Source organism: Flavimaricola marinus (assembly GCF_900184895.1).
Classification (GTDB): domain Bacteria; phylum Pseudomonadota; class Alphaproteobacteria; order Rhodobacterales; family Rhodobacteraceae; genus Flavimaricola; species Flavimaricola marinus.
In genome coordinates this window covers 1-57,671 of record NZ_FXZK01000006.1, presented here as the reverse complement: position 1 = coordinate 57,671, position 57,671 = coordinate 1, and the positions used below count along the sequence as shown (strand labels likewise).

The window sequence follows — 57,671 nt, the reverse complement described above, 5'->3', positions numbered from 1 at the left end:
CAATTGGCACCCGCGTCGTCACTCGCGATTATCCAGCCTTCATGCCCCCCGGGGCCCAGGTGGAATGGCGCACCCGCCGCAATGAGCCTCCCATCTGGGAGCACAATTGCGGGACCGGACAACTCGAGCGGGGCTCCCTCCACAGAGAACTGAAAGGGGGCCGACCAGCTCACCCCCTGATCTTCGGAAATCGACCAACGGTTGCGCAGAGGCAGCAGCTCCATCGTGTCTGGGTCGACAATCGGGGTCAGGTCATCCGGGCGTTCGAAAACGTATCCGAGCGCCAAAATGCGACCGTCCGGCAAGAGCGTGGGCTTGAAACTTTCCGACGCCAGCTCCGAACCTTCGTGAAGCGGGCGCGGTGTAGCCCATGAGTGACCACCATCGGTGCTGCGCGAAACCACTGCCCGCATATCGGCAGAGTCGAACGCCTGCCCGATCGAAAACATTGCCAATAAATCACCGTTCGGCAAAGCGGCCAGCCCAGGGAATACCGCTTGCCGGCTGACAAGCAAGGGGTTGGGATTTGCATAGATGGTGGCCTCGGCATCCAGCGATATTTTCATCGTCCTATCCGATCTTCGACCCATCCGGCGCAATTTGTTTGCCACGCAGCTTCACGTAAGGAAGTCGGCTCAGATTGCTCGTGCACAATCCAGCGCTGTCCACATTGTAGGACGCCCGGGCGATGGGATCATAGGCGGCCTTGTGTGACACGGCGGCCTTCACGATGACGTAGCTGGCGTCCTCTGGCCGAATACCCTGTGAATGTAGGTGACCCAAATCCATCGGGGCCGTCTTGTAGGTCGTCAGAAGGATCAGTGCTTGATCGTTTTCGATCACGGCACAAGGGCCCATCTCAATCCGGGTGCCACGCATCGACGCCAGATGCGACTTTGGGTTCTCAAGGTCGAATACGCCGTCTGACAATGACCGGACGGTCGCCGAAATCTGAACCGGTTCGCCATGAAAGATATCGGTCTTGGCCCCGATTTGCAGAGTTACTTGGGCTCCGACGCCCGCCTCACTGCAGAACACAACAGCCTCGGGGTCATTGATCGCGGCGACAATTCCGGTTCGCCCCATTGCAAGAAGCGGCCCTAGGATATCAGTCGCGTCACCCGGTGATCCACCTCCAATGTTGTCCGCCGCTTCGATTAGTAGAACCGGACCATTGCCCGGCGGAAGCCCGTCGATACGGGCAAGGGCGACGTCCACCGTCACTTCGACAGGGTATCCTTCGGACAAGTGCGCTTCCAGCACTCCGACCAGCTCCTCCAGATACCTGGCAGCGCGATCAGGGTCGCCAAAGGTCGCCGCAGTCAGGCTGAATCCACAATCCCGGATATCGGCATAAGCATAACCGGCCATCACGTTGATCCCGATGATCTCAGGAACTTCCGCCTCGATGGCACGGGCACGGTCGAGCACCGCCCGCATCGGGTTTGCGCCAGTTCCAACACCGGTCGGCGGCAGCACGTAGGGCGTCGAGCGATGCAACTGATGAACAGGGCGATGCGATGCCAAAAGGCTCTCAAGCGTTCGCGCAGCGCGGACAGCTGTTTCTCGCGCATCGCTATGCGGATTTTCCCGATAAGCGTCGAGAACCGTCGAATGCTTCACCATATCCAGCGAAACATTGGCATGCAGATCCAAGACCGCGACGACTGGAATATCACGATTGGCCTCGGCCAGCTTGGCGGACACCCGCGCGAGTAAGGCTCCCTCCACATCGTCGCAGTCTTCGCTTACCATCGCGCCATGCAGGATCAGCATCACCGCGTCAATCTGATCTATATTCTCGGCCAAATCACGAAAAAGCCGGGTATCGAATCTGTCGACGGCAGCTTGTTCGACGATACCGCTCGGCATTGCGGCCATCTGGATCGATGGGACGACCGTCCAACCTGCCTCATCGGCGACGCTCAACGCGCCGTCCATCGGAGAGCCATTGCCGCGCGCTGCACGCAGCATCTCTTCCCCTTCGGTCAGAATACCGTTTCGGAACTCAGCCAGGGTCGTGGTTTGCGCCAGAAACGTATGCGTTTCGTGAAAAAGGCCAGCGATCAGAACAGTCGACGCCATCTCCGCCCCCCGAAGTTGAACCAGAGCAAAACACCTCAGCCGCACCGGAATCTATCTGATTATCATGTTAACATGATCAACCGTCAATGCTCAACTGAGGCGGAGGCGAGTGCCGCAATCCCTATGATCCCGGCGTCGCCGCCCAGAATTGCGCGTTCCAAGTGGGGCCGTCGGATGTCGTCCAAATCGGACAATGCGCCCTGCAGAAGCGGCAAATAGCCAGCCGCCAAGCCAACGCCGCCGCCAATGAGAATGACCTCCGGGGCAAGCAAGAACTGCACGTTCCGACACAATCGGGCAACGCGCCGGGCCGACAAGGCGATGGCCTCTGTTGATCGCGTGTCCGCCTTTTCAAACGCCGCGCGGGCATCCGTTGTGCCTGCATGCCGCGCGATCCAGCGGCCCGAAGAACAATCTTCGATTGGGGCATCGGCCTCGCTGGCCATGTCGACCAACTGGCCCGCATGGCCGGCAAGGCCCAGTCGACCCGTCAGCAACCGACCCTGAAAAACGATACCGGCGCCTATCCCAGTCGAGATGGTCAAAAAGACCATATCTCTGCCCTTGCCCGCGCCGAAAACGTATTCGCCCCATGCTGCCGCCTGCGCGTCGTTGCACAACGTGACTGAGCGGCCAAGCAAAGCCTCAGCACGCTCCTCGAGAGGAAAACCGATGTCCGGCAAGGCCAGAGTTTCTGGATTGAGCGGTCGCCAAAGTCCGCCGGACACAAGCCCAGTGACCGTGATGCCAATACCGCGATACCGCCCTTGCCATGCCTCGGCCACTTCGGCGATCGCGCTCAGCCACGCCTCGGGTCCGGCTGACCGATCTGTCGGGACGGCACGACTGTCCAGAACATCACGGCCCTCCACCAGAGCCACCAGCGTCTTGGTCCCGCCCAGATCGACCGCCAGCGAAACCGTCACGACGCATCACCCCGCACCGACTTGATCGCGTCGGAAAACCACGTGGCCACATGTTCCGGTCGCGTAATCGCGGAGCCGACGACAACCGCATTCGCCCCCGCTTCGATGGCCCGCGCGGCTTGGTCCGGGCGATGATATCGCCCCTCGGCGACGACAAAGCGGCCAAGTTTGGCAAACGAAGAGACGAGCGCCAGATCAGGGCCATCCGGGATCGGCCCTCCGGTATGTCCCGACATGGTGCTGCCAAGGACCTCGACGCCGTAGTCAACCGCGCGAACACCCTCGGCCAAAGTCGAGCAATCCGCCATCGCCGGCCGCCCTACTGATTGGATGGTATCGATCAGACGCTCCAACCGGTCCGGTCGAGGCCTGTCCGTGGCGTCGATTGCGATGATGTCAGCGCCAGCGGCAGCAAGATCCAGAACGTCGGCGGCAATCGGGGTGATGCGTGGCTCGAACCCTTCGAGGTCCCGCTTGACCAGACCGATGATCGGCACGTCCGTGACCGCTCGCACAGCTTTGAGATTGGCGATGCCTTCGATGCGAAGCCCCCGAGCGCCGCCGTCCAGCGCGGCCAATGCCATCGCCGCGACGATTTCCGGGTGATCCAAAGGGCCGCCGACGACGGGTTGGCAGGACACCACAAGTGCGCCTGAAAGGTCCTCAAGTATGCGACTCACTACATTTCCATCCTGTCTTGATCCGACGAGCGTCGCCGTCTGGCCAGCCCGGTGTCAAGCATCCGCAGCCGGCCTTTGACCTTGAAGCCTCGGCGGGCCGAAACGGAGGAGCAGGTATTACAGGCCGAAGACGCTCCTAGCGCAAATCAAGGCGACTGTCGAAACGACCCAAGTCAAAATCCGGTCATGACAGGTCATAATTGCGCAGCCGGTCATTCGTCGGAGCGAGCCACGATCCTGCTGCCGTCTTCAATCGCGGCGGACGGGTAGAGCACGACCCTATCCTGCTCGGTCAAGCCATCCAGCACTTCCGTTGCGATACCGTCGCTCTCACCAATCTCGACATTGGTGAGTCTGGCGATGCCGTCGATCGCCACGAATACGGACCAGAGACCGTCCTCCCGAAACAAGGCACTTGAAGGAACCAAAGGAACCTCCTCGGCCTCCCAAATGACGATTGCGGCCTCCAAGCGGTATCCGTGGCCCAAGCCGGGACGTTGCTCCACCGGGCTGAGAAGCGCGATTTCGACGCGGACGCGCTGCTCTTCGACGCCAAGTGCCGAGTATTTGGTAACACCGAACGGATCGATACGCCTGACCTCACCGCGAAGCTCATTCACACCGCCCCAGTCGCGCAGGATGACGGGATCTCCTACACCGACCTGAACAGCATCGGAGGATATGAGCTCGACGACCACCTCCAGATCGGAGGCAATGTCACCGATCTCCATGATGGGGGCGCCAGCAGGCAACGTCGTCTCGCTTTCCTGCAAGACCTGCAGGATGCGGCCGTCAATAGGTGAGTAGAGCGGGATCTCGTCGCCTCGGGCGTCACCAATCGCGTTGGCCAGCCCGATGTCGTCGCGGGCGATCAGGCTGGCCCGTGCATTGGCCAACTCCGCCTCGCGCATTGCGATTGCGGCCTCCGCCGTTTCGCGGCTCGCCCGGCCGGATCGCATGGCGCCTTCGGCCCGCTCCAATGCCGCCTGACTCGCGATTCCGCTCTCGTAGAGCGAGAGTGTGCGCTCGTACTCCGTAGTCGCCAGCTGCTCGCTTGCCTCGGCTGCGTTCAGGTTGGCTTGCGCAAGGCGAAGCGCGGCCGTTGCGGCATCCACGGCCGCGCTGGCCTGTTCGCGGGTTCTACTATCCAACACCGTCGGGTTGATCGGACGCATCTGCGCCACGACCGTTTCACCTCGGACCACGGAATCGCCGGGATGGACTTGAACGCGCAAAAGGCGTCCAGCGACCGGGGTCGAGACCGTGTAGGTCTCTCGCACATGCGTGCGGCCCTCTTCATCAATCGTCACGGTCAAGTCGCCGCGGACGACCTTGCCCAGATCGACCTCGGTCGGCTTTGGCATCATCGTCAGAACAATCGTGGCCGCGACAGCGGCGATCGCCCCGACGATCAGGACATTCCGAGACAGTTTCGCGCGTTTGGGCATGGGCTATTCCCTTGTCTTGAGGGCTAGGGTGATGTCCGAAGCACCGATGTCGCGCTGCACGATCCACCCCGAGGCGAGGGCCGCGACGACGACAACGGAAATGGAGGTGCCATAGGCGTTGGGGGCCGAGACAACCGGTATCTGATAGAGATCGGTCGAAAATCCGGCAGCAATGAGATGCGACAACGCGGTGCCCAGTCCGACACCCAGAGGCAATGCCACCAGTATCACTGCGGCCAGCTCGCCCAACAGGACGAAAGCGGTCTCGCCGTGATAGAACCCCATCACACGCAAGCTGGCCAAATCGCGGGCACGCTCGTCCTGGGCAACACGGGCCACGTTGTAGATAATTCCGAATGTGATCGCGAAAGCCATGAAGCCCATGATGAAGCGCGACGACCCGGCCCCTTGGTCCATGATCTGCTGAAACGCCCGCTCTGCCTCGATCCGCAGACTCACCCCGGCCACCATCGGCATGTCCTTGAGGGCGGAATAGACGTCAGCCTGCTCGCCGTCATTGATCGAGACATAGGCCCCTGAAATCCGCATCGGCTCACCAAGGAGACGGTTCAATGCTTCCAGGTCCATATAAGCGGGAGAGCCCATCAGACTTTCCGCGATGCCGGAGACCGGGGCGACCACGGTCGGCTGACTACCCTGCCGGATATCGACGACGATTTCGTCTCCAATCGACACATCGAGGATATCGGCCAGCGGCGCCGACAGAACGATGCCACGAGCGGGCAGCGAAATGGGCTCGACATCGGCGTCCAGCGCCCGAAACAACTGAGCATCAGGCGCGAGCCCCGTGATCGCTCCCGAATAACTCTTCCGCCCGCTTCGAAGGACTACCGGCACATTCCGAACAGGCTCGGCAAGGGTGACGCCGGGCAATCGCTGCAATTCAAAAATCGTTCGGCTGGGCGCGTTCGCAACAAAGCTCACCGACGCGTCAGAGCGGTCTATGACGTTGAAGGTCCGGTCGAGCGCCTCGTCAAAGCCCTCGTAGATGATCAGCATCGAGAGGCTGAGCGCCATCCCCGCCGCAACGCCGGTTACAGCGCCCAACATGCGCCACGGTTGTCGCACGAGGCGACGCAGGACCATGCGCGTCGGTTGATCGAGGTGGCGCACCAGACGAGTGCCAAACGCACCGGCCTTCGAGTAATCGGGGGGCGAGGGCGGGCGCATCGCCTCCGCCGGGGTCATCCGGAAGACCCTGCGCAGAGCCAAGGCTCCGCCCAACGAGGCGACGAGCACACTGGTCAGAATGCCACTTGCGAAGGACGCCAACTCCAAGCGAAACAACAGGAACGGGAGCTTGTAGTAGGTCGTGTAGATCGGGATCGTCAAACGGCCCAGAAGCACCCCCAAGAAGCAACCGAACACGGCCCCTCCAAGCGCGATGATGACCACCAGTTGCAGATAGTGACTGCTGACCTCGGTATCGGAATATCCAAAGGCCTTCATCAGTCCGATCTCTTCGCGCTCTGACTGGATCATCCTGCTGGTCACGATATAGAGCAGGAAAGCAGCGACGAGCATGAACACCGGCGGGACGTTCTTGGCCGAGATTTCAAGCCCCGCGATCTCTTCTGACAAAAACCTGTTCGACGGGTGGTCCGCCAATCCGTACGCACCGGGAGCACCAAACGGGTCGAGCACGCGGTCGACGTCGTCCAACACCGCATCCACGTCGGTGCCGCGCAACAGCGTCAGAAGCACCTCGTTGAAGGCCCCCTTCAGGTCAAGCGCCGCCGCCAGCGCGGGGCGGCCGATCCAGATGACCCCAAACCGGGCGTCGTCCGGAATCATTTCGCCGGGCGCTGCGTAATAGATGAATTCGGGCGACTGCGCCGTGCCGACAACGTCGAAAGCGCGGTATGCGCCGTTCAGGGTCACGTGGATCTGATCGCCGGGCACGATGTCGTGGGCGGAAGCAAAGCTGTCCAACAGAACGATTTCATGGATCTTGCCCGACTCTGGGCGGCGACCCGCCGTCAGACGAATTTCGTTGAGGTGGCGCATCCCGTAGGCAGGAAGCGACAGAATGCGAGCCGAGACAGGCAAGTCTCGGGACGGAATGTCGATCAAGGCGCTGCCGGAAATGCGGGTTTCAACTACCGCGACACCTCGAATGTCGCTCAGCCTCCGCGCCACGCGTTCCGGCGCACGGGCAACCGGCGCGAAGACCTGCGCGAACTGCTGACGCTCATAGTAGGCGTCGCGGGTCTGCGTGAGGGATGCTACAAAGCCCGACATCATGACCTGCAAAGCTACACCGATGCCGATCACCAGCATGATTGCCAGAGCCTGACCTTTTATGCGCCACAGGTCGCGAAACAACTTTGCGTGGAGCGGGCTCACCACTCGATCTCTTCGGCAGAGAGAGGCGCGTCATTCAACACGACATCGCGGATCGCACCATCCGCGAAGTGGATGACGCGGTCCGCCATCGCGGCCGTCGCTGCAGCATGGGTGATGATCAACACTGTCGTCCCCAGCTTTTCGTTCACGTCCTGCAGCACTCGCAGAACGGCACGCCCGGTGGTGCTGTCGAGCGCGCCGGTCGGTTCGTCGCAGAACAGCACGTCGGGCTGCTTGGCCACCGCCCGTGCGATCGCAACGCGCTGCTGCTCGCCTCCCGAAAGCTGAGCCGGAAAGTGGTCGAGACGGGCGCCCAGACCTACGAGGTGCAGAGCATCCTCCGGAGACATCGGGTGCTTTGCGATTTCAGTCACAAGCTCCACGTTCTCCCGCGCGGTCAAGCTGGGCATCAGGTTGTAGAACTGAAAGACAAATCCCACATGGTTGCGTCGATAGCCCGTCAGGGCGCGATCGGTCATGCTGGTTAGGCAATGCCCTTCAAACCACGCTTCACCGGCGCTGGCCTTGTCCAGCCCGCCCAATATGTTGAGCAGCGTGGACTTGCCGCTGCCCGACGGGCCCAACAAGACCACGATTTCACCGCGTCCGATCTCAAGATCGACACCGCGAAGCGCATGAACAGCCGAACGGCCTTCGCCGTATGTCTTGGTCAGGCCATGAGCCCGGAATGCCAATTCCTGCTGGGACATTGTTTCGTAAACCATGCTGCAGCATAGACAACATTGGCCTCGGCGACTTGATCGAGATCAAAACGGCAGACCTGTGCAATCAGCCATGGCGAAGAATTGTCCGCTGCAGTGCCTTTTGCCGAAATTGTGGCCAAGCACAGCGGCTTGGTTTACCCAAAGCCCTCGTCGAGACATTCCCGGATGGTCGCTCGGACCCAGTTATGCAACGGCGAGGACTGTGTGCGCGCGGTCCAGACCATCGTGAGCTTGAATTCCGCAGGCACCGGGCAGGGCACGATGGCCTGCTCCGCACCGATCCGCTGCGCCAACCTGGCGGGCACAGTCGCGACCAACTGAGTGCCGGTTACAAGCTGCCCGATCCCTGCGGGACTCGGAACCTTCATCGTAATGTTCAGATCGTGACCGGCATCTTCGATCACTTGCAGGAACCGGGATTTCCACGTGCCTCCGTAGGTCACGGCAAGATGGTTGAATGTCAGATATGTCGACATATCCGGCACGGTCTGGGCAGCCGGATGATCGGGATCCATGAGGCAGACATACTCCTCGTCGAAGAGCTCCTGAATGTAGATCCCGGACTCTCCCGGCTGAAACGGTCCGAGCAAAAGATCGGCTTGGCCCTCCAGAAGCCGCAAGGCTCCGTCGCTGGACGAATTGACAATTGTCAGCCGAATGCCCGGCGCTTCCTTCTGGAATCGGCGCGCGATGATCGGAATCATCAAGACGCGCTCATAGTAGTTACAAGCAATGGTGATTTCAGCCTGCGCCACCGAGGGGTCAAACGTATCTGACGTGGCCATGTCCCTATAGGAGTCCAACAGCCGACGCGATTGGGTTACGATCGCATCACAGCGTGGGGTCGGCACCTGGTTGCCCGCTTCCTTGACAAATAGCGGGTCGCCAAAGACCCGGCGCAGTTTCTCAATAGTGTAACTGACGGCGGATTGATTGACGCCCAGCGCCTGCGCCGCACGGGTGAAGGAAGCCAACCCATGAACGCGGCAGAGCGTATCCAGCGCCGCGAAATCGACTGATAGAGCATCAGGGGTCTTGGAGCGCACTGGCGACACCTCAATCGAATTTATTGATGGCGGATATCAATCCTAGCAACTGGCTTGATGCAAGGCAACGATGTTAGTGTCTCTGCACATGCGATGCTCTGACGGGAGGAAAGGAGTGCTGCTATGCCCACGGTCCCAGTGAACAACGAGATCACTATCGAGGATCTCACTCTTGATCCCTATCCGATTTATCGACGGTTGCGCGCGGAAAGCCCGGTTTTGCACGTGGCCTCGGTCAAGCGCACCTTTTTGACAAAGGCGGCTGATACGAAATGGGTCAAGGACAACCCCGCCATGTTCAGCTCGAACGATCCGGGCACCCCGATGCACCCTGCATTTCAGGCACACACCCTGATGCGCAAGGATGGGCCAGAGCACGTGCGCGAACGAATGGCGATGGCCAAGGCCTACGCGCCCAAAACGATCGAGGCGCATTGGGCTCCGCTCTATCGTGAAATTGCCAACGACTATTTGGATCGCCTGCCCCGGGGTGAGGTCGTGGACCTGTTTTCCGAACTCTGTGCCCCGGTGGCGGCGCGCATTCTGGCGCATATCCTCGGCATGCCCGAAGCCAGCGACGACGAGATGATCGACTGGTCGCAATCCCTCATCGATGGGGCAGGCAACTTCGGCTGGAAGCCAGAGCTGTTCGCCATTTCGGATCGGGCCAATGCAGAAATGAACGCGCTCTTCGATGAGTTGGTGCCAAAGCACCGGGCCGAGCCGAACCCGTCGGCCTTCGCCATCATGCTCAATGCGGAAAACCCGATCCCGATGAGCCAGATCTACGCCAATCTGAAGATCGCCATCGGAGGGGGAATCAACGAACCCCGCGATGCCTTGGCCACGATGATCTACGGGCTGCTCACCAATCCCGACCAACTCGAAGAAGCACGGCGGCAGGAATGCTGGGGACAGGTGTTCGAGGAAGGGGTGCGCTGGGTCGCGCCGATCCAAGCGAGCACGCGCATCGCCGTGGAAGACATCGAGATCCGGGGGTTCGACGTCAAGAAGGGCGATGCGCTCATGACGATACAAGCCTCCGCGAACCGCGACGAAGAGGTCTATGAGGACGGCGAATCCTTTAACGTATTCAGGGACAAGGCCACTCATCAATCGTTTGGCTCCGGGCCGCATCATTGCGCCGGCGCACATGTATCGCGCCGCACTGTCGGAGCGATCATGCTCCCGATGTTGTTCGAACGTTTCCCAAACATGACCCTTCCGGACCCGGCCTCCGTGAAATGGCGCGGTTTCGGTTTCCGCGGTCCGATAAACATGCCGGTGCGGCTCGAATGATGAGCACGATAAGCCAGTTGACTCATCAACCAATCTGGCTAAACTGCATCAAGTTGATTTATCAACTAGTGCGTCTTGAGGAGAAGGCGCATCATCCAGGGAGGAAAACATGAAACTCAAAAATGCCGTGGCGCTTGGTGTCACACTGTCGGCAGTGGTGACGGGGGCGGCGTTCGCAGACACGATCCGAGTGGGCGTCATTGCGCCATTCTCGGGCCCTTTCGCGTTGTATGGGACGCAGTATGAACAGGCGATCGCCGCCTATCAGGCCAAACATGGCACCAGCGTGGGCGAGCACGAGATCGAGTTCATCTTCCGCGATTCCGGTGGCATCAACCCCGATCTTTCGCGGAGCCTCGCCCAGGAATTGCTGATCCGCGATCAGGTCGACTACCTCGCAGGTTTCACGTTCACACCGAACGCGCTCGCCGTTGCACCGCTGATCACGCAGTCCGAAACGCCCACGGTGATCTTCAACGCAGCCACATCCTCGATCAACCGAGACAGCGAATTCTTTCTGCGCACCAGCTTTACGCTGTGGCAGGTTTCCGCGCCCATCGCAGACTGGGCCTATGATCAGGGTATCCGCACCGTAATCACCACGGTGGCGGACTACGGCCCCGGCATCGATGCCGAAAACGGCTTTACGGCTGCATTCGAGGCACGCGGCGGTGAGGTCATCGACGCGGTGCGGATGCCATTGTCCACGACCGACTTCACGCCCTTCCTGCAAAGCGTGCGGGCAGCAGAGCCGGACGCGGTCTTCGTCTTCGTGCCAGGTGGCCCGACGACCTTTGCCTACACGCGCACCTACAACGAAAACGGTCTGCGCGAAGCAGGCATCGAGTTCCTCGGCACCGCCGAAACCGAAGAGAGCAATCTGCAAGCGCTCGGTGATGCGGCCATCGGGTTGAACACCGCCTACCACTATTCGGCAGCCCACGACTCCGACATGAACCGGGAATTCCTGGCCGCCATTGCGGAAATGGACGACCCGGCGGCGGTCAACTGGGCGTCGGTCGGCGCCTATGATGGCGTGCATCTGATCTACGAAATGATCGAAGCTGCCGGATCGGACGGCCCCGCCGCCGTCGAGCACGCGCTTGGCCTCGAATGGGAAAGCCCACGCGGACCGCTCGTCATGGACCCCGAGAGTCGCACTGTGATCCAGAACGTATATCACCGCGTCGTGCAGCGAAACGAAGAGACCGGACTGCTCGAAAACTTCGAGACCGGGATCATCGCCACCGTCGGCGATCTAGGCTGGGATCAGTAATCTGACAAACCTGCGGGCAGCTCCGGTTGCCCGCAACCTGCCGGATTTGGGGATATCATGGGACTTTTCCTGAACATAGTCGTCGACGGTGTCGCCTACGGCATGATCTTGTTCATGATCGCAGTCGGCCTGTCGGTCACGATGGGCCTGATGCGAGTGGTCAACCTCGCCCATGGTGGATTTGCCATGATCGGCGGCGCGTTGGCGCATGTATTCGGAACGCAGATGGGGTTGGGCTTCGGGCTAACACTACTACTGGCGCTGGCCGGAACGATCGCCATCGCCTTGCCACTCGAGCGGGTCATCTACCGGCGTGTCTATGGCTTTGGCGAGTTGCAGCAGGTGCTCGCCACGATCGGGCTGACGTTCCTGATGATCGCCACCGTGAATTGGTGGCTGGGGTCGACGTTGCTCGCCGTAGCAATGCCGGAAATCCTCAACCAATCCGTCGATCTGGGGTTCCGAACTCTGCCTGCTCACCGCATTGCGGTGATCGGTCTGGGGCTCTCGGTTACTCTCGGACTGTGGATCCTGATCGACAGGACGCGGTTCGGCGTTCGACTGCGCGCAGCAGTCGACAACCGGGCAATCGCCTCGGCACATGGGATCAATACCGACCGGATCTACATGATCACCTTCGGTCTTGGGGCGGGGTTGGCCGCGCTGGGCGGGATCATGGGGGCGGAGCTTCTGCCCATCGATGCCTATTACCCGCTGCGCTACATGGTGCTGTTCCTGATCGTCGTCGCGGTCGGCGGCATGGGATCGATCCTCGGCTCCTTTCTGGCGGCCATCGGATTGGGGCTGCTGGAAACAGCGACCCGCTATCTGGTGCCAGACCTGTCCACCATTACGTTCTTCGCCCTTGTGATCGCGCTGCTCGCCATGCGCCCGCAAGGCCTGCTGGGGAGGGAATGAGCGATGCGTAACCTGATTGCACCGCTCGCCCTGATCCTGCTGGGCGTTGCGCTGTTCTTCTTGTTTCCCTACAACCTCGCCTTCGCGACACGGATCGTGATTATGGTGATCCTCGTGCTGTCGCTGGACCTCGTCCTTGGCTATGCCGGTATCCCTACCCTTGGACAGGGAGCAATGTACGGGGCCGGAGCCTACGCGGCGGGTCTGTTTGCCATCCATATCTGGGCCGACCCTTTCGCCGGCCTGATCGCCGGGGCATTGGCCGGCGCGATACTGGCACTGATCTCGGGATTCGTACTGATGCGGGCATCGGGGTTGACCCTGATCATGCTGACCATCGCCGTAGCCTCGATCTGCCACGAGATCGCCAATCGGGCGCGCGGTGTCACCGGCGGGGCGGACGGCCTGCGTGGCATCCGGATGGACCCGGTGTTTGGGATCTTCGAGTTCGATTTCATCGGGGTCACCGGATACTGGTACACTTTCGGAGTTGCGGCCCTCGTGTTCGCCTTCCTCGTCATCCTTGTGCGGTCGCCGTTCGGGCTGGGACTGCGCGGCATCCATGAGAGCCCAGACCGGATGATGGCGATTGGCGCCCCGGTCTATTGGCGGCGGCTGGCGGCCTATGTCGTCGGCGGCGCCATTGCCGGGATCGCGGGCGCGCTGACCGCGCAGATCAGCCAGTTGGTCAGCCTTGAAACCTTTGCCTTCGCGCTCTCGGCCGAGGCGATGATCATGCTGATCCTTGGTGGGATGGGGCGGCTCTACGGTGCGGCGATAGGGACCGTGGTCTTCATGTGGGTGCACCATACCGCGGCAGCGAACGACCCGTTCAACTGGCTCTTCGTCATCGGGGCGATGGTGCTGGCGGTCGTATTCTTCCTGCCGTCCGGCCTGATCTCGTTGCCTGCGGCTGTAACGCGGCTGATCAAGGGAGGTCGCAATGGCGGGGCTTGAGGTTCGGGGACTGACCAAGAATTTTGGTGGACTGGTGGTATCGGAGGATATCGACTTCGATCTCCGGCCGGGTGACCGCAAGGCGCTGATCGGGCCCAACGGCGCGGGCAAGAGCACCTTTGCCAACCTCGTCACCGGGATCCTAGAGCCGTCGAGCGGAACAATTCATTTTGACGGGCGCGACATCGGCCGTCTGGGCGAAGCGCGACGGGTCAAACTTGGCATTGCCAAGACGTTTCAGGTCACGACGTTGTTTCCCAAACTGACCGTGCGGGAAAACCTGCGACTGCCGGTGCTGGAGCGTGAGAACCGGGGTTTTCGAATGCTGCGCCGCGCCGATGGCGACCCAAAGGTCGAGGCCGAGGTCGAGGCTCTCATGGCGCAATTCGATCTCTCAAAGCTGGCCGACCGGCAGGTGGCCAATCTGGCCTACGGACAGCAACGACTTGTCGAACTGGCTTTGACACTGGCGCTGAAACCGCGGGTGCTGATCCTCGATGAACCGGCCGCTGGCGTACCCTCCGGAGAGACCCATCTGATTACCGACGCGATTGCCAACCTGCCCGCAAATCTGGCGGTGCTAGTGATCGAACACGATATGGATCTCGTGTTCAAAGTGGCGCAATCCATTGTCGTCTTGGTTCAGGGCCGCATCCTTACCGAGGGGACACCGCGAGAGATCGCCGCCGACGCCAAAGTCCGCGAACTCTATCTGGGAGGCGGACATGGCTGATCCAGTCATCGAGATGAAAAACGTCACTGCAGGTTACGGGCCAACGCACATCCTGCGAGGGATCGACCTTGCCATCTATCCGGGCGAGCGGCTGGCGATGATCGGGCGAAACGGCGCCGGAAAGACAACCCTACTGGGCACGCTCATGGGGCTGACGCGGCTGCACGACGGGCAAGTGCAATTGCGCGGAAAGGACATTGGTGATCTGCAACCATTCCGGCGCAACGGGCTCGGGCTGGGGCTCGTGCCGCAAACGCGAGACATCTTCCCGTCATTGACGGTGGAGGAAAACCTCCAGTCTGCAATGCGCGGCGATGCCACATTGGACGAGGCATATGCGCTCTTCCCCCGCCTCAAAGAGCGGCGGCGCAACGGTGGCATGCAGCTTTCCGGCGGCGAACAGCAAATGCTGGCCATTGCGCGCACGCTGATGACACAGCCCGACGTCATTCTGCTCGACGAACCGCTCGAAGGGCTGGCTCCGGTGATTTGCGAGCAACTCATGGAGGTCTTCGAAAATCTCGCCAGCGATTCAAAACGGTCGGTCGTGCTGGTCGAGCAACATGCAGAGGCCGCGCTCGCCTTTGCGACCCGCGCCGTCCTCATGGCAAATGGCACCATCGTCCACGACGGGCCTGCGCAAGACCTACGAGATGACCCGACCTTGCTGCATCGACACGTCGGTGTGGGCTTGGACGTCTGAGAAGGAAGCGAAACTATGACACTCATCGAAGGCCACAAGCCGATCACTCCGGCCGACGGTATCCCGGTCTGGGATGTCGATCCCTACGACGAGGCCATTCTGGCCAATCCCGACGCCTATTATGCGAAATTGCGCGAGCTTGGCCCGGTCGTCTATATTCCGCGCTACAGCATTCTGGCCGTTGGGCAGTATGCAAGCGCTCACAAGTTGTTCACCAACCATGAGAATTTCATCTCTTCCCGCGGCGTCGGGCTGAACGATTTTGCGCTCGAAGAACCGTGGCGTCCGCCGTCGATCATTCTGGAGGTCGATCCGCCCGATCACACGCGGACGCGGCGTATCATGGCAAAGGCGCTATCGCCCAAGGTGGTCAAATCCCTCGCGGACATGTTCCGGGCCGAGGCGGAAATCATCGTAGACGATCTTCTGCGTGAAAGCAGCTTCGAGGCCGTCACAGGCCTAGCCGAGCGGTTTCCCGTGACCGTCTTTCCGAAAGCGGTCGGCATGCGGGATGTGCATCATCGGCACCTCGTCGACTACGGCTCCTGCGTTTTCAACGCCATGGGTCCGGACAATGCGCTGCGCCGGCAGGCACTGGAACGCAATGCGATCATCGGGCCGTGGATCATGGCGGCCTGCGCCCGCGACAGGCTGACGGACGACGGTCTGGGAGCCATGATCTATGCCGAAGCCGATGCCGGAACCATCACCGAAGCAGAAGCCGCCATGCTGGTGCGCTCGTTCCTTTCGGCCGGGGTCGATACCACTGTGACAGGGATCGGAAATGCACTTTGGTGCCTTGCGAACAACCCGGCGGAGTGGGACCGGCTTCGTGCGGACATCACCTTGGCCAGACCGGCCATCGAAGAAACCCTGCGTTTTACCTCGCCGGTGCACACCTTTGGGCGCACCGCTGCCCGCGACACCGAAATCGCCGGTTACCCGGTCGAAGAGGGCAGCAAGATCATCTGCGTTCTGGGGGCGGCAAACAGCGATCCGGAAAAATGGGGCGATCCCGGGACCTTCCGGATCGACCGGCGACCTCTTGGACACATGGCCTTCGGTGCAGGAATCCACGGCTGCGTGGGGCAGAATATCGCCCGCGGCGAGATCGAAGCGATCCTGTCGGTCATGGCCGAACGGGTCGCGCGGATCGAACCTGCCGGAGACGCAGTCTGGAGACCGAACAACGCGATCCATGCCTTGGATCAGTTGCCACTGAAATTCATCCCGAACTAAGGAGAAATAGACATGGTGAAAGTCACCTACATCGCCCACGACGGCACAGAGACGACCCTTGACGGTGCTGAGGGCGATAGCGTGATGGCCACGGCGATTTCCGCTGGTCTCGATGGTATCGTCGGCGAATGCGGTGGTTCGATGATGTGTGCCACCTGCCATTGCTATGTCGACGATGCTTGGTCCGACCGGACCGGCCCACGCAAGGACGGCGAAGACGACATGCTTGATTGCGCGGCAGACGACGTAAAGGACACCTCGCGCCTGTCTTGCCAGATCAAACTGACGGCCGAGCTTGACGGTCTTGTCGTGCACCTGCCATCGTCGCAACTCTGATGTCAGGCGTGTCGGAACACGTGGTCATCGTCGGGGCTGGTCAAGGCGGCCTTCAAGCGGCGATGAGCCTGCGGACCGAAGGGTTCACGGGACGGATCTCACTGATCGGTGAAGAGCCGGGGCTGCCCTACCAACGTCCGCCATTGTCCAAGGCCTACCTCAAGACAGGTGCGGCCGATGCCTTGACGCTGCGACCGGCAGCCTTCTTCGAAAAGCACGACATCACCTTGGTAACAGGCACACGTGTCGATAGCATCGTCCGGGACACCGGCCATGTACTTCTTGGCTCCAAGACCCTCGGTTACGACCATCTGATCCTCGCGACTGGCACCCGTAATCTGCGGCCGCCGATCGACGGACTCGAGCATGCCTTGGACCTGCGAACCCTCGAAGACGCCAAAAGGCTGCGGAAAGAGCTGGACCGGCCGCGCACCTGCGCCGTAATCGGGGCCGGGTTCATCGGGCTCGAGTTTGCAGCCGTCGCGCGTGCGTTGGGGCACAAAGTGACCGTGGCCGAGGCCGCCCAGCGCCCGATGGCGCGCGCGGTTTCTAGCCCGATCGCCGCACGCTTTGCCGAAATGCACCTACAAATGGGAACTCGGCTGTGCTTCGGTCAGGCTGTCAAAGAAGTCGACGAAACCGGCATCCACCTGCCCGACGGCGAAAAGATCGACGCGGATCTGATCCTGCTCGCTGCCGGTGTGCGACCGAATGTCGAGCTTGCCCAGGCAGCCGGCCTGCCATGCGACAACGGCATCGTAACCGACGCGCAATTGCAGACTGCTGACCCGGCGATCTCTGCACTCGGCGATTGCGCGGTCTTCCCCGATCCGCGGACCGGCCGGCTGGTGCGGCTCGAAAGCGTTCAGGCCGCCACCGATCACGCCCGCACGATTGCCAAACGGATCACCCATGGCACCGCCACACCTTACGCAGCAGTCCCGTGGTTCTGGTCGGATCAATCCGACCTTAAATTGCAGATCGCCGGCCTCGCTTTCCCCGAAGACGATTGTATCGAATGCGAGAACGGTTCGGTGCTGCGCTTCGACGGCGACGCCCTGACCGCCGCCGAAACGATCAACAACCCGAAAGTCCACATGAAAGCGCGCAAAATCCTCGCTTTGCAGGCGCCACCCGGTCGTGACACGCTCAAACGGGCCGGCTATGATCTGACGCTGATCTGATGGGATTGCGGAATGGACGATCAAGCACAAGCAGGATCCATTAGGATCTCGGAACCGACCTGCCTGCGGGACGGACATCGGATCATCGATATTCGCAACTACGCACCGTTCCTGCTCAACGCGACAAGCAATGCCTGGCAGCGACGGACCGCCGCGGACTACCGCGAACGGTTCGGGATCGGGATCGTCGAATGGCGAATCCTGTCGATGCTCAATATCGAACCCGGGATCACGGCAAGCCGCGTCTGTGACGTGATCCGCATGGACAAATCCGCGGCAAGCCGGACCCTGAGCGATCTCAACACGCGCGGCCTGCTCTGCTTTGAAGCATCCGAAAAAGACACGCGAAAGCGCCGCTGGTGGTTGTCCGACGATGGTCGGCGCAAGCACGACGAAGTGCTCTCGGCGGCGCTCGAGCATGAGGGAGAGCTTGTCCAAGACATCGACCCGGAAGATTTCGAGATCTTCCTCAAGGTCATCCGTCAAATGCTCCGCAACCTCGATCCACGCGACTAGTCACGGAGAAAAGGCGGCGGCTGGACCGGCTTGCGCAATCGGCGCCATAGTCAAAGTCGGGATTGCCACGATGTTGTTTTCCCGCTTCAATTCGGCATTCTCGAAGAACCGCTCGAGGGCACCGTGGAAACGATCAAAACAGACGTGGTCATCATCGGCTCCGGAGTTGGCGGCAGCGCGGTCGCACGCCAGATTGCCGGCAGCGGCGCCAAGGTGCTGATCCTCGAACGCGGCGATTTCCTGCCCAACGAGCCACAGAACAGCGATGCCGAAGCGGTCTTCGGGCAAGCCCGGTACAAGACCAAGGATGAATGGCAGGACGCGAAAGGCCAGCGCTACAGACCCGGCCAATATTACTATGTCGGCGGCCATACCAAGTTCTACGGCACGGCGATGTTTCGGTTTCGCGAGAGCGATTTCGATGCGACCGAAATGGATGGTGGAACCTCGCCCGCATGGCCGTTCAGCTACAAAGATATCGAGCCATACTACGATCAGGCAGAGCAGCTCTACGGCGTCCGGGGGCAAACCGGGGTGGATCCGACAGAGCCTCCCCGCGCCGCGTTCCCGCATGCCCCCGTCCCGCACGAGCCGACGATTGCAGCGTTGGCAGAGAGATTGTCCGAACAGGGACTGCATCCGTTTCACATGCCCTCCGCCATCGATTTCGGACCGGGGGGAACATGTCGACGCTGCGGAACCTGTGACGCCTTCGCCTGTCGCTTCGACGCCAAGGGCGATGCCGAAACCCGTGTGCTTCGGCCCCTTCTTGCGCATCCCGACGTGCGGCTGGAACGGTGCGCCCGCGTCACACGCCTGCGAACAGACGCCCAAGGGCAGCGTATCGTCGCCGCCGAGGTCTCTCGCGGGGGGGAGGTGTTTCATGTCGAGGCATCAACGTTTGTGCTCAGCGCAGGGGCGATCAACTCTGCACTGATCCTTCTGCGCTCGGCCTGCGAGGCGGCGCCAGACGGGCTCGCCAATCGTTCGGGCGTGGTGGGTCGCTACCTGATGAATCATCACCTCACCGGTTTGATGGGGGTCAACCCCTTTGCCGTGAACGGGACGCGGTTCCCAAAGACCCTTTCGGTCAATGATTTCTATCACGGACTACCCGGCGATGCGGACGCAAGAGGCAATGTCCAGATGCTCGGCAATATTCAGGGCGCGATGATCCGCGCCACCTACCCCGCCACCCCGCACGTTCTTGCCAACTGGCTCGGGCGGCATTCCGTTGACGTGCTGGCCATGTCGGAAGACCTGCCAAACCCCGACAGCCGGGTGCGATGGCGCGACGGCGATCAGGTCGAGGTCGACTACCAGCCCGGAGGCAGCGCCGCGCATGATCGGTTCGTTCGGCATGTGAAACGCGTCTTGCGGCGGACCGGGTTCCCGATGGTTCTGCGGCACAGCTTCGGCATTCAGGCACCATCGCATCAGTGCGGCACAGTCCGAATGGGTGACGATCCCAAAGCATCGGCGCTGAACGACTTGTGCCGTGCGCATGACCATCCGAACCTTTACGTCGTCGATGCCGGATTCTTCCCGTCGTCTGCCGCACTAAACCCGGCCTTGACCATCGCGGCTCAGGCGCTTCGGGTCGGCGCACATCTGCGGCAGGAAATTGGGGCCGGCATGACGCGCGATTGAGAGACCCATTGGCAAGCTCCCCGGCGCATGCCGGGCGCGGCAGCTTCTTGACTGTGTTGGACAATTGACTGCCTGAACCGGCAGTCTGGGGAAGGTCCGCCCGATCAGGGCCAATCAGCAAAGGAAATCTCTTCCGAGCGCGACCGCCAAAGTGGCGCAAAGGTGCGACGGAACTTGCTCGGAGCGAGCTTCTCATGGCGACGGAAGAACCGGGTAAAATAGGCGGCATCGCCAAAGCCGAGCTTGTATCCGATTTCGGCCACCTGCAGATTCGTCGTGACCAACAGGGCCTTTGCCTCCTCCATCAATCTCTTCTGAATGTGTTGATGCGGCGGAATACCGATCGCGCAACGGACCGCTTCATTCAGCCGGTCCCGCGACACGCCGATCCGGCGCGCATATTCACCGACGGTCCAATGGTTTTGCAGGTGCAATTCCACGAGGTTCAGAAAGCTGTCTGATATCCGATGAGGCTGTGGCTGCGTGGCCTGCAACGGCGGGGCTGCAGCCCGCCAGATCTCGATCATCAACAATGAGACACAATAATCGACAACGGTCTCACTGCCCGGTTCGAGTTCATGCAACTCGGTTTCGATCTTGTTGAACAAAGCAACAAGGGACTGGATCGCCCGGTCCGAGAGCTCGGACAGGAATATGCGGCGGCTGACAACCTCGCGCACATGGGCGGAAATGACATCTGTCGGCAAGGCGCGACCAAGGGCAGGCACAGGCATCCGGATGAGAAACCCGCGCGTGCCCGCGGCGACAGATATCTGGCTGGCCCATCCCGTCGGCGCCCAGATCAGACAGGGGCCAGCGACGTCGCGCTCGACTTCATCGGAGGTGAACACGCCGCGGCCCGAAACAATCAGCATGAAGGTGGCACGCCCACCGGAAGTGGTGAACTCGGTGTTGGTAAGCGCGCTCTTGATGCGCTCTGCCTGAATCGTCTGACGGATCAAGGTTTCTGCATTCCTCTGAGAACGGCGATGTCTTCCGTCAAAAGTGCAATTATTCCCTCAGATTGTCCATTAGCCTGCCGCAGCGGAGGGCGTAGGCTCCTGAACAAGCCCGGCCAGAGGAGAGGCGCGGGCTCGGGAACGTCGGCCGAAAAGGCCGCGATATCCTGTGATATCTTGGGAGGAAGACCATGAAAAATTCGTTTTCGGAGACCATCCATTCGGTTCGACATCTGACAAGTTGTGCTGTCGCGGCCGTAGCACTTGCGGCCGGCAGCACCGGCCTCATGGCGCAAGAGCGCGAGAGTGTGACTATTGGATATGTCATCTCCAAATCAGGGCCGAATGCCGGCGGCGCGGACATGACCGTAACGCCAAACTACGAACTATGGGTCCAAGAGGTAAACGCCGCAGGCGGCTTGACCCTGCCAGACGGCAGCCAGCTGCCGATCGAAGTCATCGCCTATGACGACCGATCCTCGGCAGAAGAAGTCGTGCGCGGGATCGAACGTCTGGCCACGCAAGACGAGGTCGATTTCATCCTTCCGCCGTGGGGAACAGGCTTCAACCTCGCCGCGGCGCCGCTGTTGGCAAGGTTCGGCTATCCACACCTCGCCGGCGCAGCCGTTACCGACAAGGCGACCGAATTCGTGGAGCGTTGGGACACCAGCTTCTGGTTTATGGGTGGTAGCGCCGACTACGTCTCCGCCTTCACCGACGTGCTCGTCGCCGAGCGCGATGCCGGGCGGATCAACAACTCGATCGCCATGGTTTCCGTGGCAGACGGCTTTGGCATCGATCTGGTCAAGGCAGCCCGGCCGACTTTCGAAGAGGCCGGCTTCGAGATCGTCTACGATCAATCGTTCCCTCCGGAAACTTCTGACTTTGCAACAATCATCGGCGAGGCTTCCAATTCCGAGGCCGACACCTTCGTGGCATTCAGCTACCCGCCACATACCTTTGCGCTGACCAAGCAATCCACGGTCGTGGGCTTCAATCCCCCTGTGTATTACCTCGGCGTCGGCGCGGCCTTCCCGATCTTTCCGGGCGTTGCGGGCACCAATGTCGAAGGCGTCATGAGCCTCGGCGGCATCGATCCCAACAATGCATTGAACGCCGCCTACCGCGCGCAACACGAAGAACTCATCGGGCGGGCACCGGATTATTGGGGTTCCGTTCTGATCTACGCGTCGCTGCAAATGCTTGAACAGTCGATCGAACGGGTCGGACTGGACCGGGCTGCCGTCGCAGAAGAACTCTCAACTGGGACGTTCTCGACAGTTCTCGGCGAAGAAACCCGCTTGGAGAACAACCAGTTGCGGGCCATCAATTGGGTCGGCCAATGGCAGAACGGAGAATTCGTCGCGGTTTCGCCGGAGGGTGGAAACGGGCTCGCGGCCGTCCAGTTGCCAAAGCCGGACTGGGAATGATACTCGGCGGCCATTGAGGCAGCGACCAATCCAGAGTGCGGCGGAGACCTCCGCCGCACTTCGCAACTCTCACTCTTCTGTCAAAGACCGGACTTCTCATGCTTGAACACGTCGTAAACGGGCTGGTGCTCGGCGGCACATATGCGCTCGTCGCCATGGGGCTCACCATCCAGTACGGGATCGCGCGGATCATGAACCTCAGCTTCGGGGATACGATCATCGCGGCCTGCTTTGCCACCTACGTCCTGTTCTCCGTCTTTGCGATCAATCCGATCCTGGCCCTCTTGATCGTCGGTCCGACGGGTTACGTCTTCAACCTGCTGATCTACCGTTTCATCATGAAACCACTGGTCGCGCGGGCACCGGACGAAGGGGCGTTGGAAGTCGACAGCATCCTCGTCACCTTCGGCCTGCTCTTTGTCATTCAGGGGGTGCTGCTGGTCATGTTCGGAGGCGGCTACACCAGCTACAGTTTCCTGAATTCACCGGTCAGCATGCTGGGAACCGTGGTCGCGGGCAACAGGCTCGTGGCCTTGGTGCTGAGCCTGACGTTTGGAGCGGTTCTCGTCGGCGTGCTGTATCGCACCCGCTGGGGGATGATCCTGCGAGCGGTGGCTACCGCACCGCAAAGTGCGCCGCTCTTCGGGATCGACACGAACCGCGCCGCGCGCACCGCCTTTGCGGTCGGCGGAGCGTTGGCCGCCACAGGCGGTGGTGTGGTGTCGATGTTCCAGACATTCACCGCCACGGCGGGGGTCGTCTTTACCATGAAGGCGCTGATCGTCGTGATCCTCGGCGGCAAAGGCAGCGTGCCCGGCGCCATCGTCGCAGGGTTGCTGCTTGGGCTCGTTGAAACCTTCGTCGCGGCCTACATCGATCCGGGCCTGACGCTCGCCGCGGTCTATACCGTGTTTCTGGTGCTGCTGCTTGTGCGGCCAAACGGATTGTTCGGAAAGGCATGACCATGAAAACCTCTCATGCATTTCTGCTCGCGGCCGCCGTGCTTGCGCTACTCGCTGCCGCGCCGCTTTTGATCCCCGACTACTGGACCGGCGTGCTGCTTGGGATGACAGGCTATGTCACGCTCGCAACGGCCTGGGCCATGTTCTCAGGGCCGACGCGCTATGTCTCCCTGGCCACCGTCGCCTTCTTTGGGGTCGGCGCCTATACGGTCGCCGTGCTGAACGAGACGTTGCCATATCCGCTCGTGCTGCTCTGCGCCGGAGGGATCGGCATGGTCATGGCGCTGATCGTCGGCTTCTCGACGCTCCGGCTCGCTGGCGTCTATTTCGTGATCTTCACCTTTGGGCTCGCCGAGCTGGTGCGGCAGACCGTCAGTTGGTGGGAGGTGAACATCACCTACACCATGGGGCGGTATGTGTTTCTGCCATTCGAAGGGCGGCACATCTACTGGCAGCTTCTGGCGCTCGCAGCGGCGACGTTCCTCATCTCGTGGGGGATCGGGCGGTCGCGGATCGGGCTGGCGCTCAAGGCGCTGGGAGACGACGAAACCGTCGCGGCACATGCCGGTGTCGACGTGACGCGGATCAAGCTCCTGCTGTTCGTCATCTCGTCCACGATCATCACGCTCGTCGGGGCCATCCAGGCGCCGCGCTGGACCTATATCGAGCCGTCCATCGTCTTTAATCCCACCGTTAGCTTCATGACGCTGATCATGGCGCTTCTGGGCGGAGCGATGCGGCTTTGGGGGCCACTGGTCGGCGCGATCCCGCTGTTCCTGTTGTTCGAGTGGCTGTCGGTCAGCTTTCCCGATCACTTCTCGATCATCCTCGGACTGCTGTTCATCCTGATCGTCTTCGTCATGCCCGAAGGCGTCCTGGCCAAGATCGAAACGCTGCGCAAAGGAAGCCCGAAATGAGCGCGCAACTCGAAATCAGCAACCTGCAAAAGCGGTTTGGCGGCCTCGTGGCGGTTGCGGGCGTCTCTTTCTCCCTCGCTCCGGGTGAGGTTGTCGGGCTCTTGGGGCCCAACGGGTCAGGCAAGACGACGGTGCTCAACATGATCTCGGGCGCGCTGCCGTGCGATGGCGGAACCGTTCGAGTTGGTGGCGCCGACATCACGCGACTGAAACCGCACCAAGTGGCCAAGCACGGCGTGGCCCGCACCTTCCAACTCGTGCGGCCATTGCCCACACTGAACGTCGCTGAGAACGTGCTGCTGTCGCTCGCCTTCGGCAAACATCGGCACTGGGGGAAAGAGGCACGCGATCGGGTCGAAGAGAAGCTCGAATTCGTCGGGCTGGCAGGTCGCGGACAAGAGAAAGTCGGCAATCTGACCTATATCGACCAAAAGCGGATGGAGATGGCACGTGCACTCGCCTCCGAACCGGACCTACTGTTGCTCGACGAATGGCTCGCCGGGTTGAACCCTTCCGAGCTGCGCATCGGGATCGAGCTCGTGCAGCATTTGCAGGGGCAAGGGATGACGGTGCTTCTGGTGGAACACATCATGGAAGCGGTGCGCGCCCTCTGCTCGCGCTGCATCGTGATGAGCGCGGGAGAAAAGATTGCTGAAGGGCCCTCTGCGGAGGTGCTGCAAGAGCCCGCCGTGATCAAGGCCTATCTGGGTGACGACCATGCTTGAGCTCAAGAACCTGACCGTGCGCTACGGAAAACATCTTGCGGTAGACGGGGTCAGCTTTTCCGTCACGAAGGGTGAGGCCGTGGTGGTGCTCGGCGCCAACGGCGCGGGCAAGTCCTCAATTCTCAAGGCCGTTGCAGGCACGGTGGCCTTGTCCGACGGCTCCGTTGTGCTTGGCGGCGAAACGCTGACCGGCATTCCGGCTCACAAGGTCACGAACCACGGCATCGCCCTCGTCCCCGAAGGACGTGGTGTGATTGGGCGGATGACGGTCGAAGAAAACCTTCGGCTGGGGGCGACGCCGCAACGGGCGCGGGCGTCGGAAGACGATACGATGGCCCAAGTGTTCGAGATCTTCCCGCGACTGAAGGAACGGCGCAGCCAATTCGTTCACACCATGTCGGGTGGCGAACAACAAATGGTCGCCGTGGGCCGGGCGATGATGTCGAAACCGGACTACCTGCTGCTCGACGAGCCGAGCCTCGGCCTCGCTCCCATCGTTGTGGGGGACATGTTCAAGGCATTGGCGCGCGTGCGGGAGACCGGAGTCGGGCTCCTGATCGTCGAGCAGAACGTCAGGATCAGTCTGCGGCACGCGGATCGCGGCTATCTGCTCGAAGCGGGCCGGATCACCGGGTCGGGAACCTCCGAAGAATTGATGAACGATGCCGCCGTAAGGCAGGCATTTCTGGGCGGCGACACATAAATGGAGAAAAACATGAGCGTTTTGGATCTCTTGATCGACGGCGAAAAGGTAAAGGCCGAAGGCGGTCGGACTTTCACTCGAAAAAATCCCCTCACCGGGGGCGTGGCGACAGAAGCGGCCGCCGCGTCCGTCGAGGATGCAAATCAGGCCGCCGATGCGGCGGCACGCGCCTTCCCGGGCTGGTCCAACACCGGCCCCGGAGAGCGGCGTCGGCTGCTGCTGGCCGCTGCAGACAATCTCGAATTGCGCAAGGACGACATCGCTCAGGCCATGGCCGAGGAAGTCGGCGCCACGGCAGCTTGGGCCGGGTTCAACGTGATGCTCGCGGCTGGAATGCTGCGTGAAGCGGCTTCCATGACGACAATGATCAAAGGCGAGGTGATCCCCTCCAACCGACCCGGCTCGATGGCCATGGCGATCCGCCAACCGGCCGGAGTGGTATTGTCGATCGCCCCTTGGAATGCGCCAGTCATCCTCGGGGTGCGGTCGATCGCGATGCCGCTGGCCTGCGGGAATACCGTGGTAATGAAATCGTCTGAACTGTCTCCACGGACTCACGCGCTGATCGTAGAGGCGATGCAGGAGGCGGGCCTGCCGAACGGAGTGCTCAACGTCTTGTCCAACGCTCCCGAAGACGCCAGCGAGATCGTCGAGGCGCTGATCGCCCACTCTGCCGTTCGCCGGGTGAACTTTACCGGTTCGACCCGCGTCGGGCGGATCATCGCCAAACTGGCCGCCGAAAATCTGAAACCGGCGCTATTGGAGCTGGGCGGCAAGGCTCCGATGATCGTGCTCGACGACGCCGACCTGGACGCCGCCGTCGCCGCCGCGGCCTTTGGCGCCTACATGAACCAAGGGCAAATCTGCATGTCGACCGAACGGCTCGTCGTGCACGAAGGCATCGCGGATGCCTTTGTCGAGAAACTGGGCGAAAAGGTCCGCAGCCTGACGGTCGGCGACCCGCGCGAGGGCAATACCGCGCTTGGCTGCGTGGTCGACATCGGCGCCGTCAACCGGATCATGGGCCTCGTGCGTGATGCACAGGACAAAGGCGCAAAGATCGTCGCCGGCGGGCAGGCCGACGGGGTCTTGATGGAGGCGACGCTAATCGATCACGTCACCCCCTCGATGCGGATATATACAGAGGAAAGCTTTGGCCCCACAGCCTCCGTCGTGCGGGTGAGCAGCATCGACGAGGCAGTCCGGGTCGCCAACGATACCGAGTATGGGCTGTCCGCCAGCATCTTTGGCCGCGATACCGTCCGCGCCATGAATGTCGCGAAACGCATCGAGAGTGGCATTTGCCACATCAACGGCCCTACCGTGCACGACGAGGCGCAGATGCCCTTCGGCGGGGTCAAGGACTCCGGCTACGGCCGGTTCGGTGGCATGGCGGCGATCGAGGAATTCACCACGCTGCGCTGGATTACCGTCCAGGACGGCCAACCGCATTACCCGATCTGATGGCGGACCCAATGTTCGATCTTGGCGAAAAGGTCTGCGTCATCACCGGTGGCGCAGGGTCATTGGGCTTGGCGGCGGCCAGCCTTTTGCAGGCACAAGGCGCACGTCTGGCGCTGATCGACCTTGATCCGGAGGCGCTTCAGTCGGCCGCACAAGACGCGCTGACGGTCACCCCCGAGGCGGTGCTTTGCCTCAAGGCAGACGTATCCGACGAGGCGCAGGTCCAATCCGCCATCGCTCAGACCGTCGCGCACTTCGGTGGCATCGACGTGCTGCTGTCGAATGCAGGCAATTTCGGGACCGTCGCCCCGATCCAGGAATACCCGACAGACGTCTTCGACAACGTGCTGTCCGTGCACGTCCGAGGCGCCTTCCTGATGGCGAAACATACCGTGCCGCACATGAAGAGAGGCGGCAGCATCGTGTTGACCTCCAGCGTCGCGGCAACGCGCGGCGATCCAGGTGTCTATGCCTACATCACCGCCAAACACGCGCTGACGGGGCTGATGCGGGTTCTGGCAAAAGACCTCGCTCCGCGTGGGATCCGTGTGAACGCCATTGCCCCCGGCCCCATCGAAAACGACTTCCAACTTCGGGTGGAGGACGGGCTCGGTGCTGAGATCGGGCGCGACGGGACGGAGTTCTTCAACGAGATGATCCCAATGGGGCGGCATGGGACGGCTCAGGAGATCGCCGCGTCGATCCTCTATCTGGCCTCGGCGCAGTCGAGCTTCACCACCGGCCACGTATTGATGGCCGATGGCGGGATGTCGGTCTGACCTAGCGAAACAGCTTTTCGATCTGCTCGGCGCCGAGGCCGACCTTGTCGTAATGCGCCTTGCACATGGCGATGTAGTCGTGCACGTCGAAGTAGCCATCAGGCTCGCCGTCTTCATCCAGCCAGATTAACGGTCCGGTGACCTTGAAATAAGCTTTCATCGGGTCTTCGTGTTCGTAGGCCACCAGTGTATGACCCTCGCCCGGCGTCTCGTAGACGAAGTCGCCCGCCGTGGCGACCCAGTCGTGTTCCAGATAGCCCCACTTGCCAGAGATCGTGAAGGCAAAGACCTCGTGCGGGTGGTAGTGGCGGTTCACAAGGCCCGGCCCGGTCGCCATGAGAATATCGCACCATTGGTTCTTCGACGGCGAAATCCACAGCGGCCTGGAGAATACGGTCTCGGTGAACGGCACATAGTAGCGCATATCGTCATCCGCGACGTTGGACAGATAGACTTCGGGCTGGGCATCGGGCTGAAACACCTTGGTGATCGGCTTGAGATCGCGCCAGAATTCGGTGCCGCTGGGTTTGGGGTCGTCTGTCATGGGCTTGGCTCCTCCCATTTGGGTTCAATTCAGGCTGCCGCTTCAGCCTCCCAGAGCAGCGGCAGCACGGTTCAACTCGGAGATGGCAGCCTCGACGAAGGCGTCGTCCATCCGGCTCAACATGCCAAAGGCGGACAGGGTTAGCACGGCTTTGCCGCCTATCAGAACCGGAACGGAAACAGCCGCGATGTCAGGCTCGTTGTCGCCTCGATTGAGGGCAAAGCCCTTGTCTCGCGCCTCAACCAAGGCAGGCTCGACACACTCGATCTGAGCGTCTTTCACCCCCTGCGCCTTGGCCCAACTGGCACTGTCCCGCGCGGACATATGGGCCAGAAACAGTCGGCCCTGCGCGGTGTTGAGCATCGGCAGCGTGGTGCCGATTCTGATGTTCACCGAAATCGGTCGTTGGGCCTGAGATACAGCCACGCACATCGGGCCGCGCGGCGTGAACCGACAGGCCATCACGGATTCGCCAAGAGCGTGCCGGACCTTGTCCAACGTCGCGGGCAGGGCCTTTGGCAAAGGGGCCAGCTCCTCGGCCATACGGCCAAGTCGAGCCAACCGAGGACCGGGTGCAAACACCCCGCGCCGCACTGTCGAAAGCACGCCAGCCGCCTCCAAGGTGACAAGGAACCGATGTGCCGTGGCGTATGACATGCCAAGTTCCCCGGCGACACTGTCCGGCGTCAGTTCAACACGCTCTTCTCCAAAGAGGTCCAGCACATCAAAGGCCTTGATCACGGATTGATTGATCGGGGTCGCCACGCTGTGTCCTTCAGACTTGTGATTGGCACAAATGTTTCGCACAATATCACTTAATGCAAATCGAATCTCATTATATGATTTTTGAAAGGGAAAGGATACCGGCACAATGGCGGAAACTCGGCCGATCACAGCGGGTGGTGCGATCTTCGGTAAGCTGAAGGCGCTGGGTGTGGATTATGTCTTCACCAACTCCGGAACGGATTTCCCCCCGATCATCGAAGGCCTTGTCGAAGCCCGCCGGGCCGGCATCGACCTGCCGGTGCCCGTCACCGTTCCACACGAACATGCCGCCGTCTCCATGGCGCACGGCTATTGGCAGATCAGCAAGCGGCCGCAAGCGGTGTTGCTGCACACGAACGTCGGTTTATCCAACGGGGTGACAGGGGCGATCAACGCGTGGTGCGACCAAGTCCCGATGATCCTGATGTCCGGACGCACTCCGGTGACCGAGCATTCGCGCTTTGGCGCGCGCACCGTGCCGATCGGCTGGGGGCAAGAGATGTTCGATCAAGAGGCGCTGATCCGCGAGACCACAAAGTGGAATTACGAACTGCGGTTCGCCGACCAGATCTCGGAGCTGATGGACCGAGCATGGGCCATCGCCAATTCGACGCCCAAAGGGCCGGTCTACCTCAGCCTGCCCCGCGAAGTGCTCTGCGAGCCTTGCCCTCGCGCCGGGCTCGACGCGCCCTCGCGCATGGCCCCCGTCACGACAGCCCCCGATGCCGACGCGTTGGCCCGCGCAGCACAGACGCTCTTGTCAGCCGAAGCCCCCTTGATCATCGCACAACGAGGCGCAGGCAGCGCGGCGGGCTTTGCGGCGCTGCAGTCACTGTGCGAACGCTACGCCCTGCCCCTGTCCCACTACTGGTCCAACCAATTGGCCATGCCGCTGTCACACCCGATGCAGGTCGGCGCCGATCCCGGCCCTTGGTTGGAAAAGGCGGACGTGGTGCTTGTGCTCGACGCCCTCGCACCGTGGTTTCCCGACAAGGTGAAGTTGCGTGATGATGTCACCGTCATTCAGGCCGGACCGGACCCGCTCTTCTCCCGAACGCCGATCCGCAACTTCCCCGCAGCCTTGACGCTGTCGGGCCCGGTCGACACCGTCATCACGGGGCTGGCCGCCGAGATGAACAGACAATCGGGCGACAGTGCTCTCGCCACCGCGCGGCGCGACCGGATCACCACCGCATCCGATGCAACGCGGGCCCAGGTCGTGGCCCTTGCGGAAAAGGGCTGCGCCGCACCAATGAGCAAGGATTGGGTCAGCTTGTGCCTCGGCCGGGCGATCAAGGCCCAAGTCGACGCAGGCCGCCGCGCCACAGTGTTCCACGAACTCGGCTGCCCCCTGCCCGCTCTTGATCTGGAGCAACCCGACAGCTACTTCCAAGAGCCGCATTCCGGCGGGCTCGGATGGGGACTGCCCGCCGCCATCGGGGCGCAAATGGCCGACCCCGAACGCTTGGTCTTCGCCACCATGGGTGACGGCAGCTACATGTTCGCCAATCCCACAGCCTGCCATCTCGTCGCCGAGGCTCAGGAATTGCCGATCATCGTTTTGGTGCTCAACAACGAAGAATGGGGCGCCGTGCGGCATTCGGTCGAAGGGCTCTACCCGCAAGGGTCCGCGCGGGCCGCCAACGAAGTGCCGCTGACATCCCTTAGACCAAGCCCCGACTTCACGCAAACCGCCGCAGCCAGTCGCGCCTATACCGAAACCGTCACCGATGGCGCCGATCTGCCAGACGCGCTCGACCGTGCGATTTCGGTGGCGCGATCGGAAAAGCGTCAGGTGCTGCTGAACATCGCAATCGCGCGGACGGCGCCACACTGACGGCGCAGAAACCGTCGCGCACCTTGGTGCAAACGCGCCAAGTGAATAGATTCCAAGCGTCTGATTTAAGAATATTTTTCATCAGAATATCGGAGGGATCCCGCACATTTTGACGGACCGAACTCCTGCCTCGCCGGGGGGCCGAATTGCCTCGGTCATCGCCACGAAACACCGTCGAAACGACAGGTTCCTACACATCGCCATTGACCACACCGACGACGCTTTTCAACACGGCAATGCCCGAGAAAGCACCGCTCGAGAAACGCCCCAATCTAGATGCAAGTGAAGCCTCACGGGCAGCGTTCAATTGACTTTGAGAACATTTCATACCTACTTGCAGTCCCCAATCGATCGCAGAACGAGGGCGCCACACCATTGCGACTCTGAAAGATATCAGTCGGGAAACCGGCGTCTCGGTCACCCAAGTCAGCCGCGCTCTAGCGGGGCATCTCGATGTCAACGCCAAGACGCGGCAGATCGTGCGCGAAGCCGCGAAACGGTTGGGATACCGGCCAAATGCCATCGCGCGGGGGCTGAAGACAGGGCGCAGCGGGCTGATCGCGATGATACTCCCGGCGGATGTCGACAGATCTGCACAGGAGTTGGTGTTCGAACTGCTTGTCGGACTATCAAGCGCATTGTCCAAGAAAGGATTTCGGTTCCTGCTGCATGCTGCCGATTCGGCGAATGACGTCATCAAGGCTTATCAAGACCTCTATAGAGGCGCAGGGGTCGATGGCTTCATCGTGATCGAACCGCAAAGATCCGATCCGCGGATCTGCTTCCTTTTGGAGGGCAATATTCCCCACATTGTCCATGGCAAGGATCCCGCTCAAGTTCACCCATTCGTGGACGTCGACAATTATCAACTGGCGTATCGCTTGACCGAGGCTTTGGTCATGGCTGGTCACAAGCGAATTGCCTTTCTCAATGGGCTCGAAACGAGGAGCTTCGCGGAAGCACGTGCGGCGGGCTATCGGGATGCCTTGGCTGCGGCAAACATCTCGCCAAGATCGCATTTCCATTCTTTCGGTGCCCAGACACCGGACAGAGGACATGCAGCCCTGAGGCAATTGATGCAGGCGGATCAGGCGCCGACGGCGGTGATTGCGGGCAATACGATGATTGCGCGCGGAATCTACAACGCAGCGGCCGAACTGGGCCTGAGTATTCCCGGCGATCTCTCGGTCCTCGCGCATGACGACGACCTGTCCCGCTATCCGGCGGCTGGCTTCACGCCGGCACTGGGGGGCAGTCGATCCCCGTTGGCAAATGCGTGGCAGCGCCTCGCAGATGCCTTGGCCGGGCACTTCTCCGAAGATGATCGCGCAGCCCAAAACTATCTGCTCGAGGTGACCTACCACCTAGATTCGGGAAGCATCGCTGGCCCGCGCGACGATCAAGCATAGGAACCTGCCGGCGTCCGTATCGGCAAGAATATTGGTTTCCATTCGTATTCAATGGCATCCATCCAATTCACGACTAGGCAAGATCAAACCGGTTGACGCATCCAAACCGCTTCGACTAGCATCCCGAAACGTTTCGGATGTTTCTGATATCCGATAAAAAAACGGCATTCAGGGAGGAACTAGAATGCACAAACCCGCAACTTTCGTTAGCGCTACCGCACTGCTCATCGCACTGGGCGGGCAGGCTGCTTTCGCACAGGATCTCATCCACCCGATCGGAGAGGGTGACTTCAACTGGGACAACTACGAGGCTTTTGCCGCAGCCCATGATTTCACCGGTGAAACGATCAACGTGACCGGCGCCACGACCGGTGACGACGCGAACCGCTACCGCAATCTCTATGCCTATTTCACGGCAGCGACCGGTGCGAACGTCGAGTATTCCGGCTCCGAGAGCTTTGAGCAGGACATCGTGATCGCCTCGCAGGCCGGTGGCTTGCCCGACGTCGCCCTGTTCCCGCAGCCCGGCCTTGCCAAGGACCTTGCCGCCAACGGCACCCTTGTTCCGGTTGCCGAACCCGAATTCATGATCGAGAACTACGCCGCCGGTTCGTCCTGGCGTGATCTCGGCACCTTCCCCGGCGAAGACGGTGAGAGCAACGTCTTCGGCCTGTTCTTCGGCACCGACCTGAAATCGCTGGTCTGGTATTCGCCCGAGCAGTTCGACGAAGGCGGCTACGACATTCCCCAGACGCAGGAAGAGCTGATGGCACTGAGCCAGCAGATCGTCGAAGACGGTGGCACCCCATGGTGCATCGGTCTGGGCTCTGGCGCGGCCACCGGCTGGCCTGCTACCGACTGGGTCGAAGACATGATGCTGCGCACGGCGTCGCTCGAAGTCTACGACCAGTGGGTCGCCCACGAAATCCCGTTCAACGATGAGCGGGTCGTGGCGGCGATCGAAGCCTATGGCTCCTATGCGTTGGTGCCGGAATTCACTCCGGCCGGTCCTGAAGTCGTCGCAACGACCGACTTCCGCGACAGCCCCGACGGATTGTTCAGCTTCCCGCCGGAATGCTACATGCACCGTCAGGCCTCCTTCATCCCGATCTTCTTCCCCGAAGGTGTGGTTGCAGGCGAGGACTATGACTTCTTCTACTTCCCGCCGTTCGAAGCGAATGCCGATCTCGGGCGTCCGCTGCTGGGCTCTGGCGGTCTGGCATCCCAGACCAACAACAACCCGGTCACCGATGCCTTCATGGCCTTCCTCGGCACACCGTTCGCGCATGAAATCATGATGTCTCAGGGCCAGTTCCTGTCGCCGCACAACGATGCGAACCTCGACATCTATACAAGCGACACACAGCGCCAGCTGGGTGAAATCCTTGTGAACGCGACGAGTTTCCGCTTTGATGGCTCTGACCTGATGCCGGGCGAAATCGGCACCAACGCGTTCTGGACAGGCATGGTCGACTACACGACCGGCGCTGACGCGCAGTCGGTTGCAGATGCAATCGAAGCGCGCTGGCAGTCGATCCAGTAACGAGACCCGGCGGGCGGCCCTTCGGGGTGGCCCGCCAGCCATATCCGGCGGGGAGGAACCTGCCCGAGTCATCTGATAGCGAAGGGGAGGTTGCTACATGGACCCGATTACCCAAGGTCTTGTCACCATTGCAGTCGGCGTGGGGGGGTGCCTTGCCTACTTCTATGTCTCGAACCTGCTGCTCGACAAAGTCATTTTCCCGGCGCGGGGGGCGCACATCTCGCGCAACATCAATCGCGCGAACCTCGTCCGGCCTTGGCTCTTCCTGCTGCCGGTCGTCGTGCTCCTGACGCTCTATCTGGCGTATCCGGTGGTCGGCTCCTTCGTGCGGTCGCTCTACAATCGCTCCGGCGATGAGTTCATCGGGTTTGACAACTACACCTCGCTAATTGGCTCCGGCGAATTCCGGGTGGCGTTCCTGAACAATGCGCTATGGGCGCTCGTGGTCCCCGCCCTGTCGACCTTCCTTGGCTTGATCATCGCTCAGCTGACCGACAGGCTGAAGTGGGGCAACATCGCCAAGTCGATCATCTTCATGCCAATGGCGATTTCCTTTGTGGGCGCATCGCTGATCTGGAAATTCGTTTACGCCCCCGACCCCGACATTGGGTTGATCAACGCAATCCGCGGCACCTTCGGGCTTGAGGCCGTGGATGTCCTGCAAATTCCATTCTGGAACAATCTGTTCCTGATGGTCCTGCTGATCTGGGTTCAGACAGGCTTTGCCATGGTCATTCTGTCCGCCGCCCTGCGCGGCGTGCCGGAAGAAACGATCGAAGCCGCGATCATCGATGGCGCAAACCCGTTTCAGGTGTTCTTCAAGATCCAGGTGCCGCAGATCACGGCGACGATTCTCGTGGTCTGGACAACGATCACCATCGGAACGCTCAAGATCTTCGACATTGTCTACGCCATGACGGGCGGCAACTTCGGAACGCAGATCCTGCCAAGCTACATGATGCAGTTCATGTTCCGCGATGACGGACGCGCGACGGCTGTCGCGGTGCTGATCATGCTGATCGTCTCACCGGTCGTCTATTCCAATGTGCGCCAAGCGCGCAAAGAACTGAGCTGAGGGGCAGAGATATGAGCGATATCGTAGGCAAAAAGTCCGGCCTCGTCTGGGCAACTCACCTGAGCGTTCTGGCGCTTGTCATAATCTGGCTGATACCGACCGTGGGGCTCTTTGTGTCGTCGTTCCGCGACAGGGACCAGATCTCCGAAACAGGCTGGTGGCGGTCGTTCCTGCCCGTCGAACAAGGGCTCCGGGGACGGGCCTCGGTCGATGATGTGATCGTGCAAGGCGATACGTTCGTCCTCACCGGCAGCCTGTTCGACGACGAGGAGGTTCTGGCATCGGTTGGCGAAGAGCGCCCGCCGATCACCGCATTCGGCAATGCAGGCCGAAATCCGGGGCAGTTCGTCGCCGGCGAAGTCGCCGATCTGGGCGATGGGGAATCGCTCTTGGTCAATCCGGATGGAACCTATGAATACCGGCTTGCCGAAGACCCGGGAAACCGGGGGCCGCGCATCTACTTCTTTGCGTCGACACCGCCTGTCTTCTCTTTCGCCAACTACCGGACGGTTCTCACCGCCGACAACATGGACCGGGCCTTCATCAACACTTTGACGGTCACCATTCCGACGACGATTATCCCGATCCTGATGGCCGCCTTTGCGGCCTATGCCCTCGCGTGGATGGATTTCCGCGGCCGGGGCTTCATGATCGCCTGTATCGTGGGCCTCTTGGTTGTGCCATTGCAGCTTGCTCTGGTGCCGGCTTTGCAGATGCACAATGCGGTCGGGATCGGGCAAAGTTTTCTCGGAATCTGGTTGGCGCATACGGCGTTTGGACTGCCGCTCGCGGTCTATCTTTTGCGCAACTACATGATCGGGCTGCCGCGCGACATCATCGAGAGCGCCAAGGTCGATGGCGCGACCGACTTCGAGGTCTTTCTCAAGATCGTGTTGCCTCTGTCCTTCCCGGCGCTGGCCTCTTTCGCGATCTTCCAGTTCCTGTGGACATGGAACGACCTGCTCGTTGCCAAGGTCTTCCTCCCGTCAGCCGAAGAAGCCAAGGTCATGACCGTGAAGATCGCCGACGACCTTTTGGGGTCGCGTGGCGGCGACTGGGGCATTCTGGCGACGGCTGCCTTCGTCTCGATCGGCGTCCCGCTTCTGGTCTTCTTCTCGCTCCAGCGTTACCTCGTTCGCGGGTTGCTGGCCGGCTCCGTGAAGTAGGCCCGGTGCAATGACAGCAATCGACAACACCGCCATCAGGCCTGACGAGGCGATCGATCGCGACTGGTGGCGCGGCTGCGTGATCTACCAGATCTATCCGCGCTCCTTTCAGGACAGCAACGGCGACGGGATCGGCGATCTGGCCGGGATCGTCCAGCGGCTGCCCTATATCGCCTCGCTCGGTGTCGATGCGATCTGGATCTCGCCGTTCTTCACCTCGCCGATGAAGGATTTCGGGTATGACGTCAGCGATTATTGCGACGTCGACCCGATGTTCGGAACACTGGCCGATTTCGACACTCTGGTCGATACGGCACACAGACTTGGCGTCCGGGTTTTGATCGATCTGGTCGTCAGCCATACGAGCGATCAGCACCCCTGGTTCAAGGAAAGCCGGTCCAGCCGCCACAATCCCAAATCCGACTGGTACGTCTGGTCGAATTCAAAGCCCGACGGCACAGCACCCAGCAATTGGCTCTCCGTTTTCGGTGGCCCCGCCTGGCAGTGGGACACCAAGCGGGAACAATACTACATGCACAACTTCCTGGTTGAGCAGCCGGACCTGAATTTCCACAATCCCGACGTCCAGAACGCGGTTCTGAACGTCGCGAAATTCTGGCTCGAAAAAGGGGTGGATGGATTTCGGCTCGATACTCTGAACTTCTACTTCCACGATGATCAGCTGCGGTCCAACCCCGTCATGCCGGAGGAGTTTCGCACCGACATCTGTGCACCGAAGGTGAACCCCTATAATTATCAGGAGCACAAGTACGATCGGAACCGGCCGGAGATGTTCGGTTTCCTGCAACGGTTCCGGGCTTTGCTGGACGAGTATAACGCCACATCGGTCGGCGAGGTCGGGGACGGCCAGCGCGGACTGGAGATCATAGGTGAATACACTTCCGGCAATGACAAGGTTCACATGTGCTATGCCTTCGACATGCTGTCGTCGGAGCGTCCGACAGCGCAAAGACTGGCAGAGATCTTCGAACGCTCGGAAAGCGCGGTCGCCGGTGGCTGGCTGTGCTGGGCCTTCTCCAACCATGACTGCAAGCGCCACACGAGCCGTTGGAATCTCTCGCATCAGGCGCAGAGCCTGCTGACATCCTTCATGATGTCGGCGCGGGGCTCAGCCTGCATCTATCAGGGCGAGGAACTCGCCCTCGAAGAAGCGGACGTCGCGTTTGAGGACCTGCAGGACCCCTATGGGATCTCCTTCTGGCCAGAGTTCGCCGGTCGGGACGGGTGCCGCACACCGATGGTGTGGGACGGCTCCAACCAGCACGCGGGCTTTTCGACGGCGCCGCGCACGTGGCTTCCCGTCAGCGATGCGCACCGTCAGAAATCACCGGAGACGATGGAAAAGGCGCAGGGCGCGATCCTGCACCACTATCGGCGGGCCATCGCGTTTCGCCATGCCCATCCGGCGCTGATGAAAGGTGACTACCAGGACATCGCCGTAGATGGTTCGGTCCTGAGTTTTATTCGCGTACTCAACGGGCAACAGGTGTTTTGCGCCTTCAACCTGAGCGACTCTGCGGCAGAGGTCACGATGCCAACCGGCGCTTGGCAAACAATCGGAACAGAACTTGGCGGCGCCGTGGCCGCTGGCGGGCAAACGGTCGGTCTCGATCCGTGGCAACCCGCCTTTGCAGCACGGCAAACGACCTAAGGGAATTTGGGAGAACGATTATGGCTGAACTAAAAATCACGGATGTCGCAAAGACCTATGGTGGAACCGTCAATGTCCTGAACAACATCAACCTCGATATCAAGACGGGCGAGTTGATCGTATTCGTCGGCCCGTCGGGCTGCGGCAAGTCAACGTTGCTGCGGATGATCGCAGGGCTTGAGAAGATCACCGGCGGCACGCTGGAGATCGACGGCGAGGTGGTCAACGACGTGCCTCCCGCCCAGCGCGGCATCGCGATGGTGTTCCAGAGCTATGCGCTCTATCCCCACATGACCGTGCGTGACAACATGTCGTTCGCCCTCAAACTGGCCAAGAAATCCAAGGCCGAGATCGACGAGGCGGTCGGCAAGGCCGCCAGGATCCTGCAACTGGGAGAATATCTCGATCGCCTGCCCAAAGCCCTGTCGGGCGGACAGCGCCAGCGTGTTGCCATCGGCCGGTCGATCGTGCGCGATCCCAAGGTCTACCTCTTTGACGAACCCCTCTCGAACCTCGACGCGGCCCTGCGCGTCGCCACCCGGATCGAGATTGCGCAACTCAAGGAATCGATGCCCGAAAGCACCATGATCTACGTGACGCACGATCAGGTCGAGGCGATGACACTGGCCACCCGGATCGTCGTCCTGGCCAACAAGGGCATCGCGCAAGTGGGCACGCCGCTGGAGCTTTATGAGCGGCCTGAGAATGAATTCGTGGCCCAGTTTATCGGCAGCCCGGCGATGAACCTTCTGGCCGGCGAAATCGTCGAAACCGGCATCCAGACCAAGGTCAAGCTCGGCGGCGGCGGCATCGTGAGCTCCGCCGTGCCGACGCAGGCTGCAGACAAGGGGCTCAAGGTCAACGTCGGCATCCGTCCCGAAGACATGATTGAAACCGAGGGCGAGGACTATGCCTTCGAGGGCAAGGTGAACATCACCGAAGCCCTCGGCGAGGTGACTCTCCTCTATTTCGACAAGGTCGGCGACAACGACGCCGTGATCGGCAAACTTCCCGGCATCCACGCCGACCTGCGCGGCAAATCCGTTCGCATGGCCGCCGCTCCGGAGAAGGTGCAGATTTTCCATAATGGGCAATCGCTCTACTACCGCTGACGCAGGTATGTGATCCCGCCCAGGCGGGCCATATCCATGATTTTCGCGGCCGGACCCGTCATTCTGGGCTGGCCGAAAGGAACTGGCCGCACCCTAATTGGGTGCGGCAATCCTCGCGCGGGTAAACACGGCGATTGCGTTCAATTCGACAGCCCCGTGTCCGCCTCGAGGCCCGCTCCACCGATGAGTTCGCAAGCGTCGGGCGGAAAGCTCACACCTCTGCTCATTTCCGCAATCAGGATCGACGATTGCCATCATCGGCGCAGCTCGCCGATCCCTGCGGGCTGGCCTGTCAATCGAAATGGAAACGCGAACTAAGTTGTCCACAAGCACAATCCCTTGCGGCGACAACGAAAATGGTTATCATGTCAACGAGTTTGTATCATTTGGATCGAAAGCGTGGAGACCAAAGACAAGATCGACGGGATCGGGCAGGATGGCGACGATATTCGCTATCTGTTTTCGTACAACCTTCAAAGGCTTGCCGGACTTTCGTCACGGATCGCGCAACTTGAGATCAAGCCGTCCTTTGGCATCAACATGCACGATTGGCGGGCGATGGCCGTCCTCGATTTCCTCGACGTCGTGCCATTGCACACCCTGGCCAAACGGGCGGGCGTTCAAAAAAGCCAAATGAGCCGCACAGTCTCGGCACTGGAGGATCGGGGTTTCATAGAGCGCGAGGCGAACCCGGACGACAAGCGCAGCGTCAATCTGCGGCTCGCTCCAAAGGGACGCAAGCTCGTGGCCGACGTGTTGAAGGCATCGCGTGATCGTAACCGGCAGATGCTGTCAGAGCTGAGCGAAGATGAACGCTGTGAGTTGATGCGCCTTCTGGAGAAGGTGACGATCGGCTCCCTCGCCCACCTGCGCGAACTCAAGGGCGAAGGGCAGCGCCGCCGCCCGCCGCCGCCCGCCACCATCTTCGAGACCGAAATACTCTGATCATTCTTCCCAGGATGCGGACCACGGCGTCCGTCTATGCTGGCCAAATCCGGGGCCGTCCGGCGGCAGCAGCATCCCGTCGCGGATCACCGGCGGCGCGTGGTCGTCGTCGTCGAAATGCGTGAACTCAGCGCATTCGGCCGACCCCGCAGCGGCAACAACCGCATCCAGAGCAGCTGTCGCCAATGTCATAAGCGGGCCACCAAAGGCTGTTCCCAGCCGCGCATACACCCCGAAATGCGCCGCACGGTGCGCCATCTCGCGTGAAGGCAGAATGCCGCCGGAACGGGCGAGCTTCAGGCTGATCCCATCGGCTGCTTCCGCCGCGATCAACGCCTCCAGATCGGCCATGGCAAACAGCCCCTCATCGGCCTCGATCCGCGCCGCGGAGCCAAGACGCACACGCGACAATGCAGAGAGATCGGTCGCAGGCACCGGCTGCTCCAACGACCAGACGCCCAGGTGTCGGAGTGATTTCTCCAGTTCCAATGCCGTCACGGCATCGTAGGACTGATTGGCATCGACCGTAATCGTCACATCCGGGCCCACCGCGTCCCGCACCGCGGCGACGCGGGCGGTATCCGCCTCGACGCTGCCGGTCGCCTTCAACTTCAATGCCCGAAACCCCTGCGCCGCATAGTCATCGGCAAGCTCTGCCATCCGCTCGGGGGACTTGACCGGGATGATCCGCAAGACCTCGATCGGGCGCGCTTGGCCACCCAACATCCGTGTGACCGGCTGCCCGCGCAGGCGCGCAACGAGATCCAGAAGCGCCATCTCGACCGCCGAACGCCCGGCGTTGCGGGGCCGCGCACAGGAACCGAGCCGGGTGAGACATTCGTCGAGATCACCGGCATCCGCGCCGATCATTCCGGCCGCAATCTCGCGGCCAGCCCGAAACAAGACCTCCGGAGTGGCATCGAGATGCGGCAGGAAGGGAGCATAACCCTCGCCCACCTCACGACCTGCTCGCAGCGCCACGCGCAATCCGGGAAGCTCGGGGACATCGCGACCGGCATAATGCCAATCCGGGTCGAGATTGCGATGGCGAACAGAGGCAACCGAATATGCCTCGATCCTCATACCTCGGCCCTGCGGCGCATTCGTCGCAGCAAGGCGTATGCAATCACCCCTACGAACAGAGCCAGCCCGAACAAGTCGGTGTGCGCTTCGGGGATCAACAGCGACAGGCCCGCGGCGCCGACGATCACTCGGACGACGGCGGGTATGCGCCCGATAAAGTGCAGATACCCCTCAAAGGCGCAGGCGATGAGCCATATGGCGATCCCCGCCGTACCGATGGACTGTATCACTTCGAGCGGCTCGCCTCGCAGGATCAGCGCCGGGTTCAGCACAAAGGCAAAAGGCAGGATGAACAGGACGGACCCCAGCCGCATGGCCTTCACCCCGGTCCGAAGGTTCCCACTGCCCGCGATCCCTGCTGCCACCACGGCGGCAAGCGCCACCGGAGGCGTGATATATGACAGCATGCCCCAATAGAGGATGAACAGGTGGCTCGCCACGATATCCAGCCCCTGCTGGGTCAGCGCCGGACCCAGAATGATGGCGAGAAAGATGTAACAAGCCGAGGCGGTCATCCCCATGCCCAGTACGAAACTGGTGAGAGCGCCGAAGACGAGCAGGAGATAGAGGTTGTCGCCCGCCGCGAAGACAAGCTCGCGCGAAACCGCGCTGCCGACACCGGTGATCGAAAGGGAGCCGACGATGAGACCGATCCCGGCTAGAATACCATAAAGATAGGCGGAACTGCGCCCGGTTTCGATGAGCGTTTCGGTCAGCATATCCCATGTGCCGCGCGGATTGCGCAGCACGTAGACCGCCATCATGAAGCCCGCGCTGAAGAACGGGGCGCTTCGCTCCATATGCGCAAACAGGATCAACGTGACCAGAAGGAGCACACCGACAAGGTGGGACCAGCCGGCGCGCAGGGTCGGGCCGAGCTTGGGCAATTCCTCTTCCGGCAGGCCAGACAACCCGTTGCGTGCGGCATAGCTGTCGACCTGAAGCAGCAGGGCGGCATAGAACAGAACGGCAGGCAGGATCGCGGCCGAAACCACGGTGGCGTATGGTACGTTGAGAAAAGATGCCATGATGAAGCCCGCCGCGCCCATCACCGGAGGCATGATCGAACCACCGGTCGAGGCGCAAGCCTCTACTGCGCCTGCATAGTGAGGCGGGTAGCCACAGCGTTTCATGGTAGGGATGGTAAAGGCGCCGGTCGAAATCACGTTCGACACGACCGAACCCGATAGCGAACCGAAAAGACCCGACGAAATGATCGAGACCTTGGCGGGCCCGCCGCGGGCGCGCCCCAGCAGCGCCGAGGCGAAATCCATAAAGAACTTGCCACCGCCCGTAACGGTCAGCGCCGCGCCGAATAGCAAGTAGCCGATGACAAGCTCGCTCACCACCTGAACGGGGACGCCCACGATCGCACCCGACCCCATGACGAATGCGGACAGGGTTTCGCGCGGCGTGTATTGGCTGCCCCAGAGGATGCCCGGCATATAATCGGCAAACGTCGGAAACGCGGCGAAGGCAAGACAGATCAGAAAGAGCACCGTCCCCCCGGTTCTCCTCAGCCCCTCTAGGATCAGAACGAACAGGGCCAGCGCCAGCAAGGTCGGCACGGTCGGTGCGGTGAAATCCCAGCCCCGGTTGATGATGTCACCCGCGATGGATGCGAAATAGATGCCCGAGCAAAGCGAGACGGCCGAAAAGGCCCAGTCATAGAGCGGTACGCGGAATTCGTCGGCTCTGCGCATCGGATAGGTCAGGAACAACACGCTGAAAAACATGCCGATGAGGGCGTAGTAGAAGCCCGTCGAGGGGAGCTGAAATCCCGCGATGCGCAGCAGAAAGACCTGGTTGGCGACCAACAGCAGCGCCAGAACGGTGATCGGAAAGACCGCCCAGCGGGTCTTGTGCAGGCGCGAGGTCTCGGGCCGGACGTCATTCACTGGGATGTCGGTATCAGTCATTACGGCATCGACCATTTCGGACCTGTCATGAAAGGAGAGGTGTGGCCGGGGCAAGACCCCGGCCGCGATGGATCACAGGTTCTCGGTGCGGAACTGGTCCCAGAAGGCGGGCCAATCCTTGTCGGCGAGGCTCTGATCGTCCGCCGCCTCGGTCGCGGCGAGCCATGCCTCCTGCACAGCGGTCATGCGGGCGATGCGCCGCTCGTTCCAATCCTCGTCGGCATCGGTCCAGATTCCGATCTCCTGGAAGTACCGCTTGGCGCCCTCGTGACAGGGGGCGTCATAGGGCGGATGTCCGGCCCTGTTCGGGTCGTAGTTCACCATGACAGGAGCGGCATCCTTGTAGAGGTCATAGCCCTCGACGATGGCCTTGGTCACATCATAGACCTCGTCGGCGCTGGTTTCCGTGAGGACCGACAGGATCGGATATCTGTAGCCCATCAGTGGCACCGGGGCGTCCGGCGTAGCACCGGGTCCGTTGATCATCGTGGCCGGAGCAAACAGCGGTGCCGTTTCGTTGATACGGGCCCAACCGTCAGAATCGTCCGCTGGAACCGGCAACCAGCCAATGCCGCGCGAACTGGCTTCGATCTCGCGCAGGATGGATGCGCCGACGACGGCGCCGGCCGCTTCGACATTGCCGTCCAGAACGGCCTGAAGGCCCTGACTATAGCCCGGAACCTCGACGGCTTCGACATCGTCCCAAGTGAGACCGGCAAAGGCCAGAACGCCCTCGATCTTGAAGTTGGTGGATGGATGCGCCTGAATCTTGGCGACGCGCTTGCCCTTGAGGTCGGCAATGGTCTTGGGGCCGTCACCGGTGGTGACGATGCCAAAAAGCGCTTCCCGTCCCATCAGGGCGCGAATGTCCTGCGGACCCCATTCACGGGTGGCGAAATCGAACAGCGCCTCTGTCGCGAAATAGGCTTCGTTGGCAAGGTAGCCCAGCGAAACCCGACCCGACTTCAGCATCATCATGCGCCCGACCGAGGTGCCGGACGGCACCACGCGGATGCGCGAGCCATGCTGCTCGATCAGTGCGTTCGCGACGGCGGTCGCCTCGATATAGCCCGACGAGCCTACATCGGCAGCGGTCCACTGCATTCGTCCGGGCAATTCCGCCCGCAACGCGCCCGGCATGGCCACGGTCGCCCCGGCGGCTATCGCGCCGCGCTTGAGAAAGGCGCGTCTGGTCAGATCGCAGATCATGGTATGTCTCCTCCTTTGAATAATGCGGGGCCTATGGGCCCGCGTTGGCCCTCAGCGCCTCTTGCGGCACGTCGACCGGCTCCGCTTGCGGCAGGGATTGCACGCAGGCGGCGTATTCCATCGCGATTTCCGCGACGATCTCTGCGGCGGGCATCATCCGGGTCACCAGACCCGCGCTCTGCCCGGCCTCGACCTTGCCGCGACGCATGTCGCCATCGAGCGCAGCCATCTTGAGCGTCGACGCGGCGAAAGCCGTCCGGCGCTCCTCCTCCGGGGCGGCAGCGCGTTCGAGTGCAGCCATCTCCTCTGCGAAATCGTTGGTCAGAGTGCGGATCATGCCAAAGCCACGACCGACCGTGCGGGTATCGGCCACGCCCGCGCGGATGACGGCCTGCTTGTAGGCCTCAGACACGCCGGCTTCGGGCGTTGCGATGAAACGGGTCCCAAAGTTCGCAGCTCCCGCCCCCAAAGCAAGCGCCGCAGCAAGCCCCTGCCCGTCCGCGAAACCACCCGACGCGATAAGCGGGATGCGACCGGCGGTCGCCCTCGCGACAGCGCGAATAAGCACCAGCGTCGAGACCAGCTCTGCAGGCGGGTGACCACCGGCCTCACCCCCGACGACGACCAGCCCGTCGACACCCTTTTCCGCGGCCTTCAGCGCGTGAGATTCCGAGGCCACGACATGCAGGCAGATGGTGCCCACGGCCTTGAACCTATCGAGGTATTTCTGCGGGCCACCCTGCGAGGCGACGATGATCGGAATGCGTTTCGCTTCCAGCAGGTCCAGCACTTCGTCCGCACCCTTGCGATAGAGCGGCATGTTGACGGCAAATGGACGGTCGGTGCCGGCACGGACGGTATCGATCGCCTCCTCCAGCGCATCCAGATACATCGGCCCCGCCGCAATCACACCTAATCCACCGGCGCGCGAGACTGCAAGAGGAAGCGCGGCATTGGACGAGGCCCACGACATTCCGGCCTGAAGGATCGGCAGCTCGATGCCCAGAAGGCGGGTAACGTCGGTTGCGATCCTCATGCCACCGCCTCCTGCTGCAACAGATTGCGGGCATGGGCTGCCAACTTCGTCTTCTGAATTTTCGAGGATGCGGTCATGCCGATGTCTTCGAACCCGTCGACGATCCAAATGTGACGCGGCACCTTGAAGCCGGCCATACGATCCTTGGCCCAGTCCGAGAGTTCTTCGGGCGAAAGCGTGTAGCCCTGATTCAGAATGAGAAACGCGGCACAGACCTCGACCAGCCGGTCATCGGGAACCCCCACGACCTGCGCCTGCTTGATCGCCGGATGTTGGTGGAGCCGGTCCTCCACCTCTTCGGGCGAGACGTTCTCACCGCCGACCCGCACGATGTTCTTGAGGCGGCCGACAAACTCCAGGCGGCCGTTGGCGTCCATGCGCCCCAAATCTCCGGTCGACAACCAGCCATCTGGCGAAAGCGTGTTCGCTGTCTTTTCCGGCATGTCGTAGTAACCCTTCATGACAGACCAGCCACGCACCCTGATCTCGCCAGTTTCGCCGGTCGGACAGGCGGCGCCGGTCGCCGGGTTCACCACTTGGACCTCCAAACCGGGTTGCGGCCGCATGAGACCGCCGGTGCGCACGGCTTCGGGCTCCCACCAGCAGGATTGCGCGATATTGGGCGAGGCTTCGGAGAGCCCGTAGCCCGACACCACCTCTCGCGCCCCCATCTCGGACGCGACGCGGCGCAGCACCGCCTGCGAACCGGCAATCCAGCCGCCACGCAGCGAAAGGGTCCGGCCGACCCGTGACGAATGGTTGAGCAGCATCAGCGCCATGGTGTCATTGCCCGAGAAATGCGTGCACCGCTCCTCTTCCAGCATCCTCAACGCCTCTTCCGGCTCGAACCGGGTCATCGTGACCAGCGTGGCGAGGTTTTGCAGGCAGGCGAGGATCGACAGGGTCGTGCCGGCGACATGGAAAAACGGGCGCGAGGAATGGAAACGGTCGCCTGTGCGCAGCCCGATGCGCTGTCCCGAAACATATCCGTTGCCGAGCATGTTGCGATGGCTGAGCATCACCCCCTTGGGATAGGCCGTGGTGCCCGACGTGTATTGGATCAGCAACGTATCGTCCGGCGCGGCTTGCGGCCCCGGATCGGCCTTGGCGGCAGCCATGAAATCGGCCCATCCTCGGCAGGCGGCGGGGATATTAGCGCCCAGAACAACGATCTCGTTCAAATCTGGCAGTGCCGGATCGGGCAAAGCAGTATCGATACCGGGGGCGATCTCGCGCAGCGTGCCGATGAAATCGGCCGAGAGCAGCTTGTCCGAGGTGAACAGGCGGGTGACTCGCGCTTGCCGAAGGGCATACGCGATCTCGTCGCCCTTGAGGCGGGTGTTCACAGGCACCGACACCGCGCCGAGCGTGCCCAGGGCCAGAAACAGCGTCTCGAAGGCGATCCCGTTGCCGAGGCAAAGACCAACGTGATCTCCCTTTCCGACACCGCTCGCTGCCAGTGCGGCACGGACCCGCGCGACCTGATCGGCCAATTCCGCAAAGGTGACGCGCCCATCCGGAGCGACCAACGCCTCGACATCCGGTGCCAGTGCGCAGGCGCGGGCAAGCGCCTCCTGCACCGTGACCAGACATAGGCTGTCGATGGAAAAGCTCATCCTTTCTGCTCCTTCGCCTCGGACCCGATCGAGGCGCTGAAACGGTCGACGCTGCCGCGCCAGTCGCTCTCCGAGAGCAAGCGGTCGATGGCCGCCAGTTCTATTGCGATCCCCGAGGCAAGATCGGTGCGGCTGCCCGCATCGATGCAATGCTTGGTAAGCTTCAACGAAAGCGCCGGAGCGCGGAGAATGCGTTCCGCCATATCGTCCACGGTCTCGGAAAGGGCCTCAGGGGGCGTCAACGTCGTGACCAGACCGAGGCGGTGTGCTTCGTCAGCGAGCATGACCCGGCCGGTGTATAAGAGCTCCTTCGCCCGGGCGACGCCGACAATCCGTTGCAGCCGTTGGGTCGCGCCGACAGTGCCCCATTGCGGCTCTGGAAAGCGAAAGGTCGAGGCCGAACTGGCGACGATGAAATCGCAACTCATGGCGATCTCTCCGCCAGACCCCACAAGTGCGCCCTGCACTTGCGCGATCACAGGAACGGTGCAGGCGCCGACCATTTCGTAGGCGCGAAAGGCAGTGCGGCGGCGCATCATCACCCAGGCTTCGTCCCTGCCCTTGCGTTCCTTCATGTCCGCTCCGGCACAGAAGACAGCACCTTCGGCGCGCAGCACGACAAGGCCGATGTCCGGCATCGCGGCAATCTGCTGAAACGCTTCGATCAGATCCTCGCACATCGGAAGGTTCAGCGCATTGCGCGCCTCGGGGCGGGCAAGGATCACGTCGACGCGGGGGCCGTTCACTTCTAGCCTGACAGTGCCGTTCTGCGTCATGCCACGATGCCTTTCTCGTAAAGTGCCGCGATCTGGTCCGGCGTCAGGCCCAGTTCGTCGGATAGGATGGTGCGAGTATCTGCGCCCAATTTCGGAGGCGCCTCGAAACGATGCGCGTCGTAGCCCGAAAACCGGGCGGGCGTGCGCAGCCCCGGGGTCGTGCCATGGTCGGGGTCGTCAAAGGCGTCGACCATGCCGCGGACGCGGGTGTGGGGGTCGTTCAGGATCTCGGGAACGGTGTTCACCTCGCCCGCCGGCACACCGGCCGCGCGCAAGGCTTCGGCCAGTTCGGTGCGGTCGCGCGTAGCACAGGCTGCGGACAGTGCCGCGGTGACCTCGTCCCGCAACCGGACGCGGTCTCGGTTCTTGGAAAATCGCGCATCACTCGCCATTTCAGTCAGTCCCAGCACGTCGCACAACAACGGCCAATGCTGGTCGGAAGCAGAGATGAACAGCCACGCGCCGCCGGCGCATTGATACGCCGCAGAGGGCACCCGACCTGGATGCTCGGTGCCGATGCGGCCCGGCGTTTCGCCGAGCGCGAAATGGCGCGCGGCGGGCAGCGCAAGCAGGCTCACCTGCACATCCATCATCGAAAGATCCACGTGGCAACCCTTGCCCGAGGACACACGCCCCAAGAGGCCGGTCAAGGCTGAAATCGCAATCCAGAGGCCGGACGTCATATCGGCAAAGGGCACCCCCACCTTGGCGGGCGGGCCGTCCGCGTGCCCGGTCAGATCGATGATCCCGGACAGGGCCTGAAAGATCGTGTCATAGCCCTTGCGGTCGCGATAGGGGCCGGTCTGGCCGAACCCGGTGTTGGACACGTAGACGAGGCCCGGATTGACTGCGCTCAGCGCTTCGTAGCCGAGGCCCAGCTTGTCCATACCACCGGGCAGGAAATTCTCGACCAGAACATCGGCCTGCGCGGCGATCTCGAAGGCCAGCTTCCGGCCCTCGTCGGTCTTCATGTCCACCGCGACAGAGCGTTTGGACCGGTTGAACGCCGAGTAATAGGCGCTTTGACCGCCGTCGAAGACCGGCTCGAACACACGGCTTTCATCGCCGGTGCCGGGGCGTTCGATCTTGGTCACCTCGGCGCCGAATTCCGCAAGGATCTGCGTGGCCATCGGCCCCGCCAGCACGCGCGAGAAATCCACGATTCGTATGCCGTCGAGCGGCCTCATGCCTCGGGATCCCGGAACGAGCGCATCAGCGCGTTCACGTCGCGGCCCACCAACATTGCCGCTTCCGTCGGCAACTCCTCGACCCGGTAGAGCAGCGATTTGGCGGCGCGCATGGCACGGGGCTCATATGCGGCCCAGGCATTCGCGATCTCGAGCGCGGCAGGCAGCGGGTCGCCTTCGACCACTCGGTTGACCAGCCCGAGCGACAAAGCCTCGTCTGCGCCGATCAGACGGCCCAAGGAAATCATCTCGAAGGCCTGTTTGCGACCAAGCGCCCGGACGAGGCCGGTCAAGACCAGCGCTGGCACGATCGAGTGCTTCAACTCCGGATAGCCGAATTTCAGGGATGTCGATGCAACAACCATGTCGCAGCCGATAGCAAGACCCGCGCCCCCACCGACGGCGGCGCCCTGCACGGCAGAGACGACTGGCTTGGCCATCTTCTGCATGACCATCTGAACCCGGCAGGTCAGGTCGGCCCGCGCCTCGACCGCGCCGGATTGCGCCGGGGTCAGATGCTTGAACTCGGACAAGTCGGCGCCCGCGCAGAACCCGCGCCCCGCCCCGGCAAGGATCACAGAGCGGACCTCCGGCGCTGCGTCGGCTTCGAGCAGCGCGTCCAGCAGCCCCTGCGTCAGAGCCGTATTCAGCGCGTTGAGCTTGTCCGGCCGGTTCATCGTCACGATGCGCACCGGGCCACGGTCTTCTGTCAGAACCAGCTTGTCTTCGGACACGTCAAACACTCTCCCTCTCCATGTCGTTTTCCTTTGCGCGCCAGAGGCCCGTCCGCGCCACCCGCGACAAAAGCCTCCGGCCCAATGCCACCTCGGAGGCCTCGGACGCACGCATCATGGCGTCAAGGTCGATACCATGCGGCAGACCCTCAGCTTCCAGGAGTGTGACCAAATCCTCGGTCGCCACGTTGCCGGTGTCGCCGGAACCATAACTGATGCGTGTCGGATGCCCGCCCACGCCGCCCATGGCGCTGTCGAAATGTGTCGCTCCAGCCTCGAGCGCGGCAATGCAATTGGCGACCCCGGTTCCACGAGTGTCGTGAAAATGGGCGACGGGAGTGATCGCCGGAACGTCTGCGAGCATCTTGCCGAACAGCGACCGGACAGCCGTCGGCGTGCCACTGCCGATCGTGTCACCGATCGTCACCAACTCGCAGCCCAGATCGGCAAAGTGAGCGGCATCCTCGGCCACCGACGACGCCGCAACCTCGCCCTCGAAAGGGCAGCCCAGCGCCATCGAGATCACGCCGACCATCCTGAACCGACCTTTTGCCATGCGCGCCATATCTTCGACCCGGCGCCATTGCTCGGCTCGGCTGGCCCGCAGGTTTCGCTCGGTGTGTGATTCCGTGGCCGACACGAGAAAACTCAGCTCCTCAGCCCCTCGCCCCGCATCCTGATCCGCTATGGCGCGTTCGACAGCGCGGGGATTTGGGCAGGTCGCCTTGTGGAAGACGCCCGCAGGGCGCGGCAAGGCCGCAAGCAGCTCGGACGCATCCGCAAAGCCCGGCACGCGACCCGGATGCGAATAGCTTGTAGCCTCGATCCGCCTGAATCCGGCATCCTGAAACCGCTTCAGGAGCGCCACTTTTTCAGCGGTCACCGGAACCGAGACCTCGTGCTGCAGCCCGTCGCGGGCAAAACACTCACAGATCACGATATCGTTCGACATGCTGCCCTCCTAAACTCGTTGCTTTTATCAACTACTTTAGTCGCAACATCAACTATTTTCTTTTTCGAAATTTTATCATAGCTTTCAGTATCTTAACGATACTACGGAAGCAGGACGCTCGCTATAGACAAACTTTTAGTTGATTATCACAACGATTTACGTGAATTTCACAACGAATAACTTCATACTCGGGAGGAGACTAGAATGAAGCGCAGAACGATTCTCAAGACAACAGCGGCCCTGCTGGCCCTTGCCGTCGCACCCGCGGCGTTGGCGGCAGAAGGCTACCCGGATCAGGCGATCGAGATCCTGATTCCGTTTTCCGCCGGAGGCGGCAACGATCAGGTCGCACGCGCACTGGCTGCCGAACTCGAAGACATTCTCGGGGAGTCGGTCGTTCCGGTGCAAAAGACCGGCGCAGGCGGCTATGTTGCGGCACAGGCGCTCGTGACGGGAGAGCCGGACGGCTATACCCTCGGGCACCAATCTCTCGGAACCCTGATCCTCGGCGGGCTGATGAAGGAGCAAGTGGTCAATGCCTTGACCGATCTTCGCTTCGTCGCGCAAATGGCGCTGATCCAATCGGCCATCGCGGTCAAGGCCGACAGCCCCTACCAGACCCTCGACGAACTCCTCGCGGCCATGAAGGACGAACCAGGCGCGCTGGCGTGGGGGCACACCGGGCGCGGCGGCTTCCACTTCGTCAACGGAGCGTCGCTGCTCGCAGCGACCGGGACCGAGGCGCTTGACGTCCCCTACAGCGGAAGCTCCAACACGGTCGCAGCCCTGCTCGGCGGTGAAGTCGATTTCGCACTCCTGTCCACGTCGAACTACCTCGGCTTCGAAGACGAAATGCGCATTCTCGCCTTTGCGGCGGAACAGGGCGACGATCTGGTGCCCGACGTCAAGACGGTCAGCGAACTCGGCATCGACATGGTGACCGTCGCCACGCCTTCGGTCATCACGGTGCACAAGGACACGCCCGACGAGATCGTGGCCACGCTTCAGAGCGCGATCCAAGAGGCCGTCTCGCGCGAGCGGTATCGCACCACGCTGAGCGGCATGGGGATCGCCCCGGTCTTTGCCGACGGCGACGCAATACGGGCCTATCTCGACGCGAACGTCGACCGCTGGAAAGAGCTTGTCGACGCCGCCGCCGAAACGGCCGGCTGACCGGTGACACTCGACCGCGCCGAGATCTGGGAGGTTCGCCTTCCTGTCCGCAAGGCTGTCGAATGGACAGTCGGCGGGGCCGAGACCGAAGTGCCGTATCTGGTCCTGATCCTGCACGATAGGGACGGACGGCACGGCGCGGCCGAGATCACCTGCCGTCCCGCCTGGAACGGGATGACGCCCGGCCTGCTGGCGCGGGCGATCGAGGAATTGGCCTGGCCCCGTATCGCGGGGCTGGGTCTCGACGGTTCTGCAATATCGGCTCTGTCAGGTATCCGGGGGATGACTGCGCTCAAGGCGATCATCGACAACGCGTGGCACGATCTCTTGTCCCCGATGGTGGACGGCGCTGCCGTTCCGCTGGCCTCGGTCCTGACACGGGCCGAGCCCGAGGTGATGGCCGCCAAAGCCCTCCAACTCCGCGAGGAAACCGGAATACAGGCATTCAAGGTCAAGCTCGGCCAGGGCATTCAAAAGGACACGCAGGTGCTATCCGCCCTGCGCAAAGTGCTCCCCGACGCAGAGCTGACCGGAGACGCCAACTCGGCGTACACCCTGCATGAGCTTCCCCGACTTGCCGCCGTCGCAAAAGAGATAGGACTGACCTTTCTGGAAGACCCCTGCCCGATGCAACCGGATGCCGCGACGGGGGCGGTCGCCGCCGCGCTCGAACTGCCGCTGCTGGCGGATCGCGAGGTCACGGGGCCGGACCGGGTCGAAGCCTTCGCTGATCGCGGGATCACACAGGTCTCGGCAAAGCCCAACCGGATCGGGATATCCGCCGCACGCGCGGTGGCTGCCGCAGCGCAGCGTCGAGGTGGCAGGGTCTGCAACGGCACCTACTCTGAAAGCGCCCTCGGCGCGGCCGCGCAGATCGGATTCGCGAGCGGGTTGCCGGACGGCCTGGCCCACCCGCATGAAATCGACTTTCACCTTGAGCTGGGCGCACAGATCGCACCCTGCCCTCGCATTCGCAACGGTCGGGTCCGGCCCGTCGCCGGACGCATCGCGGACCGCATCGATCGGTCCGCCCTTGCGCGGTTCGGCACATGCCTGCCCGAATTGCGGAGCGACAAGACAAAGGAGACGACCCATGTATGAGGGACGCAAGGATATCATCGGCGGCGCCCTGCTGATCGCGGCGGGAGCAACCCTCGCCGTGCATTGCTACACGAGCTATGAACTGGGCTCGCTGCGCAGGATGGGCACGGGCTTCTTTCCGATGCTCGCGGGCGCCTTGCTGGCCATTCTGGGCGGCGCCGTGGCGCTGCCACCTCTCCTGCGCGGTGTCAGGCCCGGCGCCATCGGGCTGCCGCCCCTACGCGCCACGCTCTTCGTCATCGCCGCGGTCGGCGCCTTTGCCCTGCTGGTCCGCCCGTTCGGGCTGTTTCCTGCGATCGCGGGGCTTGCGGCCCTGGCGAGTCTCGCGTCACCGGAACGCACGCCGCCGCGCGACCTCGGGCTGATGATCGCGGTCCTTTGCCTACTGGCATGGATCGTCTTCGGGCTCGGTATGTCGCTCGGGCTGCGCATGCTGAACTGGCCTTGGTGAGGGGAACGACATGCTGAGCAATATCCTTCTCGGGCTGGAGACGGCCCTGACGCCGATCACCCTCGCCTACTGCTTTCTCGGCGTCTTTCTCGGCACGCTCGTCGGGGTCATTCCGGGAATCGGGCCACTCACGGCCATCTCGATGCTGCTGCCGCTGACCTATCACCTCGATCCGACCACCTCGCTCATCATGCTGGCCGGGATCTGGTATGGAACGGGATACGGCGGATCGACCGCCGCGATCCTCGTCAACATCCCCGGAACGACCTCCAGTGCGATATCCTGCCTCGACGGGCACCCCATGGCGCTACAGGGGCGCGGAGCAGCGGCACTGTTCATGACGTCCATCGCGTCGTTCGTCGGCGGCATGGTCGGCATCATCCTGTTGATGATCTTCGCGCCGACGATCGCCCGCTACGCGCTCGGCTTTGGATCGGCCGAGTATTTCTCGCTCATGGTCCTTGGCCTCGTCGCGGCCAGCGCCGTCAGCGATGGACCGGTGGCCAAGGCGCTGGCCATGGTCACGCTGGGCCTGATTTGCGGCACCGTGGGCATCGATCTCTACACCGGAGACGAACGGCTCACCTTCGGCATACTGGAGCTGTCCAATGGCATCGGCCTCGTGCCGCTTGCGATGGGCGTCTTCGGCATCGCAGAGGTCGTCGCCAATGCGCAATCCGGCACACGGCGACAATTCGACCGGAAAAGCCTTTCGCTTCGATCCATGCAATTGCCCCGTGACGAGGTCAAACGCTCCATCATGCCAATCCTGAGGGGCAGCGGCATCGGATCGTTCTTCGGGGCTCTGCCCGGCACTGGCCCGTCCGTCGCCTCCTTCTTCGCCTACGCGCTGGAAAAGCGGATCTCGGCGACCCCCGAGCGGTTTGGCAAAGGAGCGATCGAGGGCGTGACCGCGCCGGAATCCGCCAACAACGCCGCCGACCAGACCGCCTTTGTCCCGACATTGACGCTCGGAATACCAGGCAGCGCCACGATGGCACTGATGCTGGGCGCTCTGACCATTCACGGTATCGCCCCCGGCCCCAAGCTGCTCAGCGATCAGCCCGCACTTTTCTGGGGCCTCATCATGAGCTTCTGGGTCGGCAACCTGATGCTTCTGGTCCTCAACATCCCCATGATCGGGCTGTGGGTCCGGTTGTTGCTCGTGCCGTCGCGATTCCTGTATCCGGCGATCCTCATGTTCATCGCCATCGGAACGCTGACGCTGCACAACAACACTTTCGACATCTGGCTGGTCGTCGGCTTCGGGCTGCTCGGCATACTGATGCGGTGGCTCAGCTTTCCCGCAGCCCCCCTGTTGCTGGGCTTCGTCCTAGGACCGATGATGGAAGAACATTTCCGGCGGGCCATGCTGCTCTCACGCGGCGATCTGGCGACATTCATCGAGCGGCCGGTCAGCGCCACGGTGCTGGCGCTGGCTCTGGGCATGCTGATCTGGGGTGTGATCTCGCACAGGCGTGCCGCCCGATCAAAGCAGCTCTCGACAGCGCAAGACTGATCGCGACAACGCATCCAGACTTCCGTTGGTCCGTCGCTAGCCAAAATCGAATAGATCGCCAAAGGCGCTGGGGCGGTGTCAACACGCCCCGGCGACAAGTCAGGAGCATTTCCGGAGCCCGGCGGCAAGCCACGCGTTGATGATCGGCGCGTCCCGAACGGAATATCTTCATAAAGCGTTGTGGGGTGCAATGGCGAGATGCGCCGAAGAAATATGGCCCCCTCAAGACGCTCTATAACCCTTGGAAGCGCTGGAGATCGCTGGCTCAACGCCACTGGCTCGAGAGAATTCACTTGCAAGGCATCTTCGCGAATATGATGATCGGACTCGCTGCCAGGCACAGCGAGAGTAAGTCCGCATTGATCGATGCTACGGCACGGACTGGTCACCGGGATCGGTGAAAAACAAGGGGACACGCTCCGAGCACGTCTAATATGATCGACTGGATCAAATTAGAATGCCCTTAACCCTCGGTCAGAAACAGAGGAAATAACCCGTGAAGTAAGAAAGGCGCTGCTACAAACGCCGCACATGATCTCGATTCGGTTGCGGCGTTCGAACCAACGCTTGTCATATCTGACGGTTGTCTTGCGCCGTTTTCGATGGGAATACAGGTGCCTATCCCTTTGCCTTTCAACGCCTCTCTGAACCAATCTGCATCATAGCCACGATCCCCGAGCAGCCAGTCGACGTCTGGCAAGCTGCTGAGCAACGCTCGCGCGTGGATGTAGTCGCAGAGCTGACCATCTGCGACGAACAAGTCGAGTGGTCGACCCTGGCAGTCGCAGACGGCATGCAGTTTTGCGCTCCATGCCCCCTTCGTCCGGCCAATCAGGCGTCCACGCCCCCCTTTTTGACGCCCAAGCTGGTCGCGGTGCGGTGCGCCTTCAGGTAGGTCGCACCGATCATCACAATCTCCTCTTCACCATGTTCCGTGACAGACCAGCCATGATCCGAGCAACGACACCCTTGTCTCTCCACCGCTTCCAACGGCTGCACAGCGTCTTGTATGGACCGTAGCAGCGGGTCCGTCGCGCCAACCCAAGCCATTGCGATTGAAGAAGATAATCCCACTCAAAACACGCCTGTCATCAACGCGTGGCTTGCCGTGGGGCTTGGGGAAGAAAGGTGCCAGACACGCCATCTGAGCATCCGTAAGCCGGAAAAGATCAGACATGTTCACCGCTCGTTCTTAGAGCCGTGAATTGTGACGCCAGCCGAACATCTATGGGTCCTGAACCTAGGGCAGGACCGATTAATCGACTTGAGGCCGCCCGGCCTGCGTGATTCATGTGTGGATGCCCCCGTTGGTGCAAGGCGTTTTCGGACGGTTTGAGCATGTGATTGGTTACTTTCATGTGTCAGGCCTGAAGATGCGGCACTAATCTTGACCGCTGGCCGGTATGGCTATGCGCGGAGTGGAGTCACATCAAACTCTCGGACTCTCAGGCCCATTGAATCACCCTGCTTTGCCTGCTCCCGACCTTGCCGATCGATTGCCCTTACAGTTCGTCGACCTCCTCACACCCTCGCGTGTCCGGCACGGCCTGCGCTCAGGCTACTGCCGCCGCCGAATTCTTGAAGTCCTTGTTCGTCGTGATCATGGCCCACAGGCCGCGCGCCATTCTGTTTGCGGGGAGTATGGCCACCAGTATACGCGGCTTCTTGGCCAGCATTCGGCCGAGCTAACTGCCGTCCTGCCCTCTCTTTCGGCTTGCGTGTTGCACGACGGTCATCGCTCTGGTGATGAGCAGCCGACGGATGTCTCGCTGGCCCATCTTCGATGTCGCTCCGAGCCGCTGCTTGCCGCCTGTTGAGTGTTGCCGCGGCATGAGACCGAGCCAGGCGGCAAAGTCGCGGGACCTGCGGAAGACGGTCATGGGCGGCGCGAAGGTCTCGGTCGCCATCGCCGTGATCGACCCAACCCCTGGCATGGTCTGTAGCCTGAGGATGATGTCAGCTTCCGCATCTGCTGATGAAGGCCAACCACACGGGCGCTCAATGCCTCGATCTGTTCAAGGTAAAGGGTGCCTGGTTCACGGACAGGTTCTGGCAGCGCGGCCTTGTCATCGCTGACCGCCTCGGCCAGGCGATTGAGATACGCTGCCCCCGTCGGTGCAACGACACCATGCTCGGCGAGATGACCGCGCTGTGCATTGATCAGTTGGGTTCGCTGGCGCACAAGCAGGTCCCTGGTGCGGAACAGCATAGCTCGCGCTTGCTGCTCCAAGGATTTCACGGCGACAAAGCGCAAGGTCGGCCGCGATGCTGCTTCGGCGATTGCCTCCGCATCGCCAGCATCGTTCATTTGCGGCTTCACGAAAGGCTTCACATTGATTGGCGTGATCAGACGAACTGAATGACCAAGCTTGGCGATTTCTCGTTCCCAGCTGTGGGCGCTGGTGCAAACCTGCATCGCAACTACGCTGCGCTGCTGGGATGCGAAGAAATCCAAGACGCGAGACCTCGGCAGCTTGAGGCGGAACGAAAATGAACCATCGGTCTTCAATTCGTGCAGTTGGAAAACCTGATTGGCCAGATCAAGGCCGATGAAGGCAACGTCAGACATGACAGTTCTCCTCTCTTGGTTTCTTTGGTGCCCGATATTCGCATATCGATGCGCTGACGGGAGGGGGCATCCACGCCATCAAGCTCCCGAACTGACGGGGGTGATGATGAGCAACCTTTTCTGACTGACCGACGAGCAGATTGAGCGGTTGAAGCCGTTCTTTCCGAAGAGCCATGGCAAGCCGCGTGTTGATGATTTGCGCGTGTTGAGCGGCATATTTTCCATCAATCGCAATGGCTTGCGTTGGTGCG

General features: G+C 61.7%; 50 protein-coding genes and 5 pseudogenes (1 of these 55 running past the window's edge). 33 read left to right on the top strand and 22 right to left on the bottom strand.

What is annotated here, in order from left to right; all coding sequences use genetic code 11:
• The 8 genes from LOM8899_RS15040 to LOM8899_RS15005 form a co-directional block, all read right to left on the bottom strand.
• Positions 1-566 carry the 5' portion of a sialidase family protein gene (locus tag LOM8899_RS15040; protein WP_093993072.1) on the bottom strand. It extends 526 nt beyond the left edge of the window, so the window shows 566 of its 1,092 coding nt (coding positions 1-566); it begins with the start codon at positions 564-566; its stop codon lies beyond the left edge, outside the window.
• Between the two features lie 4 nt (positions 567-570).
• Positions 571-2,085, bottom strand: coding sequence for a M81 family metallopeptidase (locus LOM8899_RS15035; protein WP_093993071.1), 1,515 nt, complete (start codon positions 2,083-2,085; stop codon positions 571-573).
• Between the two features lie 83 nt (positions 2,086-2,168).
• Positions 2,169-3,011 carry an ROK family protein gene (locus tag LOM8899_RS15030; protein ID WP_093993070.1) on the bottom strand — a complete coding sequence of 281 codons (843 nt, stop codon included), beginning with the start codon at positions 3,009-3,011 and terminating at the stop codon, positions 2,169-2,171.
• Positions 3,008-3,691, bottom strand: a complete 684-nt coding sequence (locus tag LOM8899_RS15025) for an N-acetylmannosamine-6-phosphate 2-epimerase (RefSeq protein WP_211096209.1) — start codon at positions 3,689-3,691, stop codon at positions 3,008-3,010. The genes LOM8899_RS15030 and LOM8899_RS15025 overlap by 4 nt, the downstream gene beginning before the upstream one ends.
• Positions 3,692-3,903: 212 nt before the next feature.
• Entirely contained in the window at positions 3,904-5,139 is a 1,236-nt protein-coding gene (locus LOM8899_RS15020) for an efflux RND transporter periplasmic adaptor subunit (RefSeq protein WP_093993069.1), read from the bottom strand.
• A 3-nt stretch (positions 5,140-5,142) separates the two neighbouring features.
• Entirely contained in the window at positions 5,143-7,506 is a 2,364-nt protein-coding gene (locus LOM8899_RS15015) for an ABC transporter permease (protein ID WP_245820558.1), read from the bottom strand.
• A complete protein-coding gene (locus LOM8899_RS15010) occupies positions 7,503-8,231 on the bottom strand; it encodes an ABC transporter ATP-binding protein (RefSeq protein ID WP_245820557.1) in 729 nt (242 codons plus the stop codon). Before LOM8899_RS15010 ends, LOM8899_RS15015 begins: the two co-directional genes overlap by 4 nt.
• Positions 8,232-8,365: 134 nt before the next feature.
• Positions 8,366-9,277: a LysR family transcriptional regulator gene (locus tag LOM8899_RS15005; RefSeq protein ID WP_093993066.1), complete on the bottom strand. Its 912-nt coding sequence runs from the start codon at positions 9,275-9,277 to the stop codon at positions 8,366-8,368.
• A gap of 123 nt (positions 9,278-9,400) precedes the next feature.
• On the opposite strand from LOM8899_RS15005, the gene LOM8899_RS15000 reads away from it, so the two are divergent.
• From LOM8899_RS15000 to LOM8899_RS14950, 11 genes are all read left to right on the top strand, one after another.
• Positions 9,401-10,576, top strand: coding sequence for a cytochrome P450 (locus LOM8899_RS15000; protein WP_093993065.1), 1,176 nt, complete (start codon positions 9,401-9,403; stop codon positions 10,574-10,576).
• A 109-nt stretch (positions 10,577-10,685) separates the two neighbouring features.
• Positions 10,686-11,852 carry an ABC transporter substrate-binding protein gene (locus LOM8899_RS14995; protein ID WP_093993064.1) on the top strand — a complete coding sequence of 389 codons (1,167 nt, stop codon included), beginning with the start codon at positions 10,686-10,688 and terminating at the stop codon, positions 11,850-11,852.
• Positions 11,853-11,909: 57 nt separating this feature from the next.
• Positions 11,910-12,770: a branched-chain amino acid ABC transporter permease gene (locus tag LOM8899_RS14990; RefSeq protein ID WP_093993063.1), complete on the top strand. Its 861-nt coding sequence runs from the start codon at positions 11,910-11,912 to the stop codon at positions 12,768-12,770.
• Between the two features lie 3 nt (positions 12,771-12,773).
• Positions 12,774-13,727 carry a branched-chain amino acid ABC transporter permease gene (locus LOM8899_RS14985; protein ID WP_093993062.1) on the top strand — a complete coding sequence of 318 codons (954 nt, stop codon included), beginning with the start codon at positions 12,774-12,776 and terminating at the stop codon, positions 13,725-13,727.
• The gene (locus LOM8899_RS14980) at positions 13,714-14,460 is read left to right on the top strand and encodes an ABC transporter ATP-binding protein (protein WP_093993061.1); all 747 of its coding nucleotides are present in this window, start codon (positions 13,714-13,716) and stop codon (positions 14,458-14,460) included. The genes LOM8899_RS14985 and LOM8899_RS14980 overlap by 14 nt, the downstream gene beginning before the upstream one ends.
• Positions 14,453-15,163 (top strand): ABC transporter ATP-binding protein, encoded by a 711-nt coding sequence (locus LOM8899_RS14975; protein WP_093993060.1) that lies wholly within the window; start codon positions 14,453-14,455, stop codon positions 15,161-15,163. Before LOM8899_RS14980 ends, LOM8899_RS14975 begins: the two co-directional genes overlap by 8 nt.
• A 15-nt stretch (positions 15,164-15,178) precedes the next feature.
• On the top strand, positions 15,179-16,402 hold the full coding sequence (locus LOM8899_RS14970; RefSeq protein ID WP_093993059.1) for a cytochrome P450: 1,224 nt from the start codon (positions 15,179-15,181) through the stop codon (positions 16,400-16,402).
• A 12-nt stretch (positions 16,403-16,414) separates the two neighbouring features.
• Positions 16,415-16,738: a 2Fe-2S iron-sulfur cluster-binding protein gene (locus tag LOM8899_RS14965; RefSeq protein ID WP_093993058.1), complete on the top strand. Its 324-nt coding sequence runs from the start codon at positions 16,415-16,417 to the stop codon at positions 16,736-16,738.
• The gene (locus LOM8899_RS14960; protein WP_093993057.1) at positions 16,738-17,922 is read left to right on the top strand and encodes an NAD(P)/FAD-dependent oxidoreductase; all 1,185 of its coding nucleotides are present in this window, start codon (positions 16,738-16,740) and stop codon (positions 17,920-17,922) included. Before LOM8899_RS14965 ends, LOM8899_RS14960 begins: the two co-directional genes overlap by 1 nt.
• A gap of 12 nt (positions 17,923-17,934) precedes the next feature.
• Positions 17,935-18,438, top strand: coding sequence for a MarR family winged helix-turn-helix transcriptional regulator (locus LOM8899_RS14955; RefSeq protein WP_093993056.1), 504 nt, complete (start codon positions 17,935-17,937; stop codon positions 18,436-18,438).
• 123 nt (positions 18,439-18,561) lie between these two features.
• Positions 18,562-20,088, top strand: coding sequence for a GMC oxidoreductase (locus LOM8899_RS14950; protein ID WP_211096208.1), 1,527 nt, complete (start codon positions 18,562-18,564; stop codon positions 20,086-20,088).
• 104 nt (positions 20,089-20,192) lie between these two features.
• Here the strand turns inward: LOM8899_RS14950 and LOM8899_RS14945 are convergent, their stop codons facing one another.
• Positions 20,193-21,050: a helix-turn-helix domain-containing protein gene (locus tag LOM8899_RS14945; RefSeq protein ID WP_093993055.1), complete on the bottom strand. Its 858-nt coding sequence runs from the start codon at positions 21,048-21,050 to the stop codon at positions 20,193-20,195.
• 188 nt (positions 21,051-21,238) lie between these two features.
• Between LOM8899_RS14945 and LOM8899_RS14940 the strand changes: the two genes are divergently transcribed.
• The 7 genes from LOM8899_RS14940 to LOM8899_RS14910 all read left to right on the top strand — a co-directional run bounded on the left by LOM8899_RS14940 (position 21,239) and on the right by LOM8899_RS14910 (position 28,027).
• On the top strand, positions 21,239-22,477 hold the full coding sequence (locus tag LOM8899_RS14940; RefSeq protein ID WP_093993054.1) for an amino acid ABC transporter substrate-binding protein: 1,239 nt from the start codon (positions 21,239-21,241) through the stop codon (positions 22,475-22,477).
• Between the two features lie 98 nt (positions 22,478-22,575).
• Positions 22,576-23,439, top strand: coding sequence for a branched-chain amino acid ABC transporter permease (locus LOM8899_RS14935; RefSeq protein WP_093993053.1), 864 nt, complete (start codon positions 22,576-22,578; stop codon positions 23,437-23,439).
• Positions 23,440-23,441: 2 nt separating this feature from the next.
• Positions 23,442-24,356, top strand: a complete 915-nt coding sequence (locus LOM8899_RS14930) for a branched-chain amino acid ABC transporter permease (protein WP_245820556.1) — start codon at positions 23,442-23,444, stop codon at positions 24,354-24,356.
• Positions 24,353-25,081, top strand: a complete 729-nt coding sequence (locus LOM8899_RS14925; RefSeq protein ID WP_093993051.1) for an ABC transporter ATP-binding protein — start codon at positions 24,353-24,355, stop codon at positions 25,079-25,081. The genes LOM8899_RS14930 and LOM8899_RS14925 overlap by 4 nt, the downstream gene beginning before the upstream one ends.
• The gene (locus LOM8899_RS14920; protein ID WP_093993050.1) at positions 25,074-25,784 is read left to right on the top strand and encodes an ABC transporter ATP-binding protein; all 711 of its coding nucleotides are present in this window, start codon (positions 25,074-25,076) and stop codon (positions 25,782-25,784) included. The genes LOM8899_RS14925 and LOM8899_RS14920 overlap by 8 nt, the downstream gene beginning before the upstream one ends.
• Positions 25,785-25,796: 12 nt before the next feature.
• Entirely contained in the window at positions 25,797-27,248 is a 1,452-nt protein-coding gene (locus LOM8899_RS14915; RefSeq protein WP_093993218.1) for an aldehyde dehydrogenase, read from the top strand.
• A gap of 11 nt (positions 27,249-27,259) precedes the next feature.
• Entirely contained in the window at positions 27,260-28,027 is a 768-nt protein-coding gene (locus tag LOM8899_RS14910; protein WP_093993049.1) for an SDR family NAD(P)-dependent oxidoreductase, read from the top strand.
• Between the two features lies 1 nt (position 28,028).
• Here the strand turns inward: LOM8899_RS14910 and LOM8899_RS14905 are convergent, their stop codons facing one another.
• Both LOM8899_RS14905 and LOM8899_RS14900 read right to left on the bottom strand, forming a co-directional pair.
• Entirely contained in the window at positions 28,029-28,571 is a 543-nt protein-coding gene (locus LOM8899_RS14905) for a 2,4'-dihydroxyacetophenone dioxygenase family protein (RefSeq protein ID WP_093993048.1), read from the bottom strand.
• A 42-nt stretch (positions 28,572-28,613) separates the two neighbouring features.
• Positions 28,614-29,336 carry an IclR family transcriptional regulator gene (locus LOM8899_RS14900; RefSeq protein ID WP_133065045.1) on the bottom strand — a complete coding sequence of 241 codons (723 nt, stop codon included), beginning with the start codon at positions 29,334-29,336 and terminating at the stop codon, positions 28,614-28,616.
• A 106-nt stretch (positions 29,337-29,442) separates the two neighbouring features.
• Between LOM8899_RS14900 and LOM8899_RS14895 the strand changes: the two genes are divergently transcribed.
• From LOM8899_RS14895 to LOM8899_RS14860, 9 genes and pseudogenes are all read left to right on the top strand, one after another.
• Complete coding sequence (locus tag LOM8899_RS14895; protein ID WP_093993047.1) at positions 29,443-31,173, top strand: thiamine pyrophosphate-requiring protein; 1,731 nt, start codon at positions 29,443-29,445, stop codon at positions 31,171-31,173.
• A 326-nt stretch (positions 31,174-31,499) separates the two neighbouring features.
• Positions 31,500-31,679 (top strand): annotated as a pseudogene (locus tag LOM8899_RS23925) (LacI family DNA-binding transcriptional regulator); the annotation flags it as partial.
• Between the two features lie 99 nt (positions 31,680-31,778).
• A complete protein-coding gene (locus LOM8899_RS14890) occupies positions 31,779-32,582 on the top strand; it encodes a substrate-binding domain-containing protein (protein ID WP_168770556.1) in 804 nt (267 codons plus the stop codon).
• Positions 32,583-32,766: 184 nt separating this feature from the next.
• Positions 32,767-34,125, top strand: a complete 1,359-nt coding sequence (locus LOM8899_RS14885; RefSeq protein WP_093993045.1) for an ABC transporter substrate-binding protein — start codon at positions 32,767-32,769, stop codon at positions 34,123-34,125.
• A 97-nt stretch (positions 34,126-34,222) separates the two neighbouring features.
• Positions 34,223-35,200, top strand: coding sequence for a carbohydrate ABC transporter permease (locus tag LOM8899_RS14880; RefSeq protein WP_093993044.1), 978 nt, complete (start codon positions 34,223-34,225; stop codon positions 35,198-35,200).
• An 11-nt stretch (positions 35,201-35,211) separates the two neighbouring features.
• Entirely contained in the window at positions 35,212-36,366 is a 1,155-nt protein-coding gene (locus tag LOM8899_RS14875; protein ID WP_093993043.1) for a carbohydrate ABC transporter permease, read from the top strand.
• Between the two features lie 10 nt (positions 36,367-36,376).
• A complete protein-coding gene (locus LOM8899_RS14870) occupies positions 36,377-38,038 on the top strand; it encodes an alpha-amylase family glycosyl hydrolase (protein ID WP_093993042.1) in 1,662 nt (553 codons plus the stop codon).
• Positions 38,039-38,058: 20 nt separating this feature from the next.
• On the top strand, positions 38,059-39,150 hold the full coding sequence (locus LOM8899_RS14865) for an ABC transporter ATP-binding protein (protein WP_093993041.1): 1,092 nt from the start codon (positions 38,059-38,061) through the stop codon (positions 39,148-39,150).
• Positions 39,151-39,549: 399 nt separating this feature from the next.
• Positions 39,550-40,095: a MarR family winged helix-turn-helix transcriptional regulator gene (locus LOM8899_RS14860; RefSeq protein ID WP_093993040.1), complete on the top strand. Its 546-nt coding sequence runs from the start codon at positions 39,550-39,552 to the stop codon at positions 40,093-40,095.
• Here the strand turns inward: LOM8899_RS14860 and LOM8899_RS14855 are convergent, their stop codons facing one another.
• The 9 genes from LOM8899_RS14855 to LOM8899_RS14815 all read right to left on the bottom strand — a co-directional run bounded on the left by LOM8899_RS14855 (position 40,096) and on the right by LOM8899_RS14815 (position 50,607).
• Positions 40,096-41,178, bottom strand: coding sequence for a mandelate racemase/muconate lactonizing enzyme family protein (locus LOM8899_RS14855; protein WP_093993039.1), 1,083 nt, complete (start codon positions 41,176-41,178; stop codon positions 40,096-40,098).
• Positions 41,175-43,097 (bottom strand): TRAP transporter permease, encoded by a 1,923-nt coding sequence (locus tag LOM8899_RS14850; protein WP_093993216.1) that lies wholly within the window; start codon positions 43,095-43,097, stop codon positions 41,175-41,177. Before LOM8899_RS14850 ends, LOM8899_RS14855 begins: the two co-directional genes overlap by 4 nt.
• A 72-nt stretch (positions 43,098-43,169) precedes the next feature.
• Entirely contained in the window at positions 43,170-44,306 is a 1,137-nt protein-coding gene (locus LOM8899_RS14845; protein ID WP_093993038.1) for a TAXI family TRAP transporter solute-binding subunit, read from the bottom strand.
• A 31-nt stretch (positions 44,307-44,337) separates the two neighbouring features.
• Positions 44,338-45,342 carry an NAD(P)H-dependent flavin oxidoreductase gene (locus tag LOM8899_RS14840; RefSeq protein ID WP_093993037.1) on the bottom strand — a complete coding sequence of 335 codons (1,005 nt, stop codon included), beginning with the start codon at positions 45,340-45,342 and terminating at the stop codon, positions 44,338-44,340.
• The gene (locus LOM8899_RS14835) at positions 45,339-46,958 is read right to left on the bottom strand and encodes an AMP-binding protein (RefSeq protein ID WP_093993036.1); all 1,620 of its coding nucleotides are present in this window, start codon (positions 46,956-46,958) and stop codon (positions 45,339-45,341) included. The genes LOM8899_RS14840 and LOM8899_RS14835 overlap by 4 nt, the downstream gene beginning before the upstream one ends.
• A complete protein-coding gene (locus LOM8899_RS14830) occupies positions 46,955-47,734 on the bottom strand; it encodes an enoyl-CoA hydratase/isomerase family protein (RefSeq protein ID WP_093993035.1) in 780 nt (259 codons plus the stop codon). The genes LOM8899_RS14835 and LOM8899_RS14830 overlap by 4 nt, the downstream gene beginning before the upstream one ends.
• Positions 47,731-48,921 carry a CaiB/BaiF CoA transferase family protein gene (locus LOM8899_RS14825; protein WP_093993034.1) on the bottom strand — a complete coding sequence of 397 codons (1,191 nt, stop codon included), beginning with the start codon at positions 48,919-48,921 and terminating at the stop codon, positions 47,731-47,733. Before LOM8899_RS14825 ends, LOM8899_RS14830 begins: the two co-directional genes overlap by 4 nt.
• Positions 48,918-49,664: an enoyl-CoA hydratase/isomerase family protein gene (locus tag LOM8899_RS14820; RefSeq protein ID WP_245820555.1), complete on the bottom strand. Its 747-nt coding sequence runs from the start codon at positions 49,662-49,664 to the stop codon at positions 48,918-48,920. Before LOM8899_RS14820 ends, LOM8899_RS14825 begins: the two co-directional genes overlap by 4 nt.
• The gene (locus tag LOM8899_RS14815; protein WP_093993033.1) at positions 49,657-50,607 is read right to left on the bottom strand and encodes a hydroxymethylglutaryl-CoA lyase; all 951 of its coding nucleotides are present in this window, start codon (positions 50,605-50,607) and stop codon (positions 49,657-49,659) included. The genes LOM8899_RS14820 and LOM8899_RS14815 overlap by 8 nt, the downstream gene beginning before the upstream one ends.
• A gap of 204 nt (positions 50,608-50,811) precedes the next feature.
• On the opposite strand from LOM8899_RS14815, the gene LOM8899_RS14810 reads away from it, so the two are divergent.
• The 5 genes and pseudogenes from LOM8899_RS14810 to LOM8899_RS23725 form a co-directional block, all read left to right on the top strand.
• Entirely contained in the window at positions 50,812-51,780 is a 969-nt protein-coding gene (locus LOM8899_RS14810; protein ID WP_093993032.1) for a tripartite tricarboxylate transporter substrate binding protein, read from the top strand.
• Between the two features lie 3 nt (positions 51,781-51,783).
• Positions 51,784-52,881, top strand: a complete 1,098-nt coding sequence (locus LOM8899_RS14805) for an enolase C-terminal domain-like protein (protein ID WP_093993031.1) — start codon at positions 51,784-51,786, stop codon at positions 52,879-52,881.
• The gene (locus LOM8899_RS14800; RefSeq protein WP_168770555.1) at positions 52,874-53,332 is read left to right on the top strand and encodes a tripartite tricarboxylate transporter TctB family protein; all 459 of its coding nucleotides are present in this window, start codon (positions 52,874-52,876) and stop codon (positions 53,330-53,332) included. Before LOM8899_RS14805 ends, LOM8899_RS14800 begins: the two co-directional genes overlap by 8 nt.
• Before the next feature lie 10 nt (positions 53,333-53,342).
• Positions 53,343-54,851 (top strand): tripartite tricarboxylate transporter permease, encoded by a 1,509-nt coding sequence (locus LOM8899_RS14795; RefSeq protein WP_093993029.1) that lies wholly within the window; start codon positions 53,343-53,345, stop codon positions 54,849-54,851.
• Positions 54,852-54,905: 54 nt separating this feature from the next.
• Positions 54,906-55,243, top strand: a pseudogene (locus LOM8899_RS23725) (transposase); the annotation flags it as partial.
• A gap of 132 nt (positions 55,244-55,375) precedes the next feature.
• Here LOM8899_RS23725 and LOM8899_RS14785 read toward each other — a convergent pair.
• Both LOM8899_RS14785 and LOM8899_RS14780 read right to left on the bottom strand, forming a co-directional pair.
• Positions 55,376-56,028 (bottom strand): annotated as a pseudogene (locus LOM8899_RS14785) (IS5 family transposase); the annotation flags it as partial.
• A gap of 376 nt (positions 56,029-56,404) precedes the next feature.
• Positions 56,405-57,420 (bottom strand): annotated as a pseudogene (locus tag LOM8899_RS14780) (IS110 family RNA-guided transposase).
• A 124-nt stretch (positions 57,421-57,544) separates the two neighbouring features.
• Between LOM8899_RS14780 and LOM8899_RS14775 the strand changes: the two are divergent.
• Positions 57,545-57,671, top strand: a pseudogene (locus LOM8899_RS14775) (IS5/IS1182 family transposase); the annotation flags it as partial.

Excerpts from the sequence above, each read along its gene's own strand:
- LOM8899_RS15035 (WP_093993071.1), bottom strand. The coding sequence starts at position 2,085 with ATGGCGTCGACTGTTCTGATCGCTGGCCTTTTTCACGAAACGCATACG.
- LOM8899_RS15020 (WP_093993069.1), bottom strand. The coding sequence starts at position 5,139 with ATGCCCAAACGCGCGAAACTGTCTCGGAATGTCCTGATCGTCGGGGCG.
- LOM8899_RS15010 (WP_245820557.1), bottom strand. The coding sequence starts at position 8,231 with ATGGTTTACGAAACAATGTCCCAGCAGGAATTGGCATTCCGGGCTCAT.
- LOM8899_RS15000 (WP_093993065.1), top strand. The coding sequence starts at position 9,401 with ATGCCCACGGTCCCAGTGAACAACGAGATCACTATCGAGGATCTCACT.
- LOM8899_RS14995 (WP_093993064.1), top strand. The coding sequence starts at position 10,686 with ATGAAACTCAAAAATGCCGTGGCGCTTGGTGTCACACTGTCGGCAGTG.
- LOM8899_RS14990 (WP_093993063.1), top strand. The coding sequence starts at position 11,910 with ATGGGACTTTTCCTGAACATAGTCGTCGACGGTGTCGCCTACGGCATG.
- LOM8899_RS14985 (WP_093993062.1), top strand. The coding sequence starts at position 12,774 with ATGCGTAACCTGATTGCACCGCTCGCCCTGATCCTGCTGGGCGTTGCG.
- LOM8899_RS14980 (WP_093993061.1), top strand. The coding sequence starts at position 13,714 with ATGGCGGGGCTTGAGGTTCGGGGACTGACCAAGAATTTTGGTGGACTG.
- LOM8899_RS14975 (WP_093993060.1), top strand. The coding sequence starts at position 14,453 with ATGGCTGATCCAGTCATCGAGATGAAAAACGTCACTGCAGGTTACGGG.
- LOM8899_RS14970 (WP_093993059.1), top strand. The coding sequence starts at position 15,179 with ATGACACTCATCGAAGGCCACAAGCCGATCACTCCGGCCGACGGTATC.
- LOM8899_RS14965 (WP_093993058.1), top strand. The coding sequence starts at position 16,415 with ATGGTGAAAGTCACCTACATCGCCCACGACGGCACAGAGACGACCCTT.
- LOM8899_RS14960 (WP_093993057.1), top strand. The coding sequence starts at position 16,738 with ATGTCAGGCGTGTCGGAACACGTGGTCATCGTCGGGGCTGGTCAAGGC.
- LOM8899_RS14955 (WP_093993056.1), top strand. The coding sequence starts at position 17,935 with ATGGACGATCAAGCACAAGCAGGATCCATTAGGATCTCGGAACCGACC.
- LOM8899_RS14940 (WP_093993054.1), top strand. The coding sequence starts at position 21,239 with ATGAAAAATTCGTTTTCGGAGACCATCCATTCGGTTCGACATCTGACA.
- LOM8899_RS14935 (WP_093993053.1), top strand. The coding sequence starts at position 22,576 with ATGCTTGAACACGTCGTAAACGGGCTGGTGCTCGGCGGCACATATGCG.
- LOM8899_RS14930 (WP_245820556.1), top strand. The coding sequence starts at position 23,442 with ATGAAAACCTCTCATGCATTTCTGCTCGCGGCCGCCGTGCTTGCGCTA.
- LOM8899_RS14925 (WP_093993051.1), top strand. The coding sequence starts at position 24,353 with ATGAGCGCGCAACTCGAAATCAGCAACCTGCAAAAGCGGTTTGGCGGC.
- LOM8899_RS14920 (WP_093993050.1), top strand. The coding sequence starts at position 25,074 with ATGCTTGAGCTCAAGAACCTGACCGTGCGCTACGGAAAACATCTTGCG.
- LOM8899_RS14915 (WP_093993218.1), top strand. The coding sequence starts at position 25,797 with ATGAGCGTTTTGGATCTCTTGATCGACGGCGAAAAGGTAAAGGCCGAA.
- LOM8899_RS14910 (WP_093993049.1), top strand. The coding sequence starts at position 27,260 with ATGTTCGATCTTGGCGAAAAGGTCTGCGTCATCACCGGTGGCGCAGGG.
- LOM8899_RS14905 (WP_093993048.1), bottom strand. The coding sequence starts at position 28,571 with ATGACAGACGACCCCAAACCCAGCGGCACCGAATTCTGGCGCGATCTC.
- LOM8899_RS14895 (WP_093993047.1), top strand. The coding sequence starts at position 29,443 with ATGGCGGAAACTCGGCCGATCACAGCGGGTGGTGCGATCTTCGGTAAG.
- LOM8899_RS14885 (WP_093993045.1), top strand. The coding sequence starts at position 32,767 with ATGCACAAACCCGCAACTTTCGTTAGCGCTACCGCACTGCTCATCGCA.
- LOM8899_RS14880 (WP_093993044.1), top strand. The coding sequence starts at position 34,223 with ATGGACCCGATTACCCAAGGTCTTGTCACCATTGCAGTCGGCGTGGGG.
- LOM8899_RS14875 (WP_093993043.1), top strand. The coding sequence starts at position 35,212 with ATGAGCGATATCGTAGGCAAAAAGTCCGGCCTCGTCTGGGCAACTCAC.
- LOM8899_RS14870 (WP_093993042.1), top strand. The coding sequence starts at position 36,377 with ATGACAGCAATCGACAACACCGCCATCAGGCCTGACGAGGCGATCGAT.
- LOM8899_RS14865 (WP_093993041.1), top strand. The coding sequence starts at position 38,059 with ATGGCTGAACTAAAAATCACGGATGTCGCAAAGACCTATGGTGGAACC.
- LOM8899_RS14855 (WP_093993039.1), bottom strand. The coding sequence starts at position 41,178 with ATGAGGATCGAGGCATATTCGGTTGCCTCTGTTCGCCATCGCAATCTC.
- LOM8899_RS14850 (WP_093993216.1), bottom strand. The coding sequence starts at position 43,097 with ATGACTGATACCGACATCCCAGTGAATGACGTCCGGCCCGAGACCTCG.
- LOM8899_RS14845 (WP_093993038.1), bottom strand. The coding sequence starts at position 44,306 with ATGATCTGCGATCTGACCAGACGCGCCTTTCTCAAGCGCGGCGCGATA.
- LOM8899_RS14840 (WP_093993037.1), bottom strand. The coding sequence starts at position 45,342 with ATGAGGATCGCAACCGACGTTACCCGCCTTCTGGGCATCGAGCTGCCG.
- LOM8899_RS14835 (WP_093993036.1), bottom strand. The coding sequence starts at position 46,958 with ATGAGCTTTTCCATCGACAGCCTATGTCTGGTCACGGTGCAGGAGGCG.
- LOM8899_RS14830 (WP_093993035.1), bottom strand. The coding sequence starts at position 47,734 with ATGACGCAGAACGGCACTGTCAGGCTAGAAGTGAACGGCCCCCGCGTC.
- LOM8899_RS14825 (WP_093993034.1), bottom strand. The coding sequence starts at position 48,921 with ATGAGGCCGCTCGACGGCATACGAATCGTGGATTTCTCGCGCGTGCTG.
- LOM8899_RS14815 (WP_093993033.1), bottom strand. The coding sequence starts at position 50,607 with ATGTCGAACGATATCGTGATCTGTGAGTGTTTTGCCCGCGACGGGCTG.
- LOM8899_RS14810 (WP_093993032.1), top strand. The coding sequence starts at position 50,812 with ATGAAGCGCAGAACGATTCTCAAGACAACAGCGGCCCTGCTGGCCCTT.
- LOM8899_RS14800 (WP_168770555.1), top strand. The coding sequence starts at position 52,874 with ATGTATGAGGGACGCAAGGATATCATCGGCGGCGCCCTGCTGATCGCG.
- LOM8899_RS14795 (WP_093993029.1), top strand. The coding sequence starts at position 53,343 with ATGCTGAGCAATATCCTTCTCGGGCTGGAGACGGCCCTGACGCCGATC.